Source organism: Aliiruegeria sabulilitoris (assembly GCF_001558155.1).
Taxonomy (GTDB): domain Bacteria; phylum Pseudomonadota; class Alphaproteobacteria; order Rhodobacterales; family Rhodobacteraceae; genus Tropicimonas; species Tropicimonas sabulilitoris.
On record NZ_LOAS01000015.1, the window covers coordinates 1 to 56,519 of the forward strand.

Sequence of the window (56,519 nt, forward strand, 5' to 3'; positions counted from 1 at the left end):
GGCGGCTGAAGAACGTCCGCACCGAGATGGCGCTGAACGTTCTGGCCTATAACATCAAACGCGTAATCAACATGATCGGTGTGGGCCAGCTATTGAAGGCGATGACGGCCTGAAAGGCCAAATATCCCCATCTCGCCGAAAAACCCGCGCACAATGCCCACCGGGAGCCGTCAGAGCTCCTTCAAACGGGCAGAGATGACAAATCGGCATCATTGGCCGGCAATCCACTTCCTCGCCCAAGAACCCATAGCAAACCCAGAGTTTCCACACAGCCTCGGCCCAAACATGCCGCCGACTATCTCGGAATTTCCGAGTCGACGCTTGCGAAGCTTCGGATGCGCGTCAATCGTTTGGACGGGCCCAAATTCATCAAGGTTTCCGGTTGCGTCCTTTATCGGCGCTCTGACCTGGATCATTGGCTGCATAGCCACATCGTCGATGGGGAGGGGTGACATGGAAAACTCGTGCACAAACTCCGTTGCTTGGATGACGCAATGGAAGGACTTCGAGTACGAGGTCGAAGATACTAGCGACATCGCATCCATGCGAGATCGACTCTTCGACGCCGGCGCATACGTTCTCTCAGAAACAGTTTGCGCCACGCAGGTGCAATTGTTGGCCGCTGGCTGGGAGCTTGATCGGGTAAAGATGGTTGGGAAGTGTGAGCATTTCGCTCGGAAACAGATACTTTATCGAGCAGACCCTTCGCTCGCGTTTTTTGCACACGTCGACTACGACCGCCTTGCGGAAGATATTCTTAGCCTCGTTGCGCCGCCGCCGTTGAAACCCAGGATCGTTTTCTCCGCTCCACTGTCCGACATCAATGAGCTTGCGGACGATTTTTGGGATTGGAGCTAGAAGGCTTCAGCAACCTGCTCGGGCGTGGCTTGAAAGGCCGAACCCGAGCGTTCGAAAACTCCGACAGAACCTCGATTCCTTCCCGTATCCCAACTGGATAGGCCGCTGTGCATCCTCTGCGCTCCCGCACGTCCCGATCACCGAGGGCGATCTGGACTGCCGCGGCGGTCGGGAGTGTAGCGACCCCGACGAAAACGACATCCGGGTCGCTGCGGGCAACCCGTCCACCTCGGTCGCGGTGCGGCTGAGAATCTGAACCATCAGCGGGGACGCCGGGCTAACGCTTGGGCGTCTCCGCCAACTTGTCCAGCAAGTCTGCATAGGCTTGCATCATCTCGGTTCGCCCCTCGATATGCTCCGACTTGTCATATGCGGCGCGAACCTTGTTCCTCTCGATATGCGCAAGCTGCCGTTCAATCCAATCGGTGTTCCACCCTTCCTCGTGCAGGAGCGTGGAGGCGATCTTGCGGAATCCGTGCGCGACCATCTCTTGTTTCGAGTAGCCCAGCCGCCGCAATGCGGCGTTCAAGGTATTGTCGCTTATCGGACGCGAGGAAGATCGAAGACTCCACAGAACATAGCGGTGCCCCCCGGTAAGCCGTTCAATGTCTCGAAGGAGAGACGCCACCTGGTCGGACAGGGGCACCACATGCGGGCGCGGTTTCTTCATTCTCTCCGTCGGGATAACGATCTGTCGGGCGACAAAATCCACGTCCGCCCAATGCATTTTTGTGACCTCACCGGGCCGCAGGAAGGTGTAGGCGCAAAGCAGGAGTCCCGTCGCGGTCATTGGCTCGCCCCGATACCCCCGGATAGCCCGGATCAACCCGCCGATTTCGTCGCGGTCATAGATGGCCGGGTAGCCCTCGGACTGAGGGGCCACCAGCGCCCCGGACAGCGCCGCCGCCGGGTCGGTCTCGGCTCGGTCGGTCATCGCCGCGTAACGAAAGACCCGGCTGCACAGCGACCGCACAGACGCCGCCGTGGTGTGTTTTCCGTCGGCTTCTATATCCCGCAGGAGTGCCAGCACATCGGAGGCCCGGACCTCCGCAATAGGTCGGTCGCCAAACGCGGCCTTGGTCTTTTCGACGTGACAGGACAGCTTGCCTAGGGTTTTGGGAGCGCGGCCCCGCTTTCTCTGGAAATCAACATATTCGTCGGCAACCTCCGCCCAGGTAGGAGGGCCTTTACGGTCTCCGCGTTGGCGCTCCTGCGATGGGTCCAGCCCGTCCGCCAATGTGGCTTTGGCCTTGGAACGGCGCTTTCGGGCTTCCTTCACTGTCACATCGGGCCACTTGCCGAGGGCGAGAGTCTTCTGTTTGCCGCCGAACCGATAGGCCAGCCGCCACAACTTGGAGCCGTTCGGGTGGATGTGGAGTTGCAGCCCTTCACCGTCACTCAGCTTGGCGATTCTCTCGCTGGGACGGACACTCTTGATCGCGGTTTCGGTCAGACTCATGTGTTGGTATCCCGGTTGGACGGCCCCCGCCGTACCAACACTCATACCAACAAAATGGACTCTATGCCAACACCAACGCCTCAAGACTCAAAATGCCCCAGAGCCATTTGGCCCATATTTTCTGGCGTATTCTGCACCCCGTTGCATCACATGGCGCAGAACCTTGGAGGCGAGTACCGGAATCGAACCGGTGTACACGGATTTGCAATCCGCTGCGTCACCACTCCGCCAACTCGCCGAAGGGTCATGGTTCTCTATGGTTTGATGGCAGCGGCGTCAACCGGGAAAGCGGACGGGATTGCAAAGATTGCCGGGGCGCAGAGTCGGTCGGAGTTCTTGACACCCAGCCTGGGTCGCAATAAAGAGCGCCATCCCGGCTGTCGTGGCCGGGTCAATCATTGGTGTTGGTGGCCCCCGCAAGGGGATGCCTGTCTCCCGCAAGGGAAAGGACAACGCCCTTCATAGGTGCCCTCCGGCGCCGGCTCAACGAAGGAGATCAGCCGTGACCAAACGCACGTCTGCCAAGTACAAGATCGACCGCCGCATGGGCGAAAACATTTGGGGCCGCCCCAAATCTCCCGTCAACCGCCGTGAATACGGCCCGGGCCAGCATGGCCAGCGTCGCAAGGGCAAGATGTCCGACTTCGGTCTGCAGCTGCGCGCCAAGCAGAAGCTGAAGGGCTACTATGGCGACCTGACCGAGAAGCAGTTCCGCCGCATTTATACCGAAGCAGAACGCGTGCGTGGTGATACCGGTGAGAACCTGATCGGCCTGCTCGAGCGTCGCCTGGACGCCGTCGTCTATCGCGCCAAGTTCGTGCCGACCATCTTTGCCGCCCGTCAGTTCGTGAACCACGGCCATGTGCTCGTGAACGGCAACCGCGTGAACATCCCCTCCTACCGCGTCAAGGAAGGCGACGTGATCGAGGTGCGTGACCGCTCCAAGCAGCTCGCCGTCGTGCTGGAGGCCGTTGGCCTCGCCGAGCGTGATGTGCCGGACTATATCGACGCCGACCATTCCAAGATGACCGCCACTTTCGTGCGCATGCCGGGCCTTGCCGATGTGCCCTACGCGGTGCAGATGGAGCCGAACCTCGTCATCGAATACTACGCTCAGAACTAAGTTCTGAACGTTTCGATCAGGCGGCCGCTCCGGGAAACCGGGGCGGCCGTTTTAGTTTGGGCTGTGCCGCTGCCTGCGGCGCGACGGCATTTGCCGACAGGACTGCTTCACCACGAAATCGAAACGCTATAGAACCGCCCGGAACGGAGGCCCCTATGACGCAGATCACTCCCCAGCCCGGTATCATGGACATCGCTCTGTATCAGAGCGGGGAGAGCCATGTTGAGGGCGTGCGCGACATTCTCAAGCTCAGCGCAAACGAGAACCCTTACGGGCCGAGCCCGAAGGCGAAGGAGGCGATTGCCGAAGCGATCGCCGAGGTGCATCGCTATCCAAACACCGATCACGCGCCGCTGCGCGCAGCCATCGGGCAGGTGCACGGGCTGGATCCGGAGCGGATCATCTGCGGCGTGGGGTCGGACGAGATCCTGCAATTCCTGTGTCAGGCCTATGCGGGGCCGGGCGACGAGGTGCTTTATACCGAGCACGGCTTTGCCATGTATCGCATCCTTGGGCTTGCGGCCGGGGCGACGCCGGTGGAAGCCTCCGAGCGCGAGCGGGTCACGGATGTGGATGCGCTTCTGGCGGCGTGCACAGAGCGGACAAAGCTCGTCTTCATTGCCAACCCGAACAACCCCACGGGCACGATGATCGGTGGCAATGAGCTGGCGCGGCTTGCCAACGGGCTGCCCGAAGGGGCGATCCTGGTGCTGGATGGTGCCTATGCCGAGTTTGTCGATGGCTATGACGGTGGGGTCTCGCTCGTCGACAGTCGCGACAACGTCTTCATGACGCGTACTTTCTCCAAGCTCTACGGGCTTGGCGGGCTGCGGGTCGGCTGGGGCTATGGGCCGAAGGACATCATCGACGTTCTGAGCCGCATACGGCAACCCTTCAACCTGTCCGATATCCAGATGTCCGGCGCCATTGCCGCTATCCGCGACCGTGACTGGGCCGAGCGCTGCACGAAGGAAAATGCCCGCATGCGGGTCTGGCTGTCCGAGCAACTGGCGGCGCTTGGTATCCCTTGCGACACCAGTCTGGCCAATTTCGTCCTGGCCCGCTTCGCCGACCAGGCCGAGGCGGAGGCCGTGGACACGCACCTGAAATCGCAGGGCGTGATCGTGCGGCGCGTCGCGGGCTATGGCTTGCCGCAGTGCCTGCGCATCACCGTGGGCGACGAGGCCGGCTGCCAGCGGGTGATCGACGGTATCCGTACTTACCAGGAGGGCCGCAAATGAGCCGGATCTACGAACGCGTCGCCTATATCGGCCTGGGCCTGATTGCGTCCTCCATGATCCATGCCGGCCGCCGCGCCGGGTTGCAGGGCGAGATCGCCGGAACGGCGCGTTCGGCGGAAACCCGTGCCATTGCCCGCGAGGACGGGCTTTGCGACATCGTCGCCGAGACCCCGGCCGAGGCGGTCAAGGATGCCGACCTCGTGGTGCTCTGCGTGCCGGTCGGCGCGATGGGGCGTGTGGCGGAGGAGATCGGCCCGCACCTGAAGCCCGGCTGCACCGTAACAGATGTCGGTTCGGTAAAGCGCGCGGTGATCGATGCCGTGGCGCCGCATATGCCCGATGGGGTGCATTTCATCCCCGCCCACCCGCTGGCCGGCACGGAACATTCCGGCCCGCGTTCGGGCTTCGCGGAGCTTTTCGAGAACCGATACACGCTTATCGTGCCGGAGGGCGATGTCGACCCGGAGGCCCTGTCCAGGCTCGAGGAATTCTGGGTGGGGCTGGGCGCCAATGTCGAGGTGATGGACCCCGAGCACCATGACCTCGTTCTGATGGTAACCTCGCATGCGCCGCACCTGATCGCCTATACGATGGTGGGTGTGGCCGATGACTTGCGCCGGGTGACCGACAGCGAGGTGATCAAGTATTCCGCCGCCGGCTTCCGGGACTTCACTCGCATCGCGGCCTCTGACCCGACCATGTGGCGCGACGTGTTCCTCAATAACAAGGATGCCACGATGGAGATCCTCGGGCGCTTCATCGAGGAGCTCATGTCGCTGCAACGGGCGATCCGCAAGGGCGATGGGGAGCTTCTGTTCGACTATTTCACCCGTACACGCGCCATCCGCCGTGGTATTATCCAGGCTGGGCAGGATACCGACGCGCCCGATTTCGGGCGCGGAAAAGGAGCGAAGGAATGACATTGGAGCGGTGCAATGCGGGCCGTGGGCTGACAGGTTTTATTCGGCTCGGCTTTTGTGCCGCCCTACTGTTTTCAGCCAGTATTTCGGCCGCCGAAGCGCCCTCGGCCAGCTTGCGGCCATTGCCGCGCGTGACGGGGGAGGCGCCCGAGCGCGCCATGGCCGCCATCGATTCGACAGCGCCGAAAGAGACACTCGAAGCGACCGATGCAACGCCCTTCTCCACCGCTACGGCGGCCGGAGTATCGGCCCGTATTGATGGCGATATTCGTCCGCGTCCGCGTGATGGGCTGTTCCATGAGCAAGAAGTCGCCGCCGATTCCCGACTGGAAGTGACCCGCATGGTCACCCGGATCCATTTCAATGCCGACATGCGTCCGACAGAGCGACCGGTCCACCCGCTGGCGGGCTATTCCGTCATCCAAGCCTCGGCAAGCGCGGCATCCAGGGCCGAGACGACCTATCCCAAGGTGCGCCCGGCCGGGTTCGGCAAACTGTTTCGCAATCGAGCGGGTGGGTATTCGCGCAAGGGCGCGATCTGTGGCGTGAATTCGATCAAGGGGACGGTCAAGGCGAGTTTCGGCAATCCGGGCAGCGGCTGTGGAATTTCCAACCCGGTCCGGGTGACATCGATTGCGGGTGTAAAACTCAGCCAACCGGCGACGATCGATTGCGAGACGGCCAAGGCGCTGAACAACTGGGTCGAGAATGGCATCAAGCCGGCCATCGGGCGCAAGGGCGGCGGCGTGAAGGAACTCAAGGTTGCGGCCCATTATGTCTGCCGGAACCGGAATAACCGCTCCGGCGGCCGCTTGTCGGAACATGCCAAAGGTCACGCGGTGGATATCTCCGCTATCCGGTTGAACAACGGTACCGAGCTGACCGTGGCCAAGGACTGGCGGTCGCGCAAGTGGTCCAAGGCCATGCGGCAGATCCATCGCGCCGCCTGCGGGCCCTTCGGCACCGTGCTCGGGCCGAATGCGGATCGCTACCACCAGGACCATTTCCACGTCGATACGGCGCGCTATCGCAGTGGTTCCTACTGCCGGTAGCAGCCGCGAGCCGGATCAGTGCCGGGTGAGGTCTGCCGACATCAGGCAGTGGTTTTCCCGCCGCTCGAAGCCGAGCCGTTCATAGAGCCGGCCAACCGGGCTCGCCCGGTCTGCTTCAAGGTGCAGCGCCCGCACGCCGGCATCGCTCAACGCCCGGATCAGCGCCGACAGCGCCTCGCCGCCCATCCCCTTGCCGCGCACGGCGGGGCGGATCCAGAACTCGTCGATAAAGCCGTCGATCCCGCCCAGCCCGATCGACCAGCCGAAGCTGATGGCGACATAGCCGACCGGCGCGTTGCGCGGCCCGAGAATGTAGACAACGCCGAGCGGTGAGCCTTCGAGCAGCGGCAGAACGGCGGCGAGCCGGGTTTCGTCATCCTGCACGACGCCGGATTCGGCGTGGAACGCCGCCACCATGGCAAGGAGTTTTTGCAGGTCTTCGGGCCGGGCCATGTGCAGCTTGGTTTTCATCCGTCCTCTCCTGCGAGCGCTTTCAGAGCCCGGGCTTCCGCGGTGTCGATCCAACCGGATTTGCACGCCGCATATGCCGCCGCATCGTCGCGGTGGAGCGATGCGCAATGCCGTTTGCGTGTCTCGTACGCCCCCCGCAGCATCGGATCCGCTCGAAGCGCGTCGCGAAAGGCCAGGTGGCGCAGGATCTCGCTGTCGCCTTCGGACCAGCAATGGGCCTTTACCAGGCGCTTGCCGCTGGTCGGGCTGGATCGGCGGCAATAACGCCGACCTGGCTGGCCGAATTCGCCAAGCCATTCATAGCCCATGGCGTGGACCAGCGGTTGAAGCTTGTCGAGATCGACATCGGGTGCAATCACCGCGATCAGGTCGATGACTGGTTCTGCCGATAGTCCCGGCACCGCGGTCGAACCGATATGGTGGACTTCGCGCAGGGCGGTGCCGAGCGCCTTTTCCCAACGCTCGGTTTCCTTCGCGGCCATGTCGGCCCAGACGGGGTCATAGGGAACGATGTCGATCCTCACAGCCGCGCCAGCCTCTCCAGGAGCAGGTCGAAAAAGCCCTTCGCGTCCACTTCGCCAATAAAGGTCGCGTTTGGCGAACGGTCCGTTACGCCCCACCAATCGGCGACGGTCATGCCACGGGTCAACGCGCTCTGGGTCTCGATCTCTACATTGATATGCTTGCCGCTGAACAGCTCCGGCTTCAGCAGCCATGCAATGACGCACGGATCGTGCAGCGGGCCGCCGGCGCCGCCATATTTCTCGACGTCGAACCGCTCGTAGAAATCCAGCCAGGCCGACACCACCCGCGCAACCGGCGTGTCCAGCGCGGCGACTTCTGCCAACCATTCGCTGGTGATCAGCGCCTTATGCGTCACATCGAGGGGCAGGATGGTGATATCGATGCCGCTCTTCATCACGATATCGGCCGCTTCGGGATCGACATAGATGTTGAACTCGGCCGCCGGCGTGACGTTGCCGACCTCGAAATAGGCCCCGCCCATCAGGACAATCCCCGCCAGCCGCTCGGCGATATCCGGTGCGCGTTCCAACGCGGTGGCCACGTTGGTGAGCGGGCCGAGCGGGCAGAGCGTGACGGTGCCGGGCGGTTCGCGGCGGATATGGTGGATGATCGCCTCCACCGCGTGCAGGTCCGCCACCGGCATGCTCGGGTCAGGCAGGTCGTATCCGTCCAGCCCCGTCTTTCCATGCACATGTTCGGCGGTGACGAGCGTGCGCTTCATGGGCGCGTCGCAACCTTCGTGCACGGCCACGTCGCGCCGGCCGGCCAGCTCGCAGATGACGCGGGCATTGCGGGAAGTCCTGTCGAGCGGCACGTTGCCGGCGACGGCGGTGATTGCCAGCACCTCCAACTCCGGCGAGGCCAGCGCAAGCAGGATCGCGACGGCGTCGTCCTGTCCGGGATCGGTGTCGATGATGATCTTGCGGGGGGGCATATTCTTCTCCTGACGCACGTCCTGACGCACGGCGCGACCTTGGCCCGCGCGGCGACGGTTGTCCAGACGGCGGGCCGGAGCAACTTGGCGCTATTTCGCCGGAACCTCCCGTGTCACCACTTTCGCGCCCGCTTCAAGCGTCTTGTGCACAGGGCAGCGGTCGGCAATATCCATCAGGCGCGCCCGCTGCTCGGCATCGAGCGCCCCGTCCAGGCGCACCCGCCGCTCGAATCGGTCGATCCGGTTCGGGCCGGTCAGGTCGCTGTCCTGCGCGTGGACCTTGTCATGCGTGACCTCGACCGAGACATGCTCCAACGGCCAGCCCTTACGGCGCGCATACATGCGGATCGTCATCGAGGTGCAACTGGCCAGCGCGGCCGACAGCAACCCGTAGGGGCTCATGCCCCTGTCCGTGCCGCCGTAAGCCGCCGGTTCATCGGCCTGAATGTAGTGATGCGGACCGGCGTTGATATCCTGCAGGAAACCCGCCGGGTCGGCCTCCGACGAGCGCACGACGCCCTCGGGCGCGCCCGGCGGCGGGGCAGGGGGACGCAGGTCGAGATAGCGCCCCGCCCAGGCGGCGATGACCTCGGCGGCATATTCGGCATCTTCCGCCCGGCTCAGAAGGTGGTCGGCATCGTCTAGGGTAACGAAGCTTTTCGGGTGCCGCGCGGCGGTAAAGATCGCGGTGGCATTCTCGATCGAAACCACGTCGTCCAGCGGTGCGTGCAGGATGAGCAACGCCCGGCGGAGCGACGCGATTTCCACGCTCAGGTCGGTTTCGATCGCGTCACGAACAAAATCCTGCCCGATGCGGAAGGGGCGTCCGCCTAGGTCGACCTCGGCGGCGCCATCCGCCGCGATCCTTGGCAACGCATCGTGGAAATTATGTGTCACGTGGCCGGGATCGAAGGGCGCAGCGAGCGTTGCCACCGCCTTTACGCTGTCGATCCGGCCCGCGGCTTTCAGAACGGCGGCACCGCCGAGCGAGTGGCCAATCAGCAGGCTCGGGGTCATGCCGATCTCTGCCAGATGCGCTGCCGCTGCTTCGATGTCGCCGACATTCGACGTGAAGGTCGTGTTCTCGAACTCACCCTCCGAATGGCCAAGACCCGTGAAATCGAAGCGCAGCACCGCGATGCCCATCATCGCCAACCGCTGCGAGATACGTCGCGCCGCCGCGATATCCTTGGAGCAGGAGAAGCAATGAGCAAAGACCGCCGTGGCCAGATGCGGCCCCTCGGGGCGATCGAGCCGGGCGGCGAGCGGGTGGCCCTGCGCGCCGACAAATGTGAATCGTTCCATTGCAAACCCTCGGGACAGATACGGTGCTGTTTTAATAGTGGTCCCCGGCTGCGTGCGACCCAAGCACTGTGTCGGCCCTGTCACGCAATGGTTACGGGCGTCCACTCGGTATTGGCAGATCGCAAGGCGCCTGAGCTTGGGCAAAACCCATCCTGCGCGCAGGGCGGCACCATGCCACGCTTTTTCCCGTTCCAAAGAGGGCGCAGGGTCGGGGGATGACTTCGACCAGCACCACCGCACCGATCCTCAATCGCAACCTTGCCGTTCGGCCCTGGCGCCTGCCACGAGCGCGCAGCCTGCCGGGGATCGCCCCCGTTTCGCTCGATGATTGGCTGTGGCAGCTCGACAGCTACCCCGCGCAGATGGCCGAGCGGGAGCGCCTGTTACAGAGCCAACCCGACAAGGTCCACGGGTTGCAGGCGGACGCCTTGGCGCCGGCGCGGGAATTGTACGACCTCGTGCTTGGTATCCTGAAAACGCGCGTCGGATTCTGTCGGGAAGAGGCGGGCATGCGCTGTCCGGATGGCCGGGTGGTACCGCTCGACCGGGGTACGCCGCTGATGACGTTGGGGCGGCTCGTTCAGGAAGACTTCTGTATTCTGCAACGCAAGGAGGGGCAGGGGGAGCATCTGTTGACCGGCGCGATCCTCTGTTTCCCGGCAAGTTGGACATTGGCCGAAAAACTGGGCCGGCCGATGATGGGGATCCACGTTCCTGTGAAGGTCTATGACTCGGAGCTTGGCCGGCGGGTGCAAAGGCTTCTGGACGGGATCCAGCCGGGGCGGCCCTTGTCGCGCTCGAATGCGTTCTTCTACGACGATCCCGCCTTGTTCCAGCCTCGGCCGGAGAACGATCCGCGCCCTGCCGGTGGGCCGGAGGCGCCCTATTACGTTCGGAGCGGCAATGCCTGCTCCGCCTGCCCGAAAGCGATGCGGTTGCCTTCTCGATCCATACGATCCTCATGGAGCGGCAACAGCTCGATGCGGAGGATTTTGCGGTGCTCGGGGAGTAGAGGGTTCCTGCAGGCTCAGGCCGCGAAGTCCTGCGTGTCCATTTCCGGCGGTGAGATCGGCTTGCCATGCAATTCTTCCAGCCGGAGCCTTATGGCGCCCCGCTCATCGATGCGAACCCGGAAACGCTCACCCTCGGCGGTGGCAAACTCCATACCGTCGGACACGGCCAATCCCGTGGCGCGCAGGTGCGCGACGAAGGCGTAGACGCGCTGCATCATCCAGGGCAGGGAAACCGGCGCGTATTCCGTGCTGAGGGTGCGGTCGAGCAGATGCTGCGCCCCCTCCACATCCAGCGAAATCCATTCTTCACCCGCCTTCTCGCGACAACTCGGACGCGGATGCAGGAAAAGTGGCAGGGGGAACAGCATATTGCCCATGGCGGAAAAACGACCCGGGCTGAGAAGCTGATCCGACTGCGCCCAATGCACCGCGAGCGGATGGCACCCCTGCGCGAGTTGTGTCGCTGCGGTATGGGCCAGGATCAGCATGCACTCATAGATCGCGTGCGACGGAGGCGGGAAGGCTTGCCCGCGCGGCTGCGGGCGTGGCCCGGTGCCGACCCGCAGCGTCACCGAGGCCCGGTGACGGGCGACGGCCACGGAGAGATCGTCATGCATCATCCCGGCCAGTTCGGAAGAAAGCGCGCTGTCAAACCGATCATCCAAGAGGGGCAGATCCCGGGCGCGCAGTTGCAGGTGCAGGTCGGGCGAGGAAAGCAGTTGAGTCTGATGCCAGTCGAGCCGCTCGAAAGGGGGGCAGTTCGTGCTCATCCGTGCTTCGAGCGCGGCATGAATTTGCCCCATGTCGAAACGCGCCGGGCGCGGCAGCAGAAGCGTCGTGGAAATCTCGGTCGGCAGGGGCATAATGTCGGCCTGTTCGCAAATGGTTTCAGCCTAGAGTGCCGGGACAAAGCGGAAAGATTACGGCGCAAGAGCGGAATTGAATGGGCAGGCATTGTGTCCGACGACGAAACTGTGGCGACCTGTGACCTGACTTGTTTCATGTTGGCCGCTGGAATGCTCAAACGCTGCTCAGCAACAGGCTCGTTTCGCTGTTCAGGATCCCGTCTGTTTGCCGCACTTCCCGCAGGACCCGGTCAAAATCGCCGAGCGATGCCGCCTGGATCTCGGCCACCAGGTCCCAATTGCCATTTGTCGTGTGCAACTGATGCAGTTCGGGAATGCCCCGCAGGCGGCGTGTCACTTCCGTGGTCGATTTGCCCGCAACCTCGATCATCATGATGGCCCGTATCGCGTCGAGCTCGGCTTCGGAACGGACCCGGACCGTAAAGCCCAGCAGCGTGCCTGACGCGATCATCCGGTCGATCCGGTTCTGAACCGTTCCCCGCGATACCCCGAGGATCTCGGCAAGCTTCGAGAGAGGCGCGCGCCCGTCGCGGCGCAGAAGCGCCACCAATTCGCGGTCCAGAGCGTCGAGAATTTGCTTTGCTTCCGTCATTGGAACCTTCGCGGGTGACAAATCGCTAACTTGATCTGTCAAATCTATCAAAATGACAAGAATTTCTGCATATTTATGCCATTTCGACACTTACTCGGCTGCGGTATTGTTATCGGACCCGCCTGATCCGAGATCCGCCATCACGAAAGTCTCTCTGAATGTCCTTCGATTCCTCGCGTGTTCCGTCACTGAACCTCGTCCCCTTCGTGTCCGTGGACGACATGATGCAGACCGTGTTGGATATCGGTGTCGAGGAGATGCTGGCGGGGATAGCCGCCTATATCGAGGAGGACTTCGTGCGTTGGGAGGCGTTCGACAAGACGCCCCGGCTAGCGGCGCATTCCTCGGTGGGGGTGATCGAGCTGATGCCGACTTCGGATGGCAAGGAGTATGCGTTCAAATACGTAAACGGGCATCCCAAGAACACAAAGGAGGGGCTGCAGACAGTCACCGCTTTCGGCGTTCTGGCCGACGTTGATTCCGGCTACCCGGTGCTGATCTCGGAAATGACGATCCTGACCGCATTGCGGACAGCGGCGATGTCTGCCGTGGCGGCAAAGTATCTGGCCCCGGCGGGCGCGGACACGATGGCGATCATCGGCAACGGTGCGCAGTCGGAGTTCCAGGCGCTGGCCTTCCAGCGGTTGGTTGGGATCAACAAGCTGCGCCTTTACGATGTCGATCCAGTCGCGACCGAAAAATGTGCGGCAAACCTGGCCGGGCGTGGGTTCGACATTGTCAAATGCGCCTCCGGGCAGGAGGCGGTCGAAGGGGCGCAGATCATCACCACCGTCACCGCCGACAAGCAATATGCCACGATCCTGACCGACAACATGGTCGGCGCGGGCGTCCATATCAACGCCATCGGCGGCGATTGTCCGGGCAAGACCGAGCTGCACAAGGATATCCTGCTGCGCTCTGACATCTTCGTTGAATACCCGCCGCAGACCCGGATCGAGGGAGAGATTCAGCAGCTTGATGCCGATCATCCGGTGATCGAGCTTTGGCAGGTGATCGCCGGTCAACGGGACGGGCGCAACTCGGCCCGTCAGGTGACCCTGTTCGACAGCGTGGGCTTCGCGATCGAGGATTTCTCGGCCCTGCGGTATCTGCGCGACCAGTTGGAGCGCACGGGCCGGTACGAGAATCTCGACATGATCGCCGATCCGGACGAGCCGCGCGATCTTTTCGGGATGATCCTGCGCGCGGGTGCCCAGCGATGATCGAAAGGCATGCCCGTCGCTCCGTCCAGGCGCCGAGCGCGGTCGTCATGATCCGACCGCACCATTTCGCGCCAAATAGCGAAACCGCCGAGGACAATGCCTTTCAGCAGGAGGCCGGACATCTGGATGCGGCGGAAGTGTCGAGGCTGGCCCATGCCGAGGTTTCCCGAGCGGCAGAGGCGCTGGAGGCGGTCGGTGTCCGGACTCATATCTTCGAGGACGAAAGCCGTCTGACGCCGGACTCCGTTTTTCCCAACAACTGGTTCTCGACCCACCCCGGCGGGCATGTTGCGATCTTCCCGATGTTTCCCGTCACCCGGCGCAGGGAAAGACGGGCCGATGTGATCGAGATGCTCAAGCGCGACTACAGGGTTCAGGAAGTGGTCGATTACTCCGGGCTGGAACGCGACGGGCTCTTTTTGGAAGGGACCGGGGCCATGGTGCTCGATCACATCGACCGCGTGGCCTATGTCGTGCGGTCGAACCGGGCGGATCCGATCATCCTCGAACGTTTCTGCTCCCACTTCAAATACGAGCCAATGGTGTTCGATGCGCATGATGCGCGTGGTGTGCCCGTCTATCACACGAATGTCCTGATGTGCATCGCGACCGAATTCGTGCTGCTGGGGGTGGACATGATGGTCGATGATGCCCGCCGGCAGCATATTCTGGAACGTTTCGAAGAATCCGGGCGTGAAGTCGTCTCGCTTTCCAATTCGCAGATCGCCGATTTCGCTGGAAACGCAATTGAGCTGCAAGGCAGAAACGGGCGGGTTCTTGCGCTGTCGACGCGCGCGTTGAACGCTCTGCGGCCCGATCAGGTTGCCGTCATCGAACAAACAGCGGAGTTGTTGCCACTGCATGTGCCAACCATCGAGTTGGCGGGAGGGTCGGTGCGCTGCATGCTGGCCGGTGTGCATCTGTCGCGCAGGTAGAGACACATTCGTCAAGGCGTGCCGAAACGGAAATTCTCGGCGAAGAGTGCGATGCCAGCGACAGTCGGGCAATCCGGAAGCGACCACCTCGCTTTTGGTCTGCCCGCCATGGTTGCAGGATACCTGTCACAACGACTTTCGCCGTCGCCTCCCCAGAAAGGCAGCAAACAGAATCAGACCCCCCAGCATGCTGGCCGCGCTGGAGGGGGCTGGTACCGCCGAAAGCGATTGCTGTTCCGCCACCCAAACGGCGTCTTGCGCTTTCAGAAAGGCGACAGTCCCGGCGTAAGTCAGCTTGTCGGAACCGTTGATGAACCGCAGGTCGAAGCTGTTCTTTGAGGCGTCCTCAAGCGCGCCGAAGAAATAGTCCTCCACCACCGAGTCCCCATCCGCGGCAGGGACCATCACGTCCAGACGCAGAAGCTCGAAGGCGAAATCGCCCAGATCCCCATGTGCGGACCTGTCCTGAACCCGGAAGATATCCTGTTGCTGTCCATCGGGCGCAATGATCTCGCTGAATTTCGCATCCATTGCCGCGCCGCTGTCATAGGAGCCGCCGTCCCATGTGATGACGAAGCTGCTGTCCAGAACCGACGCCTGGTTGTCTCCATCGGAAAACGCGACGATCATCGTTCCGGTAATTTGAACATCTTCCGACAGCTCGAAGGGTGATTGCTCGACGCTTCCCTTCACGGAGGTGATTGTGAGAGCATAGTCGTAGGTAACGCTCAGGGCTTGCACCGGGCGCGCAATGCCCGGCAGGCAGAGCAGCGCGAGAGACGCAAGGAGCGCTCCGATGCATTTCCGAACAATGTCCATTCCCGCTTCCATCTGAGATCTATCGGTGCCGATTGCTTTCGGCGCGTGTCGATCTAGCGGCAAAGAGCTGAAGAAATGGAAAAGAAATCCGTGGATTGCATGGAAATGTTCTTGAAATGTTTTTCTGGCGGCCGGCGGCAAAACGAGCCGGGGGCAATAAGAAAGGAGGCGCCCGAAGGCGCCTCCCGCTGTCACTGTCCCTGTTGGTCTTGGATGCCTTAGCAGCTGTAGTACAGCTTGTATTCCACCGGGTGCGGGCAATGTTCGTAGGCGTAGATCTCTTCCCACTTGAGATCCATGTAGCCTTCGATCTGGCTCTTGGTGAAGACGTCGCCAGCGAGCAGGAACTCGTGGTCGGCTTCGAGGCATTCCATGGCTTCACGCAGGCTCGCGCAGACCGTCGGAATACCGGCCAGCTCTTCGGCGGGCAGGTCGTAGAGGTCCTTGTCCATGGCTTCACCCGGATCGATCTTGTTCTTGATGCCGTCGAGTCCGGCCATCAGGAGCGCTGCAAAGCACAGATACGGGTTCGCGGAGGGATCCGGGAAGCGGGCTTCGACGCGCTTCGCCTTCGGGGATTCGGCCCACGGAATACGCACGCAGCCGGAACGGTTGCGGGCGGAATAGGCGCGCAGAACCGGGGCTTCGAAGCCGGGGATCAGGCGCTTGTAGGAGTTCGTGGACGGGTTGGTAAAGGCATTCAGCGTCTTGGCATGCTTAAGCAGGCCGCCAATGTACCACAGCGCCTCGTCGGAGAGGTCCGCATACTTGTCACCTGCGAAGAGCGGCTTGCCGTCCTTCCAGATCGACATGTTGACATGCATGCCGGTGCCGTTGTCGCCGGAGATCGGCTTCGGCATGAAGGTGGCCGACTTGCCATAGGCATGGGCAACGTTGTGGATGATGTACTTGTACTTCTGAAGCTCGTCTGCCTGCTTGGTGAGCGAGCCGAAGATCAGGCCAAGCTCGTGCTGACAGGAGGCCACCTCGTGGTGGTGCTTGTCGACCTTCATGCCCATGCGCTTCATGGTCGAGAGCATCTCGGAACGCAGGTCCTGGCTTTCGTCGATCGGGTTGACCGGGAAGTAGCCGCCCTTGATGCCCGGACGATGGCCCATGTTGCCCATCTCGTACTCGGTATCCGAGTTCCAGGAGGCGTCGATAGCGTCGACCTGGAAGGAGACCTTGTTCATCTCGACGGAGAAGCGAACGTCGTCGAAGAGGAAGAACTCGGCTTCCGGGCCCATATAGGCGGTGTCGCCGATACCGGACGACTTCAGGTAGGCCTCGGCTTTCATGGCGGTGCCGCGCGGGTCGCGGTCATAGTGCTCGCCGGTGTCGGGCTCGTGAACCGAGCAATGCACGGCGAGCGTCTTTTCGGCATAGAACGGGTCCATGTAGACCGAGTCGGTATCCGGCATCAGTTTCATGTCGGACTCGTCGATCGATTTCCAACCGGCGATAGAGGAGCCGTCGAACATGAAGCCCTCTTCGAGGAAGTCCTCATCGACCTGATCGGCCAGAATGGTGACGTGCTGCAACTTGCCGCGCGGGTCAGTGAAACGGACGTCGACGTATTCAACGCCTTCGTCGGCGATGGTCTTGAGAACGGCTTCCTTGCTCATGTGAACGTGGTTCCCTCTGTCAGTAAAAATGGGGGTTGGGTATTCAGTTGCGGCGGTTAGAGGGCTTCGTCGCCTTCTTCGCCGGTGCGGATACGGATTGCGGTCTCGACGGCGGAGACGAAAATCTTGCCGTCGCCGATCTTGTCAGTCTTGGCGGCGGTCGTGATCGCCTCGATCGCGGTGTCGAGCTGATCGTCCGGAAGGACGACTTCGATCTTCACCTTGGGCAGGAAATCCACCACATATTCGGCGCCACGGTAGAGCTCGGTATGACCTTTCTGGCGGCCAAAACCCTTGACCTCGATCACGCTCAGACCTTGCACTCCGACATCTTGAAGGGCTTCCTTCACGTCATCGAGCTTGAAAGGTTTGATGATGGCTTCGATTTTTTTCATGGTGGTGGCCGACTCCCCTGTGATCCGTCCCGGTAAATGCAGAGACCATCATCCCCGGAGCGGGACAATTCAAGAGGTGTTGCGTTGTTGACGAGTCCGAGCGTTTCCCAGTGCTGTGATTAAAATATGTGCAAAATGCCTGCGGTGAGGGCAAACTGAAAACAAAAGAGGCGGTTCATATGGATGAACTTCTGACATCTGCCCAAATGCGCGCCATCGAGCAGGCCGCTTTCGATAGCGGGCAGGCGACCGGGTTGGAGTTGATGGAACGGGCCGGGCAGGGCGTTGTCGACGCGGTGTTCCAGGCGCTGCCGGATTTGGCGCAAGCCGAAGGAAAGGCCCTGATTCTCTGCGGGCCGGGCAATAATGGCGGCGATGGTTTCGTCATCGCGCGCCTGCTGCACGAACTTGGCTGGAAGGTCTCTTGTTTCCTTTATGGCGATCCCGCGCGGTTGCCGCCGGACGCAAGGGCAAACCATGATCGCTGGGCAGAGATCGGCGCCGTGGTCCCGTTTGCGGACTGGCATGTGCGCGAACGGTGGGGCGGCGCAGTCCCGGTCGAGAAACGCCCCGGCGTGATCGTGGATGCGCTGTTCGGCACCGGTTTGACACGACCGCTGGTGCGCGACCTGGACGAAGCGTTGCGGAATCTCGCGTCCTGCTTGCCCGAGGGCATGTCCTGGCGGGTCGCGGTCGATGCGCCTTCGGGATTGTGCATGGATTCCGGGCGGCCGCTCGATCCGGAAAATGACGGGGAGCTGCCGTCCCGGCAGGATCTCACGGTCTCGTTCCACCGCCTGAAGCGCGGCCACATGCTGGGCGAGGGCCCGGAATGGTGCGGCAAGGTGGTCGTCGCCGATATCGGCTTGAACCAGTCCGCCCTGCGCGCGGCGCGGCCGGATCTGCGCGAGCAGTTGTCAGACATGGCGCAACTGGCCGGACCCGATAATCGACAATTGCGCAAGGGGGGCGAGGATTCGCAGGGCGCCCATAAATACGATTACGGCCATGCGGTCGTTCTGTCTGGCGGGCCGGGGCGTACCGGGGCGGCGCGACTGGCTGCAAGGGCGGCGCTGAGGGTCGGTGCCGGGCTGGTCACGCTCGCAGCGCCAGCTCCCGCCATGGGAGAATGTGCGGCGCAACTGACCGCCGTCATGCTGACCCGATGCAATGGTGCCCCCGATCTGGGCACGCTGCTCGGGGATGAAAGGCTGAACGCGCTGTGCCTCGGGCCGGGGCTCGGGGTGAGCGCTGCGACGCGGGACTTGGTCCTGACCGCGCTTGGTAGCCGGCGCCGCTGTGTTCTGGATGCCGACGCGTTGACGGCCTTTGCCGAGCGGCCACAGGCGCTCTTCGCGCATCTTCATTCCGGCGTCGTGCTGACCCCGCATGCTGGCGAGTTCGCCCGGCTCTTTCCCGATATCTGGGAGCGCTTTATTGCCTGTCCAGAGCATGGCCCGGCCATCTCCAAGATCGAGGCATCACAGGAAGCGGCGGCGCGGGCGGGCTGCATTCTGCTCTTCAAGGGGCAGGACACGGTCATTGTCGAACCTGGCGGCCGTGTCGTCGTGCATGCTGCCTGCTACGAGCGTTCAGCGCCTTGGCTGGCGACCGCCGGTGCCGGCGATGTGCTGGCCGGAATGATCGCTGGGCTGATGGCGCGTGGCTTTTGGCCCGTCGGGGCAGCGGAAACGGCGGTCTGGCTGCATGCCGAAGCGGCGAGATCCTTCGGTCCAGGCTTGATAGCGGAGGACCTGACAGAAGAATTGCCGTCCGTTTTGTCGGCATTAGGGGTTTGAACGTTCCCCTTCACGTGGCCAAGCCTCAGGGGTGGGCCTGGGGCGGCGAGCATCGTGGAAGCGTTGAGCGCGCTCCCTGCCTTGCACTTTCTCGATCCGGAAGTTTCCCGGGGGAGCGCTCGCATGAACGACGGGGGCAGCGCCCCCGCCGAGGCTGGATCGCCTGGCGGGGCTGCACGTCGCTGGTGTGCGGATAGATTACTCTGCGGCTTCCGGCGGTTCGGATGTCGTGGCGGCAGCCGGAGATGCACCTTCGGCTCCATCCGAAGCCTCGGTGTCCTTAGGCGCCTTGGGCTTGGCCCGGCTGGCACGCGGACGCTTCGGCTTGGCTTCCTGTGCCGGGGCTTCCGCCTCGGCGCCTTCTGCCTCCGGCTTCGCCTTGCGGGGACGCGGGCGCCGCGCCTTGGGCTTGCTTTCGGGCGTCTCGACCAGCCCGCTGTCGTCTTGGGATACGTCCTTGCCCGCACGTGCTCCCGACGCTGCGGCGTGGGCTTCCGGAAGCAGGTCCGGCTGCGGCGCGCTTTGCAGATCGTCTTCGATCACGTCGGGCTGACTGTCCACCGGTTCGACCGACTGCAGGGCCTCGGGTTCATTTTGCGAACGCGGATGTTGCCCGCCCTGGTTGTTCCCGCCGCTATTGGAGGGCTCGTGCCGGTCGCGTTGCCGATCGCGCTGCTGCTGTTCCTGCTGCTCGCGGCGGGCATCCTGCTCGCGCTGCGCTTCACCGAGCATACGTGTGTAATGCTCGGCGTGCTGCTGGAAATTCTCTGCCGCTACGCGGTCATTGCCCCGCGCGGCATCGCCGGCGAGTTGGATGTATTTGTCGATAATCTGCTGCGGGGTGCCACGCACCTTGCCTTCCGGGCCCGAGGAATCAAAGACCCGGTTGACGATGTTTCCCATCGAGCGCTGACGGTTCGACTTGGAACGCGAACGTGACTTGGATGATCTCATAGGTTTTTCAGTTCCGCCTTGTTGCGGTTTCGGGACCTTCGCTAGTCTTGCGGATAAATCTCCGCGGGTCGGTCCAAGTTGTGGTGACTATCTGCGCGGGGGGGCGTACGCCCAACGCTCCGTGCGCCCATTGCTTTACATGCACGGCGTCTGCTGACAAGTCAAAAACAGCCAACTGTGCTGTATTCCGCGCAATCTGGCGCAGTTTTGATATCAATGCGCTAGGATTTCGAGGTCCTCAGCCTGGCTGCAACCACCCTGTCGCGCCCGTCGAGATCGGGCAGGACATGGATATCCTCGAAGCCGCTCGCCGCGAAAATCGCCGACACTGCATCCCCCTGGCTGGCGCCGATCTCGACCAACAAGCGCCCGTTCGGCGACAGGTGATCGGCGGCCCGTGCGGCGATGATCTGATAACAGGAGAGGCCATCCCCTTCATCGGTCAACGCCACTCGCGGTTCCCAGTCCCGCGTCTCCGGCGCAAGGCCCGCCATTTCGCCTACCGCGATATAGGGAGGGTTGGAGACGATCAGGTCGAACCGTCCCGTCACCGTCTCGTACCAGTCAGAGCGGCGGAACTCCGCAGGCACTCCCAGATCGGCGGCGTTCTGACGGGCAACCTCCAGCGCTTTCTCGGACAGATCGACGCCAAGGCCGGTCGCTTGCGGGCGCTCCGCCAGCAGGCTCAGCAGGATGCACCCGCTCCCCGTGCCGAGATCCAGAACACGCTCGAATGGCGCCTGCAGGGCCGCGGCGATGAGCGTCTCGGTTTCCGGGCGCGGGTCCAGAACCTCCGCCGTAATGTGAAAATTATGACCCCAGAACAAGCGATTGCCGGTGATATGCGACACGGGCTGCCGGGCCGCGCGGGCGTCCAGCGCGGCTGCGAGCGCCGCGTCACCCTCGAAACTGTCGCGCAAGTGAAGCGTCAGGCGGTCCGGCGATATTGCTCCCGCAAAGGCCACGAGCAGCCGCGCATCCCGTTGCGGCGTCTCCACCCCGGCCTGCTTCAGCCGGTCCACCGCAACAGCCAGCGCCTCGGCGAATGTCACGTGCCCATCTCGGCGAGTTTGCGCGCCTGATCGTCCGCAATCAGCGCGTCGATCACCTCGTTCAGGTCGCCCTGCATCACCTGGTCGAGCTTGTAGAGCGTCAGGTTGATCCGGTGATCGGTCATCCGCCCTTGCGGGAAATTATAGGTCCGGATGCGCTCGGACCGATCCCCCGTACCGACCTGGCTGCGCCGGTCGGCGGCGCGCTCGTCATCCGCCTTCTGACGCTCCATGTCGTAAAGGCGCGCACGCAGAACCTGCACGGCGATCTCGCGGTTGCGGTGCTGCGATTTCTCGGAGCTGGTCACGACAATGCCGGTGGGCAAGTGCGTGATCCGCACCGCCGAGTCGGTCGTGTTCACATGCTGGCCGCCCGCGCCGCTGGCGCGCATCGTGTCGATGCGGATGTCGGAGGCCGGAATGTCGATATCCACCGCCGCTGCTTCGGGCAACACGGCGACAGTGGCCGCAGAGGTGTGAATGCGTCCGCCCGATTCGGTCTCGGGAACGCGTTGCACCCGGTGGACGCCGGATTCGTATTTCAGACGGGCAAAGACGCCATCGCCCTGCACATGGGCGACGGCCTCCTTGATCCCGCCAAGCTCGCTCTCCTGCGTCTCGATCAGATCGAATTTCCAGCCCTGCGCCTCGGCATGGCGCTGGTACATGCGCAGAAGGTCGCCGGCAAAGAGCGCAGCCTCCTCGCCGCCCGTTCCCGGGCGGATCTCGATCATGGCCGGGCGGGCATCGGCGGCATCCTTGGGCAGGAGCGCCAGTTGCAGTGCTTTCTCATGCTCGGGAAGCCGCGCGCGCAGGATGGGCAATTCCTCCTCGGCAAGCTCGCGCATATCCGGATCGTCGAGCATCGCCTCGGCCTCGGCAATGTCGGCCCGGCATCGCTTCCAGGCCGCGATCTCGGCCACGAGCGGCTTCAAATCCGAATACTCCTTGGCGAGGCGCGCAATCTCGCTCGCCTCGGCGCCACCTGCCATCTTCGCTTCGAGAAACTCGAACCGCTGGGCGATCTCGTGCAATCTGTCCTCGGGAACCATGCCCGGCTGCGTGCCGGAATGTTGCGCTTTGGTCAAGAGGGCCGAGCGTGATACGCTGACGTGATGTTGAGAACCCTTTTGATCGCTCTGCTCGCCAGCGTTTCGCCGGTATGGGCCGATGTGACGGCACCTTCGGGCCGGGTGATCGACTGCTATTGCACGGACAGCACAGGCGACCGGGTCGAGCTTGGGGACGTTATCTGCCTGCGCGTCGACGGGCGGATGTTCCTGGCGCGCTGCGAAATGTCGCTCAACAACCCGATGTGGCGCGAGGTGCAGGAAGGCTGCACGACATCGCGCCTTGAACGGTTGTTGCAGATGGGTCTGGCCTCCCGGAACTCTGGGTCTTGAACGCATTGCCTGCGATCACGCGCGGGCAGGATGCCCGAGGGGATTGAGTTTGTTGCCGAAAACGGGTGTGATTGATCGGCAAGGGTAATTGGGGGGTGCGCGTGGAGCAGATCAGTCTCACCTACGAGATGGTCATGGTGCTCTGTGTGCTTGGCCTCACGGTTGGCCTGTTCGTGACGGAAGTGGTCCGGGTCGACGTCGCCGCGCTGGCGATCATGGTCATGCTGGGCTGCCTCGCCTCGCTTCCCGGTCTCGACCATATCGTCGATATCCAGCATCTCTTTTCCGGTTTCGCCTCCAATGCCGTGATCTCGATCATTGCGGTGATGATCATCGGCGCCGGGTTGGACCGGACCGGCGTGATGACCAGTGTCGCCAACTGGATCATGCGTACCGGCGGGTCGGCGGAGAGCCGGATCCTGCTGCTGATATCCTCCACGGTCGCCTTCATTTCCTCTTTCATGCAGAATGTCGGCGCGGCGGCGCTGTTTCTGCCGGTCGTGGCGCGGATTTCGGCGCGCACAGGGCTGCCCATGTCGCGCCTGCTGATGCCGATGGGCTTCTGCGCGATCCTCGGTGGCACGCTCACCATGGTCGGCTCCTCGCCGCTGATCCTGCTCAACGACCTCTTTGACACCATCAACCCGACCCTGCCGCCCGACCAGCAGATGGCCGATTACAGCCTGTTCTCGGTTGCCCCGATCGGGCTGGCGCTGGTGGCGGCGGGGCTGGCCTATTTCATCTTCTTCGGCCGTTTCGTGCTGCCGGAACAGACGCATCGCACCGCGGGCGAAGGCGCGCGCGGGCAATCGCTGCTGGAATATGTCTCGAAAACCTACGGCATCGATGGCGCCATTCACGAGATCATCGTGCCCGCCGGTTCGATCCTTGTCGGCCAGAGCATCGATGACATTCAGCGCGCGTTGCGGTTGCAGATCATCGCGACCCAATACGAGGGCAAGACCTATACCTCGCCCCCGCGTGACACCGTTCTGCAAGCGCCGGCCCGGCTGGCCATCATCGCCGAACCGGGCGCGGTGGACGAGTTCAAATACTGCTTCGAGCTTGAGGAATCACCCGTTCTGGCCGGTTTTGCCGAGGATCTTGGCCCGACCCGCGCAGGCATCGCCGAAGTGGTCATCCCGCCCGGCTCGGGCGTGATCGGCAAAAGTGCGCGCGACCTGTGGCTGCGCAAGGCGCACGGCCTCGCACCGCTGCTGATGTATCGCGGCGGCGAAACCTATTCGCGCGAGACCGAAGGCATCGATTTCGGCGAGATCCCCTTCGAGGCGGGTGACACCTTGGTCGGCCATATCACCTGGGAAGCGCTGATGCGCATGGAGCAGGACCGCGACTTCGTAGTCGTGACCCAGGATTATCCGCGCGAGACGACGCGGCCGCAAAAGGTCGGCTGGGCGCTGGTCTTCTTCATGATCGCCATCGGCCTGGTGCTGTTCACCGATATGCGGCTGTCGCTCTGCCTGCTGGTCGGCGCGCTCGGGATGATCCTGTCCAACGTGCTGAGCATCGACGAGGCCTATGAATCGGTGAGCTGGAGCACTGTCTTCCTGCTGGCCTCGCTGATCCCGCTCGGGCAGGCCGTGCAGAGCACCGGCACCGCCGAATGGATCGCGCATCAGCTCCTGACCGTTCTGGATGGCATGCCGATCTGGGTGATCCAGGCGACGGTCGCGGTGCTGGCGACCGTTTTCTCGCTGATCATGTCCAATGTCGGCGCCACTGTGCTGCTGGTGCCACTGGCGGTGAATATCGCGCTTGGCGCGGGCGCGGATCCGGCCGTGTTTGCCCTCACCGTGGCGATCTCGACCTCGAATTCCTTCTTGATCCCGACCCATCAGGTCAACGCCCTGCTGATGGGGCCGGGGGGCTATTCGGTGCGCGACTTCATCCGCGCAGGCGGGATCATGACGGCGATCTTTCTCGTCGTGTCGGTGCTGGTGATGAACCTGTTCTACTGACGCGGATCACTCCAGGGGCAGCGCGCGCTCCGCGATCCGGGCAAAGAAACTGGCCCCGATTGGCGCGACCTCGTCGTTGAAATCGAATTTCGGGTGATGGCAGCGCGGCCCCACCCCTTGCCCGAGGAACAGGTAGGCCCCGGGCCGCGCCTCGAGCATGAAGGAGAAATCCTCGGCGCCCATTTCGGCGGGCCAATCCGGGTCTACCTTGTCGGGGCCAACCACCTCGCGCGCGACCTCCACCGCGAAATCGGTCTGCTCGGGGTGGTTCACCGTTGCGGGATAGTCCTCGGTGTATTCCAGCGTCACTTCCACGCCCATGGCGGTGCCGGTGCCCTGGCAGATCTCCTCGATCCGGGCACGGATCTTGTCACGAACCGCGCGCGAGAAAGTGCGCAACGTGCCCGCAACGAACCCTTCCGCCGGGATCACGTTGGTTGCGCTGCCGACACTAATCTGCGTCACCGAGAGCACGGCATTGTCGAAGGCGCTCAGGTTGCGCGCCGGGATCGCGTTCAGCGCCGAGACGAGCTGCACCGCCGCCGCAACCGGATCGACGCAATGCTCCGGCCATGCGGCATGCCCGCCCACGCCCCGGATCGTGATGGCGAAATCGTCCACAGCGGCCATCATCGGCCCCTTGCGGGTGGCGAAGCGGCCTTCCTCCATGTCGGGTGAATTGTGCAGCGCATAGACTTCCGTGATGCCGAAGCGCTCCATGATCCCCTGGTCGCACATTACCTTGCCGCCGCCGCCAAGCTCCTCGCCCGGCTGGAAGATCAGCGCCACGGTGCCGGCAAAGCGTCGCGTCTCGGCGAGGTAACGCGCCGCGCCGAGCAGCATCGTCGTATGCCCGTCATGGCCGCAGGCGTGCATGTTCCCCCGCGTTTCGCTGGTGTGCTCGACCCCGGTTTCTTCCAGGATCGGCAGCGCGTCCATATCGGCGCGCAGCCCGATCACGGGTCCTTCCGCCTGGCCACGGATCAGCGCGACCATGCCGGTTTGGGCATAGCCCTCGTGCAGCTCGTCGACGCCGAATTCCCGCAGCCTCTCGGCCACGAAGGCCGCCGTGCGCGGCAATTCCAACCCAAGCTCCGGGTTGCGGTGCAGCCAGCGCCGCCACTGCTGCATCTCGTCGGCATATCCCGCGATACGATTGAGAACCGGCATGGACATATCCTCCGAAACATCCCTAATTCGGCGCGACCCTAGACCAAGCCCGGAGCCGCCGCCATGTCAGATTCCCTCGTCTTCGATCCAAAGGGCGGGATGCCGCGCCTGCTGGAAATCATGGCCCGCCTGCGCGACCCCGAAACCGGCTGCCCCTGGGATATAGAGCAGAGCTGGGAGACCATCGCGCCCTACACGATCGAGGAGGCCTACGAAGTGGCCGACGCCATCGAGCGCGAGGCCTGGGACGAGTTGAAGGGCGAGTTGGGCGACCTGCTGCTGCAGGTGGTCTATTACACGCAAATGGGCACGGAAGAGGAGCGCTTCACCTTCGACGAAGTCGCAAATTCGATCTCCGACAAGATGGTCGCTCGCCACCCGCATGTCTTCGGCGATGAGAGCCGGGAAAAGTCCGCCGAACAGCAGACGCGCGACTGGGAGGTCGTTAAGGCTGCCGAACGCAAGGCCAAGGGCGAGGCGCGGGTGCTGGATGGCGTGGCGATGGGTTTGCCGGCGCTCTTGCGCGCTTACAAGCTTCAGAAACGCGCCGCCCGAGTCGGCTTCGACTGGGACAATGCGGACCTCGTCCTCGACAAGATCCGCGAGGAAGCGGAGGAACTGGCCGAGGCCGCGAAATCCGGCTCACATGATGCCATCGAGGACGAGATGGGCGACATGCTTTTCGTGCTGGCCAACCTGGCTCGCCATCTCGGCGTCGATCCCGAACAGGCGCTGCGCCGCACCAATGCCAAGTTCACCCGCCGCTTCAACGCAATCGAGGATACGCTTCACGCGCAGGGCACCTCGCCCGCCGAGGCGACGCTGGACGAAATGGACGCGCTCTGGAACCAGATCAAGGCACAGGAAAAGCCACGCTGAGCGGGCGCCCCTACTTGGGCAGGTTGAAATTGCTGTACTCGCTCAGAAGCTTCCCGTTCATGTAGACGAAGCGATCCGCCATCAGCGCGGAGGGCTTGAAACCCGTCTCCAGGCTGTCATGAATGCGCGAGAGCGGAAACGAGATGCCGGACAGCCCCATGACAAAGACGTTGGGGATCAACCGGCTGGTATCCCCAGCGACATTGTCGCTCCATTTTTTCGCCGCCTCGGGCAAGCCCATCATCTTCATCACGCCGTGATACATGATCATGCGCGTCAGCAGCCCGATGCCACCCACGGGGTTCCAGGCATGCCCTTCGACACCGGCAGTCGAACAGCCCAGAAGCTGGATCTGTCCGTTCTTCTGCATCTTGTCCTTCAGCATCTGCGCAAGGGCGTTCGCGTCGTCATCGCCGATATATCCGGGCGCTCCGTGCTGGTAGATACGAATGAGCTTGATCGAGTTGTTCGGCATTGCCGCGATACGCGTCTTTCGCTCGCTGTAGGGATAGCCGAATTCCTGCTGCTTGCCGTCTTCGTTGAAAAAGACACCCGAGATTCCGAAAGCCATTTTCTCCTCCGAAATGAAAAATCTAAATATGTTCAATTATACCAAATTTGCGGGAAATCGTCTATCGGTGGCCGCTCCTACGGCGGCCGTTCTCAGCAGGCCGGGGAAAGGAAAATGCCGGGCGATCTTGCCGCCATTCGGTGCCGGCACACCACGCAAAAGCAGATCCGCCAAGCGCCGTGTTCAGTCATCTTTCCGGAAGATACGTCCGCCGGAGGCACGATCCGCAGGATCGTTCCCGCGCGAAGCGCGCCACCGTACGGCCCAAAGATGCTTCCAGATCGCGGTTTCAGGGAATCGCCAGAACAGGCGCGCGGCCGAGTGGAAGCGGTCCGAGCCGTGTTCTGCCATTCTCGAAGGCAAGCGGGATATCCAGCGTGTCGGAGCGACCTGCCAGCCCACTCAACATGCTCAACGCACTTTCGATCGGATCAGCCAGGCTGTCGGGAACAAACCCCGAGCGCCGAGCAATTTCGAGCATCTCGCGCCAGTTCGTGGACTTCACCATCACCTCGCCGCTGACCACGCCGTCCGATGCGACCGTCAACGCTCCGGCGATACGCAATTCCAGCTTGCCCCATTTGGCGGCGATTTCGTGAATGTCGATCTCGCGCGGTTGGGGGCGATCCTCCTCCAGCGCCTGACGGTCCCAGGGGCGGTCGAAGCCGACAGTCAGGTCGGCCTTCAACTCGTCAACCGTCGCGGGCACCAGCCCGGCTTTGGCCAGCATCGCGATCCCGTCCGAGCGCGGCTTCAGCCCGACGATCTCGAGCCCGATATCGTGCTGCCCTTCGCCCGCCTCGTTCGGGCGTGTGGCAAGGCGTACCTGTGCCATGCTGCTGGTCCAGCCGGCATCGGAGTCCAGCGCCAACCCGTCGAACACGAGCGTCGCACTCTGTAGTTCCTGCGCGCTGCCGGGGCGGAAGGTGACGCTGCCCCGCAATTCGTCGCCGGTGATGGCGACCGTCTGCCACGGCGTCTGAAGCGTCATGTCATTGGGCCAGACAAGGATCACGTGATCCTTCTGGTAGTTGAGCCCGAGGATCTGGAAAAACGGCGCCTGCCAGACCCAGCCCTTCTCGGTGTTGGCAAGCACCAGCCCGGAAATGGTCCGGTCGATGCGCGTCGGAAACCCCTGAACCTCGATCCTGTCCCATTCAGCCTGCCAGCCTGCCTCCCGCCGCGCCTCCAGCCAGGTTTCCAGCCCGGTTTTCGCGTTCCACGCGCCCCAGCCCCACCACGCGCTCCAGCCTAGCACGACGAGCACGGTGAGCCACAACAGACGGATCGGTTTCATGACGCCCCTTTCACCTCTTCCCGTTTTACGCTTTACACCGCGGAACGCGTGAGGGACCAGAAATGCTTCAGGAAATCGATACGACGCAACCGCTTTGGGTTTTCGGCTATGGTAGCTTGATCTGGCATCCGGGCTTCCCGGTCGAGGAACAGGCGGTGGCGCGGCTCTCCGGCTACCACCGGGCATTCTGCATGTCCTCGATCCACCATCGCGGCACAGAGGAGGATCCCGGCCTCGTGCTGGCGCTCGACCAGTTCGAAGGGGCGCATTGCGACGGGCTTGCCTTTCGGGTGATGCCGGGCGAGGAGGCCCGAACGCTCGATGCGCTGCGCGAGCGCGAACTGATCTCCTCGGCCTATGTGGAGGAACTCGTTTCCCTGCGCCTGCATGACGGGCGCAACGTGACCGCGCTGGCCTATGTTATCGAGCGTGGTCACGTGCAGTATTGCGGCGGCATGCCGCTTGAAGAACAGGCACAGATCATCGCCCGGGCCGTCGGCGGGCGCGGCCCGAACACCGAATACTTGTTTAATACCGCCGATCACCTGACCGAACTTGGCCTGGCGGATGAGGATCTGGACTGGCTGGCGGCACGGGTGCGCGCCTTGACGGCCAAGGCCTGAGGCGCGAAAAATCCCGGCAGCTCGGATGTAACCGGCCCGGCGATCGTGTTTCGAGGTTACACAAAAATGGCTTTGCCGCAGATTTTCCGTTTGCGCATTGGCTTTCGAAAACCGCGCAACTAACGTGCGAACAAGTTTTTTCACCTGCGCGGGATGCCCCGGAACCATGAGCGACAGCCCAGCCCAGACCCATTTCTCGCAACCGGTGCGCCAGATCACGCAGATGTTGATCGCCGTCGGGCTCTTCGCCGCCGGAAGCTGGGTCATCTTTCCGTCGGTGGAGCCCGTTTTTTTAGCCAACCCCTGGTTGAACGGCACCATCGCGCTCGTCTTCGTCATTGGTGTGCTGGCCTGTTTCCTGCAGGTGGCGCAGCTTTCCTCCTCGGTGCGCTGGATCGAGGCCTTTGCCCGCGACCACCAATCTGCGGCCAACAGCCCCACGCCGCGCCTTCTGGCGCCGCTGGCCGCGCTGCTGCGCTCGCGCGGCGTGCATCGCCAGATCTCCTCGACCTCGGCCGGCTCCATTCTCGAGTCGGTTGCGACCCGGATCGAGGAAGGGCGGGATATCACTCGCTACATCGTCAACCTTCTGATCTTCCTGGGTCTTTTGGGTACGTTCTACGGCCTGGCCACCACCGTTCCGGCCGTTGTCGAGACGATCCGTTCGCTCGCGCCGCAAGAGGGCGAGTCGGGCGTGCAGGTCTTCGAGAAGCTCATGAGCGGGCTGGAAGCACAGCTCGGCGGCATGGGCACGGCTTTCGGCTCGTCACTGCTGGGGCTTGCCGGTTCTCTCGTCGTGGGCCTTCTGGAGCTTTTCTCCTCGCGCGGCCAGAACCGTTTCTATCGCGAGCTGGAAGAATGGCTGTCCTCGATCACCCGGCTCGGCTTTGCCGGCGGCGAGAGCGAGATGTCCGGCGAGGCCGGGGCGCTGGTAGCCGTTCTGGACCACATGGCCGAGCAGATGGAAGTGATGCGCGAGACGCTGAGCACCGCCGATGCCAGCCGCTCCATGGTCGATGACAAGCTGACCGAGGTTGCCATGGCGGTGACCGCGCTCACCCGCACGATGCAGCACGGCGACCGCGCCACAGATGTGCTTGAACGCATTGCCGAAGGGCAGGAGCGCATGCACGACACCCAGCAGCAAGTGCTGCGCAAGCTCGCCTCGGCCCCCACCCAGGAAGGCGAGATGGCGGATACCGGGGGAGATGCGGAATCGCGGATGCGCTTGCGCTCGATCGACGTCCAACTGCTGCGTATTCTGGAGGAACTCGCCGCGGGCCGGCAGGAAACCGTGGCCGAGCTGCGCGCCGATCTGGCGACACTCACCCGCGAAATCCGGCGCTCGCGCCCCGTGCAACCGCAGGTCGATACCGGCACGGTCGTCGGTCCGGACGGCCGGACGGGAGGCTGATCCATGGCCTTGTCGCGCCGCCGGAGCAGCGACCGTTTCTCGGCCTCGATCTGGCCCGGCTTCGTCGATGCGATGACGGCGCTCCTGCTGGTGCTGATGTTCGTTCTGTCGATCTTCATGATCGTCCAGTTCATGCTGCGCGAGACCATCACCGGACAGGAGAGCGAACTCGACATCCTGCATGGCGAGATTTCGCAACTGGCCGATGCGCTTGGCATGGAGCGGGAAAAGACAACGGACCTGGAACAGCAGGTCGGATCCCTCGGCACGACCCTCGCAGAGGCGCGCGACGAGGCCGACCAGCAGGCCGCGCTGATCGCGGCGCTCACCGCACAGGTCGGCCAGCAGGAAGACGAACTGGCCACTGCGGCCGGACGGATCTCGGATTTCGAATCCCAGGTGGCGGCGCTCCTTCTGGAACGCGACAGCGCGCGCGAAAACGTGGCATCACTGGAAGGGCAGCGCAGCCAGCTTGAAGCTGAGCGCGATGCGCTGACTGAGGCCCGCGATGCATTGAACCAGGAGCGCAGCGCGCTGGAGACGGCGCTGGCCTCGGCGCGCAGCGAGATGGACCTGCAGCAGGAGGAGGCCCGCCTCGCCGCGGCCCGCCGCGAGGCGCTCGAAGCGCTGGTGGCCGACCTTCGTTCGCAGAATGCCGAGACGGATGCCGAACTGGCCGCGAAGCTGGCCGAGGCCGAGGACCTTCAGGACCGTCTGAGCGAGGAAGAGACCGCGCGGCTGGCGGAAGCGGCTGCGGCGGCCAATCTGCGCGAACGGCTCAAGGGGGCGGAGGATGAGCTGACGGCAATGACGCTCGCTCTGGAAGAGCAACGGCGCAAGGCCGAGGAAACGCTCACGATGCTCGCCGCCGCGCAATCGGCCGAAGCCGCTTTGGACGAGAAGCTGGCCGCCGCGCTGGTGGCGCGGCTCAGCCTGTCGGAGCGGTTGGAGTCGGAAAGCGCGGCCCGGCAAGCTGATGCCACCGCGCTGGCCGAGGCGCAGGCGGAGGCCGCGCGGATGAAAGAAGCGCTTGCCGCCGCCGAGGTGGAACGGGCCCGGCTCGCCGCCGCGCTGGAGGATGCGCGCAGCGGGCAATCGGCCGGGGCCATGGCGCTTGGACAGGCGCAGGACGACGTTGCGCGGCTCACGGCGGAACTGGTGGGGCTCAAGAACCGCAGCGAAGCCTTGGCGGCCGAATTGCAGCGCGCCGAGGAAGGTGGCGCAGCAGGAGCCGTCGCGCTGGCCGAGGCGCAGGCCCGTGCCGACACGCTGACGGCGGAACTGGACGCGGAACGCGCGACAGTGGTTCGGCTGACCGCCGAGCGCGATGCGGCGACGGATGAAGGGCTCGGAGCGGCCCAGCAACTCGCCGAGGCTCAACGGGTCATAGAGACGCTCTCGAACGATATTGCAGAGTTGCGCAGCGCGCTTTCCCGCCAACAGGCCGAGAACGAGAGCCTGCGCGCGGCCACAGGCGACGTCGAAACCGTGCGCAAACAGCTCGCTGCGGCGCTCGCGGCCAAGCTGGCGGCGGAACAGACGGTTTCGGAACAGATGAGCGCGGCGGAGCAACGCGCGGCACTCTTGACGGCGGCGCAGCGCGAGCTGGAGCAGAAACAGGCCGAGTCCGCGAAAAGCCAGCGGCGGATGGCGCTGCTCAACGAGAATATCTCCTCGCTGCGCAGCCAGCTTTCCTCGCTCCAGCAGCTACTGGACGCTTCGGAGGCGCGCGATGCGGATTCGCGAGTGGAGATCCAGTCGCTTGGCACCCGCCTCAATACCGCGCTGGCGCAGGTCGCCTCCGAGGAGAAGGCGCGCGCGCGGGCTGAAGCGCAACGCGCCGAGGCGGAGGCCGAACGGGCTCGCCTTGAAGAGGCCGAACGGATCCGGCTTGAGAAAGAGAAGGAGCGGCTGGAGGCCGAGGCGCGCGAACTCAAGAATTACCGCTCCGAATTCTTCGGACGCATGCGCGATGTCCTCGGCGGCCGCGAAGGGGTGCGGATCGAAGGCGACCGCTTTGTCTTCTCCTCCGAGGTGCTGTTCGAGCCGGGCTCGGCCGATATTTCCGAGCAGGGGCGTACACAAATTTCGCGCGTCGCGTCGATCCTGTCCGAGGTCTCGGGCGAAATCCCGCAGGAGATTGACTGGGTGATCCGTGTCGATGGGCATACCGATGACCAGCCACTTTCCGGTTTCGGTGCGTTCCGGGATAACTGGGAGTTGAGCCAGGCCCGGGCGCTGGCGGTTGTCCGCTACATGACCGAAGAACTCGGTTTCGCACCCGGCCGGCTCGCCGCCAACGGATTTGGCGAGTTCCAGCCGGTGTCGACGGAGGACACGGACGAGGCGCGCGCGCGCAACCGCCGGATCGAGATGAAGCTGACCGAGCGCTGAGGCTCACGGAAGCTCGAACAGGATTTTGCGCTTCTCAAGCAACCGCGCGCCGCGCCAATGCGCGACATGGGCCCGGTAGGTGCCGGGGGGAAACCCGCCTTTCGGCGCGTTCAAGCCGTTTGCGCGATAGAACAACGGTTGGTCTCTTTCGAGCTGGAAGCTTCGGCTGTGCTCCAGCCCTGCTTCGCCGCTGAGCGTCAGGACCATCCGGTCCCGCTCCTGTCCGCCAAAGAAAAGCCCCCAGAGCACGATCGCCTCGGGCGCGGCCTCCGGCAGGGCGTTCCCGGGCAGGCCCGCGAGTATCTCCGGAAAATCGGGAACCCTGTCCAGCAGGCCGATCTGGATCAGGCCGCCGGGCCGGTAGGCGGGAATGTCGCCCGCCTGCCAGGCGGAAAGCGCAGAGGTCGCTCCACAGTCCTTGCCGGCGTCGGCGCGGAACGGGTCGATCACTTGCTTGCCGAAGCGGAAGGAGAAATGCAGATGTGGCGCGCTGGCCTTGCCGCTCATGCCGATCTGCCCGATCGGGGCACCGGCTTCGACCATTTCACCTTTCCGTACCGAGACGCTGCCGCGCCGCAGATGGCAATACTGCGTCTCCCAGCCGTCTCCATGCGCGATGACGATGCCGTTGCCGCATTCCCGCGCCGAAACATCGGGCGCGTTGGGGTTTTCTATTTCGATATCGGGCATGTTGTCCCGAATGCCCCGAACGCGCCCCGTGGCGGCAGCGCGCACGGCGATCCCGTCGCCAAAGGCCAGTCCCGGCGCTACGGCGATGTCGGTTCCCTTATGCGCATCGCTGGTGAGCGCGCCGCAAGAATGCTCGATGGCGCCCGGACCTGGATCGCGGTCGACATAGCGGGTAATTCGACAGTTTGTCTCAGAGCAGTCGACCGGAAAAAGCAGGGCAGGGGGCGGTGTCGCGGGGACGTCCGCCAGCGCGGGAAAGGCAAGAAGACAGAGAAAGGGCGCCCGCAGGCGCCCTGTTCCCGATCTTCCGTTTCCCGCCATCAATCCGCGGTCAGAAGCGGCGGCTTGCGCGAGGAAAGCTGCGGCTTGCCCGGCTCATCGACCTGAAGCTTCAGCTCGCCATCCTCTACTGAGACCTTGACGATACCGCCTTTGGTAAGCTTGCCGAAGAGCAGCTCCTCGGCCAGCGGCTTCTTGATGTGCTCCTGAATGACCCGGCCGAGCGGGCGGGCACCCATCTTGTCGTCGTAGCCTCTTTCGGCTAGCCATTCCGCGGCTGGGGTGGTCAACTCGATGGTCACGTTGCGATCCATCAGCTGTGCCTCCAGCTGGAGAACAAACTTCTCGACCACCTGCAGGATAACCTCCTTGCCCAGTGGCGCGAAGCTGACCACCGCGTCCAGCCGGTTGCGGAATTCCGGCGTGAAGGTGCGTTCGATGGCGGCCGTATCCTCGCCCTCGCGCTTGTCGCGCCCGAAGCCGATTGCGGCCTTTGCCATGTCCGCGGCACCCGCGTTGGAGGTCATGATCAGGATCACGTTGCGGAAATCGACCGAGCGGCCGTTATGGTCCGTCAACGTGCCGTGATCCATCACCTGCAGCAGGATATTGAACACGTCCGGATGCGCCTTCTCGATCTCGTCGAGCAGCAACACGCAATGCGGATGCTGGTCCACGCCATCGGTCAGCAAGCCGCCCTGGTCGAAACCGACATAGCCCGGAGGCGCGCCGATCAGGCGGGAAACGGCGTGCTTCTCCATGTATTCCGACATGTCGAAGCGCAGAAGCTCCACGCCGAGCGTGTCGGCCAGTTGCTTGGCGACCTCCGTCTTACCCACGCCAGTCGGGCCGGCAAAAAGGTAGTTCCCGATAGGCTTCTCGGGTTCGCGCAGGCCAGCGCGGGCCAGCTTGATCGCAGCAGAAAGGGCTTCGATTGCGTTGTCCTGCCCGAAGACCACGCGCTTGAGCGTCTTCTCGAGATCACGAAGCACTTCGGCATCGTCCTTGGAGACGTTTTTGGCCGGAATCCGAGCGATCTTGGCAATCACCGCCTCGATCTCCTTGGTGCCGATTGTCTTGCGCCGCTTGCTCTCTGCCACCAGATGCTGGGCCGCGCCCGCTTCGTCGATCACGTCGATCGCCTTGTCTGGCAGTTTGCGGTCATTCATGTAGCGCGCCGACAGCTCTACGGCGGTCTTGATCGCATCGGCGGTGTACTTGATGTCGTGGTGTTCCTCGAAATAGGGCTTCAGGCCCTTCAGGATCTTGATGCTGTCGGCCACGGAAGGTTCGTTCACGTCGATCTTCTGGAAGCGACGGGAAAGCGCTCGGTCCTTTTCGAAGTGCTGGCGGTACTCCTTGTAGGTGGTGGACCCCATGCAGCGAAGCTTGCCGCCCTGAAGCGCGGGCTTCAGCAGGTTGGAGGCATCCATCGCGCCGCCAGAGGTGGCGCCCGCACCGATCACGGTATGGATCTCGTCGATGAAGAGCACAGCATCGGGGTGATCTTCCAATTCGGTGACCACGGCCTTGAGGCGCTCTTCGAAATCGCCGCGATATCGGGTGCCGGCCAGCAGAGCGCCCATGTCGAGCGAAAAGATCGTGGCGCCTGAGAGCACTTCCGGAGTCTCGCCGGCAACGATCTTGCGCGCGAGGCCCTCGGCAATGGCCGTCTTGCCCACGCCGGGGTCGCCCACCAGCAACGGGTTGTTCTTGCGGCGGCGGCAAAGCACCTGAATGCAGCGCTCGACCTCGTTGTCGCGCCCGATCAAGGGGTCGACATCGCCCTTCTCCGCCTTCGCATTCAGATCGACGCAATATTTCGCCAGCGCAGATTCCTTGCCCTCTCCGCCATCGGGGCTGGAGGAGTCATGTTGGCTGGCTTCTTCTTCCATGTCGGCGCCCGTCACCGGACGGCTCTCGCCGAAGCCCGCGTTCTTGGCCACACCATGGGCGATGAAATTTACAGCATCATAGCGGGTCATGTCCTGCTCCTGCAGGAAATAGGCCGCGTTCGATTCGCGCTCGGCAAAGATGGCGACCAGCACATTCGCGCCGGTAACCTCCGTCCGGCCGGAGGATTGAACATGAATCGCCGCCCGTTGGATCACCCGCTGGAAAGCCGCAGTCGGAACAGCTTCGGAGCCCTCCACCTCGGTGACGAGCGTCGACAGGTCTTCCTCGATGAACTCGGTCAGCTTGCCGCGAAGTTCTTCAAGATCAACGTCACAGGCCTGCATGACCTTGGCTGCGTCGGGTTCGTCGAGCAGCGCCAGCAGCAGGTGTTCCAGCGTGGCAAGCTCGTGGCGGCGGGCATTGGCAAAGCCCAGGGCAGCGTGAATTGCCTGCTCGAGAGTGTTCGAAAACGATGGCACAGTTCGTGCTCCTTTTCCTGCGGGGCCTGCGTCGGGAGAGCCCGACGGCGAGAGTGGCCCGTTTGTCTTAAAGTTTGGTGGGCATTGCGGCGGCTTCAAGTGTTTTTTTCATCCGGGGCGCCACTGTGTTCCGCTGATGCACAAAAAGTGATCGAAAGGGGTCGTTGCCGATCCAGACCAATTCATTTCGAGTGCGTGCCAGGGACGCTGACGGCTCGGGCCTTTGACAGCTTTTGCTCGTTTTCTGATTGGTTGCATGGATTTCGCGCCTAACAATCTGGAATCGTTTGACGAATTGTGGCTGATTCTGCCAAGCGAAGCGCGGCGCCGCGAAGCGGCGCCACCGCCGTACGAGCTTTGCTCGGCGGCGCGCCACCCTCTGTGGGAAAAAACGACAGCCGCGTCATTGTGCACTTTCTTCGGGCAACGGGCGAACGGTTCGGGCCGGTTTGCACCTGATTCAGAAGGCCCTTTCGGGTTAGAACGAGTCTTTTCGCCTGCGGATTTCGGCAAATGTCTCGGCATCTGTCGCCCCCGCCATTCCCAGCCCCCGCTTGACCTCCGGCGCGACCGCGCGAAGGAACGGGTTGGTAGCCAGTTCCAGCGAGAGCAGCGAAGGAACGGTTGGCTCGCCAGCCGCGCGGGCGCGGGCCACATCCTCCACACGAGCGACCAGTGCGGCATTTCCCGGATCGACTGTTAGAGCAAAGGCGCCGTTCGCGGCCGTGTACTCATGTCCGGAATAGATCAGCGTGTCGGGCGGCAAGGCCGCGAGTTTGCTTAGCGAGGCCCACATCGTCGGCGCATCGCCCTCGAACAGGCGCCCGCATCCTAGCGCCATCAGGCTGTCGGCGGTAAATGCCGCGCCCGGGAAACAAAAAGCGATATGGCCGATCGTATGGCCTGAAACGTCCAATACCGTCCCGCTGATGCTGCCTACATCAACACTGTCGCCCTCTGCGACCGCCAGGTCGAGTGGGGGAAGGCGATGCGCATCTGCCGCTGCACCGACCACCCGGGCACCGGTTTCGGCGCGAAGCTCTTCCACCCCGTCGATATGGTCGTAATGGTGATGGGTGATGAGGATATCGGTCAGTTTCCAGCCGCGTTCGGCCAGCGCGGCCCGGATCGGGCCCGCATCCGGCACGTCCACCACCGCGGTTGCGCCGCTATCGGCGTCGTGCAGCAGGTAGGCATAATTGTCGGTCCGGCACGGGATCGTGACGATTTCCAGCGACATGACGTTTCCTTTTCCTCGGGAGCCGGTATTGTGCCCACAGCGTGACAAGGGAGCAGTCCGGGCGCAATGCATCTCGATGTGCTGGACCTAAGAAATTTCTACTACAAGACAAAACTGGGCCGCGTTGCCCAGCGGGCGATCCGTGACCAGGTGGTTGGTTTCTGGCCGCCTGAAGAAACGCGTGGCCGTACGGTCGCAGGCTTCGGCTTCGCGGTTCCCTTGCTGCGTCCCTATCTTGGCTCCGCGCGCAGGGTCATTGCCCTCATGCCGGGCCAGCAGGGGGTCATGCCCTGGCCGGCGGGTCAGCCGAATGTCTCCGTGCTTTGCGAGGAAATGCTCTGGCCGCTCGACACGGGCAGCGTCGACCGGCTCATTCTCATGCACGGGCTGGATACCTCCGAGCATGCCTCCGAAGTGCTGGAGGAATGTCATCGCGTCCTCGGCCCCGGCGGGCGGGTGCTTTTCGTGGTGCCGAACCGCTCCGGTCTCTGGGCGCGACGGGATGCGACACCGTTCGGCTATGGCCGGCCCTATTCCACCGGCCAACTCGAAACGCAGCTCTTGCGGCACGGCTTCCAGCCCGAGCGGCATGTCACGGCGCTGTTCGGCCCACCTTCTGAAAAACGCTTCTGGCTGCGCTCGTCGGGTATGCTGGAGAAGTTCGGCCGGCAGGTCTTCAGTTCGCTTGCGGGCGGGGTCTTCCTGACCGAGGCCTCCAAGCTGGTACAGACGCCCGGCGGATCGCCGGTGAAGGATATCGTACGCGACCCGCTCAGGGTGCTGGATGCCGTCAACGCGCCTTCGGGTCCGAAGCCGGCCTGATCTCGCAGCAAGAACCACGGGAGGTGATTCTGTCGGGTTGGGCGTGTCGTCTCAAGAATCGTTCTAAAAGTCGTCGATATCCGGCCTTGCCCCGGCGGCAGCGATTCTCCGGACAATCTGCCGCGGAAATTTTCCGGCTCAAGCAAATGCCGCGTTGCGGCATTCAATGTATGCAATTGCACACCGAAAACGGTTGCTTTGGGCGCTAACGACAGCTTCAAACCGCATTATGGAACACTTCGGTTGGAAGTTCCTTTCACCGGGTAGGTTTGCGCAAGGATCTTGCGTGCTCCAAGAGAGTTGCGGGGGGCAGACGGGTCTGTTACATCGCTTTTCGACTTATGGGGGGAACAGTCGTTTCCACCGGAACAAATTGTGTCCGGGGGCTTGAGCCCGGATGCATCAACAGCAGAGGGGTGGACGTGTCAGAAACGGCTTCGATTTCCTCCAGCATCGCCGGACGCTACGCGCTCGCGGTGTTCGAACTAGCCAAGGACGAGGGCAAGCTAGCCGCCCTCGAAGCCGATACCGACGCCTTGTCGGCCGCGGTTGATGCCTCGGAAGACCTGCGGGCGATGGTCGGTTCCCCGATCTATTCCCGCGACCAGCAGACGGCCGCGATTACGGCCGTTGCCGAGGCCATGGGCCTCGACGGCACCACCAAGAATACGCTCGCGCTGATGGCGTCCAAACGCCGCCTTTTCGTGCTGCCGCAATTGCTGGCCGCCCTGAGCGCGATGATCGCCGAAGAGAAGGGCGAAGTCACCGCCGAGGTGACCTCCGCGACCGCGCTGAACGAAGCACAGGCCGGCGCCGTCGCCGAGATGTTGAAGTCCCGCTTCGGCAAGGACATCAAGCTGAATTCCACCGTCGATGAAAGCCTCATTGGCGGTCTTATTGTCAAAGTGGGCTCCAAGATGATCGATACGTCGGTCCGTGCGAAGCTCGCTTCTCTCCAGAACGCTATGAAAGAGGTCGGGTAATGGCATTGCAAGCTGCGGAAATCTCCGCGATCCTCAAGGACCAGATCAAGAACTTCGGACAGGAAGCCGAAGTCGCCGAAGTCGGTCAGGTGCTGTCGGTTGGTGACGGTATTGCCCGCGTTCACGGTCTGGACAACATTCAGGCCGGCGAGATGGTCGAATTCCCCGGCGGTATCCGGGGCATGGCGCTGAACCTCGAAGTCGACAACGTCGGTATCGTCATCTTCGGTTCGGACCGCGACATCAAGGAAGGCGACACCGTCAAGCGGACCAAGGCCATCGTGGACGTTCCGGTCGGCGACAACCTGCTCGGCCGCGTGGTTGATGGTCTCGGCGCGCCGATCGACGGCAAGGGCCCGATCGAGGCCGCCGAGCGTCGCGTTGCCGACGTGAAGGCTCCCGGCATCATCCCGCGTAAATCGGTGCACGAGCCGATGGCGACCGGCCTCAAATCCGTGGACGCCATGATCCCGATCGGCCGTGGCCAGCGGGAACTGATCATCGGTGACCGCCAGACCGGCAAGACCGCCGTGGCGCTCGACACGATCCTGAACCAGAAGGCCTATAACGACGCCGCTGGAGACGACGAGTCCAAGAAGCTTTACTGCATCTACGTGGCTGTCGGTCAGAAGCGTTCGACCGTTGCTCAGCTGGTGAAGAAGCTCGAAGAGACGGGAGCCATCGAATACACCACCATCGTGGCCGCGACCGCTTCCGACCCGGCGCCGATGCAGTTCCTCGCTCCTTACTCCGCCACCGCAATGGCCGAGTATTACCGCGACAACGGCCGCCACGCTCTGATCATCTATGATGACCTGTCCAAGCAGGCCGTCTCCTATCGCCAGATGTCGCTGCTGCTGCGCCGCCCGCCGGGGCGTGAAGCCTACCCGGGTGACGTTTTCTACCTGCACTCCCGCCTGCTGGAGCGTTCGGCCAAGCTGAACGAGGATAACGGTTCCGGCTCGCTCACCGCGCTGCCGATCATCGAAACTCAGGGCGGCGACGTGTCGGCCTTTATTCCGACCAACGTGATCTCGATCACCGACGGCCAGATCTTCCTGGAAACCGAGCTGTTCTACCAGGGCATCCGCCCGGCCGTGAACACCGGTCTGTCGGTGTCGCGCGTGGGCTCCTCGGCCCAGACCAACGCGATGAAGTCGGTCGCCGGCCCGGTGAAGCTGGAGCTTGCGCAGTATCGCGAGATGGCCGCCTTCGCCCAGTTCGGCTCCGATCTCGACGCCTCCACTCAGCAGCTGCTGAACCGTGGTGCACGCCTGACCGAACTGATGAAGCAGCCGCAGTACTCGCCGCTGACCAACGCGGAGATCGTCCTGGTCATCTATGCCGGCGTGAACGGCTACCTCGACAAGATCGCCGTCGCCGATGTCAGCCGCTTCGAAGCCGGTCTGCTGAACTTCGTCCGTGGCAAGCATGCCGACCTGCTTGATTGGATCACCAAAGAAGATCCGAAGATCAAGGGCGAGGCGTCCGACCGCATCAAGGCCGTGGTGGAAGAGTACGCCAAGGGCTTCGCGTAAGCGAGGAATGGTAGATGCCCAGCCTTAAGGACCTCAAAAACCGGATCGATAGCGTCAAGTCGACGCGAAAGATCACCAAGGCCATGCAGATGGTGGCCGCCGCGAAACTGCGGCGGGCCCAGGATGCGGCCGAGAGCGCCCGGCCTTACGCCGAGCGCATGGAGGCCGTCATGTCCGGCCTCGCCGCCTCCGTTGGCGGCAACGACGGCGCGCCCCGGCTTATTGCCGGGACGGGCAGCGACCAGGTGCATATGCTGGTCGTGATGACCTCGGAGCGCGGACTCTGCGGCGGTTTCAACTCCACGATCGTCAAGGCCGCACGGCTGAAGATCGAAGAGCTCAAGGCCGCCGGCAAGACGGTGAAGATCCTCACCGTCGGCAAGAAGGGCCGTGAGCAGCTCAAGCGTGATTACAGGAGCCTCTTTGTCGATCACGTCGACATGAGCGAAGTGAAGAAGGTCGGTTACGGGAATGCCTCGGCTATCGCCAAGGACCTCATGGACCGTTACGACGCCGGCGAGTTCGACGTCTGCACGATCTTCTACAACAAGTTCATCTCGGTGATCTCCCAGGAGCCGACGGTCAAACAGATCATCCCCGCAACGTTCGAGGCGCCCGAAGAGGGTGCCGAGGCGGGCGCGCTCTACGATTATGAGCCCAGCGAAGAGGGTGTCCTGGCCGACCTGCTGCCCCGCGGCGTGTCGACCCAGATCTTTACCGCCCTGCTGGAAAACGGCGCCTCGGAAGAGGGCGCGCGGATGTCCGCGATGGATAACGCCACGCGCAATGCCGGCGAGATGATCGACAAGCTGACGATCGAGTACAACCGCTCGCGTCAGGCCGTCATCACCAACGAGCTTATCGAAATCATTTCGGGCGCCGAGGCGCTCTGAGAAACTGGAGACACATAGCACATGGCTAGCATTGGCAAAGTGACCCAGGTCATCGGCGCCGTCGTCGACGTCCACTTCGACGGCGAACTCCCCGAGATCCTGAACGCCCTTGAAACCGATAACAACGGCAAACGCCTCGTTCTGGAGGTTGCCCAACACCTCGGCGAGCACACCGTGCGCACCATCGCCATGGACGCGACCGAAGGTCTCGTCCGCGGCGCCGAGGTGAAGGATCTCGAAGGTCCGATCCAGGTTCCCGTGGGCAACGCGACCCTCGGCCGGATCCTGAACGTCGTTGGCGAACCCGTGGACGAAGGCGGCCCGGTCGAGGCGACCGAGTACCGCGCCATCCACCAGCCGGCTCCGGAATTCGCCGAGCAGTCGACCGAATCCGAAGTCCTCGTAACCGGCATCAAGGTCGTCGACCTGCTGGCGCCCTACGCCAAGGGCGGCAAGATCGGCCTGTTCGGCGGCGCCGGCGTGGGCAAGACGGTTCTCATCATGGAGCTGATCAACAACATCGCGAAGGTGCACTCGGGCTTCTCCGTGTTCGCCGGTGTTGGCGAGCGGACCCGAGAGGGTAACGACCTTTACCACGAGATGATCGAATCCGGCGTCATCACGCCCGACAATCTCGAGGACTCCAAGGTGGCCCTGGTCTACGGCCAGATGAACGAGCCGCCGGGAGCCCGTATGCGTGTTGCCCTGTCCGGCCTGACGCTGGCCGAGCAGTTCCGCGACCAGTCCGGCACCGACGTTCTGTTCTTCGTGGACAACATCTTCCGCTTCACCCAGGCCGGCTCCGAGTGTTCGGCGCTTCTGGGTCGTATCCCCTCCGCCGTGGGCTACCAGCCGACACTGGCCACCGACATGGGCCAGCTTCAGGAGCGGATCACCTCGACCAAGGGTGGCTCGATCACCTCGGTTCAGGCCATCTACGTGCCTGCGGACGACCTGACCGACCCCGCGCCGGCCACGTCATTCGCTCACCTCGACGCCACGACCGTTCTGTCGCGCGCGATTTCCGAGCTTGGCATCTACCCGGCCGTGGACCCGCTCGACTCCACCTCGCGTCTGATGGACCCGGCGGTTCTGGGCGATGAGCACTACAAGGTTGCCCGTGACGTGCAGGGTATCCTCCAGCGCTACAAGTCGCTGCAGGATATCATCGCGATCCTCGGCATGGACGAACTGTCCGAAGAGGACAAACTCGTCGTGGCCCGCGCCCGGAAGATCCAGCGCTTCCTGTCGCAGCCCTTCGACGTGGCCCAGGTCTTCACCGGTTTCCCGGGCGTGCAGGTGCCGCTCGAAAAGACCATCGCCTCCTTCAAGGCGGTTGTCGCCGGCGAGTACGACCACCTGCCCGAAGCCGCCTTCTACATGGTCGGCGATATCGAGGAAGCGGTTGCCAAGGCCGAGCGCATGGCGGCGGACGCCGCATAAGGAGGGCTTATGGCCAACACGATGCAGTTCGATCTGGTAAGCCCGGAAAAGCGGCTCGCGTCGCTTGAGGCCACCCAGGTCCAGATTCCGGCCGCCGAAGGCGATATGACGGCGATGCCCGACCACGCGCCGGTCATCGTCACGCTGCGCCCCGGCTTGCTGAAGGCAACCGGGGTTGACGGAACCGTCACCCAGTATGCGGTGACCGGCGGTTTCGCCGAGATCAACGCCGATTCAGCGTCGGTTCTCGCCGAATTTGCCACTGTCGGAGACGGACAGGGCACGGCTCGGGCGGCTCTGGAGGGCTTTCTCGAAGAGGCCCGCAAACGTGCCGGAGAGGCGCAGGGTGAAAGCAAGGACGTGGCGGAGAAATTCGTTGCCGACCTCGTGCACCTGCTGGAGGCGATGGAGTAATCCACGCTGTCCAAGCCATCGATCAAGAGCCCCGCGTTTTACAACGCGGGGCTTTTTCGTTGGCGCAATCCAGACTTCATTCGACCGGATTCCAATCTCCGAGGGCGGCTTGCCCGCACGCTCTTGCGGTCGTTCCCCCAAGGATATTTGTTGAGAGATGATGGATTTCGCCCTCGCCCTTCATCTTTCCCGATAACACCCCGGCCAGAGGCACGATCCGCAGAGTCGCTCAAGCGGGCGGAAAGGCGACGAGGCGTTTTGCCTGAAACACTTCGTTGATGTTCCGATATGCAGCTGGCGCGGTTTGAGGAAAAAGTTTCGCCCCGCGCAGCAGATGCGCGGGGCGAGGGTGAAAGGGGATGTTCCACCCAGCCATTGGGACAGGCTTGGGCATCTTATCGGCAGCTAGGCCCCTTCTCGCCAGCCGCGAAATTCAGAAGCAGGGTCGGGCGTGTTTTCTTCACAACACCCCAACCGGGCCGGGTCGCATTCCAAAGCCCATCGTCCCGAACGTAGCGCCGTTTCCTGGCTAGTCTTTTTCCGCAAATGTCATGAGCGCGCGGATATCCACGGGCAGGCGTTGCGGTCTGCCCTCAAGGTTCATGACCGCAACGGTGACCCGCGCGGTAAACAGAACCCTGCTGTCGCACAGCACCTTCTGATCCATTACGAAACGGGCGCCGCCGATCTCCGATAGCCGGGTTTCGACGATCAGAATGTCGTCCATGCGCGCCGGCGACAGGTAATCGGCCTCCACGCGGCGCACGGCAAAGACGAGACCGTGCTGCTCCTTGAGGGTGTTCTGGTCGACCCCGATCTCGCGCACCCATTCGGACCGGCCGCGCTCGATGAATTTCAGGTAATTGGCATAGTAGACAATCCCCGCCATATCGGTGTCTTCGTAATAGACGCGTAACTGGTGAAGATGGGGCATTCTGCTGATCCGGTTCTTGTCGGAAGGGTGCTAGGTTGGACACGGCCGCGCGGAAAGTCCGTGCAGCTGGATCCTGTCCGGACAGTCCCTGCAATTCAAGGCAGTACCGACAAGTCCGAAAAGGTCGCGCAGCCGCTTCTCGTGAGATTCCGTGGCTGGCGCCCGTCAGCTGGTGGCGCCGAGCCGCGCGGCCAGTCGGAGCGCGTGGCTCGCGTCGCTGGCGGCTTCGGGCATGACAGGATCATAAGCGGCGCGGATCACGCCGGCAATTTCGGGATGCAGGACGACATGGCCTTCGGGCGTGAGCGCGAGCGGGGAGCGTTCGGTGAAGGCACGGTCGGACCAGAGTAGGAGGGATTGGGCCATCTGCGACAGGGCGAGATCCTCGGCGGGCAGTTCCGAGAGTTCGGACTCCATCCGCAGAAACAGAAAACAGGCCCGGATGGCGCCATTCTTTTCGAAGCGGAACATGCGGTACTGGTTGGCTTTTGCCGCGACCAGCCGCTCAACAAGGGGGGGCAGTTCGGGCACGAGGCGGTCGAGATCGGGGACCTGCAGAAGCTCTTCCCATTCCCGGAAGAAAAAGATCATCAGGTTGGCGCCCATCTCCGGGTCCGTTTCGGCCATCTTGTGGCCGGCCAGCGTGACAACGGCTTCGCAGGCGCCCTTGACGGTCGATAGGGTGGCATCGTCAACACCGAAGACGATGGGAACGATCGGCCGCGACCAGCGCGCGAAACTGTAGCTTTCGTCGGAACGGGTAAAGAGCTTTTCGACCTGTTCTGGCGTCATGATCGCCCCCTTGGTTGATCTGGTGTCGCGGCGTGGACAGCGTCTGCCCGGCTGCGAGAGGTAAATCATGCGGCGCCCGGTTCCAACGGATTTTCTTTGGCTTGGATCGTTGGGAAAGAGCGGGCTCCCGACCGTCAGGGAAGCATCGCAGATGCTCCCCCTCCCGTCGGGCGTGGCACGCCTTCGGCGTGCGGGGGCCTACTCTGCCGCGTCCTCGTAGCTTTCCACCGGCGGGCAGGTACAGACGAGGTTGCGGTCACCATAGGCATTGTCCACCCGGCCCACGGGCGGCCAGTACTTGTCCACCCGGAAGGAGCCCGGCGGGAAGCAGCCCTGTTCGCGCGGATAGGCGCGCTCCCAGTCTGCGATGAGATCCTCGACAGTATGCGGCGCGAAGTGCAGCGGGCTTTGCTCATAGGCGATCTCGCCGGCCTCGATGGCGCCGATCTCGGCGCGGATCGACAGCATTGCGTCGATGAAACGGTCGAGTTCGGCTTTGGTCTCGGACTCGGTCGGCTCCACCATCAGCGTGCCGGCCACGGGCCAGGACATGGTGGGGGCGTGGAAGCCGCTATCCATCAGGCGCTTGGCGATATCATCGACCTGCACGCCGGCCTCGGCGAAGGGCCGGGTGTCGAGGATGCATTCATGCGCGACGCGCCCGCCCTTGCCCTTGAACAGCACGTCATAAGCGCCACTCAGGCGGGCGGCGATGTAGTTGGCGCTGAGGATGGCGACCTTGGTAGCCTGGGTGATGCCCTCGCCGCCCATCAGCTGCACATAGGCCCAGGAGATAGGCAGGATCGAGGCCGAGCCATAGGGCGCCGCCGAGACCGGGCCTTCGCGGCCGCCGGTCACCGGGTGGCCGGGCAGGAAGGGCTCCAGATGCGCCTTGACCCCGATCGGGCCCATGCCGGGACCACCGCCGCCATGGGGGATGCAGAAGGTCTTGTGCAGGTTGAGGTGGCTGACATCGGAGCCGAGATCGCCGGGCCGGGAAAGCCCCACCATCGCGTTCAGGTTCGCCCCGTCAAGATAGACCTGCCCGCCATGTTCATGGGTAATCGCGCAGACATCGCGCACGGTGTCTTCGAAGACGCCGTGGGTGGAGGGGTAGGTGATCATGCAGGCGGCGAGCTTGTCGCCTGCGGCTTCCGCCTTGGCGCGGAAATCCTCCAGGTCGATGTCGCCGTTCTCCGCCGATTTCACCACGACGACCTTCATGCCCGCCATGGAAGCGGAGGCCGGGTTGGTGCCATGGGCGGATTTCGGGATCAGGCAGATATCGCGCGCCTCGCCGCGGGAGCGGTGATAGGCGGCAATGGTCAGCAGGCCCGCATACTCGCCCTGCGCGCCCGAATTGGGCTGCATGGACATGGCGTCATAGCCGGTGATCTCGCAGAGCTTGGCCGAGAGGTCTGTCAGCATCTCGGCATAGCCCTCGGCCTGATCGTCCGGCACGAAGGGGTGGATCTGGCCGAATTCGGGCCAGGTGATCGGCATCATCTCCACGGCGGCGTTGAGCTTCATCGTGCAGGAGCCGAGCGGGATCATCGCCCGGTCCAAGGCGAGGTCCCGGTCCGCGAGGCGGCGCATGTAGCGCATCATCTCGGCCTCGGCGCGGTTGAGGTGGAAGATCGGGTGGGTGAGGTAGTCGCTCTCCCGCAGCAGTTCCTCGGGCAGGGCGACGCGGGTGGGCTCACCGAAGCTGTCATTGATGCCGAAGGCACGCCAGACGCGCTCGATCGTGTCGGGCACGCAGGTTTCGTCCACCGAGATGCCGATTTTCGTGTCACCGAACTTGCGCAGGTTGATGCCCTCGGCCCGCGCCGAACGCAGGATGGCACCTTGCAGCGGGCCGACATCGACCGTGATCGTGTCGAAAATCCCGTCCGGGGCAACATCGAAGCCCGCATTGCGCAGCCCTTCGGCCAGACGTGCGGCCATGATGTGGACGCGCTCGGCAATGGCGCGCAGGCCGCGGGGGCCATGGAAAACGGCATAGAAGCTTGCCATGACCGCCAGCAACGCCTGCGCGGTACAGACATTCGACGTGGCCTTCTCGCGGCGGATATGCTGCTCGCGGGTGGCAAGCGAGAGGCGATAGGCCTTGTTGCCGCGCGCATCGACGGAGACACCGACGATCCGCCCCGGCATGGCGCGCTTGTACTGATCGAGGCAGGCCATGTAGGCGGCGTGCGGGCCGCCATAACCCATGGGCACGCCAAACCGTTGGGCGGAGCCCACGGCGATATCTGCGCCCATCGCGCCGGGCTCCTTGAGCAGAAGCAGCGCCAGTAGGTCCGCAGCGACGATGCCGATGGCCTTGTTGGCATGCAGCGCTTCCATTTCCGGCGTGAAATCACGCAGCGCACCATCGGTGCCCGGGTATTGGAACAGGGCGCCGAAGACGGCGCTGGCGTCCAACTCGTCCACCGGGGCCACGATCACCTCGATCCCGAGCGGGTGGGCGCGGGTCTCGACAACGGCGATGGTCTGCGGGTGACAATTGGCATCGACGAAGAAGGCCGTCGCCTTGGATTTCGAAGCGCGCTGCGCCATGGCCATGGCCTCGGCGGCGGCGGTGCCTTCGTCCAGAAGCGACGCGTTGGCGATTTCCAGGCCTGTCAGATCGGCGATCATGGTCTGGAAGTTCAGCAGCGCCTCAAGCCGGCCCTGGGCGATTTCGGGCTGATAGGGCGTGTAAGCCGTGTACCAGGCCGCGTTTTCGAGGATATTGCGCTGGATCGCCGGCGGCGTGACGGTGCCATAATAGCCCTGTCCGATCAGCGAATGCAGCACCTGATTGCGGCGGGCGACCTTGCGCATCTTCACCAGCATCTCGCCTTCGGCCATGGGCGCCCAGTCGAGCGGCGTTTGCTGGCGGAAATCGGCTGGAATTGTCTGGTCGATCAGCGTGTCCAGGCTGTCCACGCCAATCGCGGCGAGCATTTCTGCCATTTCTTCGGGCGAGGGGCCGATGTGACGGCGATTTGCGAAATCATAGGGCTGGTAGTCGGTGGGCTGGAAAGGCAAGGCGGGGCTCCCGTTCGGTTTGGGATGGTGTTGCAAGCGCGGAGGCGAGATCATCGCCGCGGGAAAAGGCGGAGCGCCGCCCCCGCCCGCTGGGAGCGGGGGCGGCGCTGCCCGGCCTCGTGACCAGGCGGATTGGTCGGAACCGGCGTGCCCGGAAGGGCGTGCCTCAGGCGGTCAGTTCCTTGTAGGCGGTCTCATCCATATAGGCGTCGAGTTGGCTGGCATCGTCGATCTTCACCTTGAAGAACCACGCCTCGCCCTCGGCATCTTCGTTGACCTTGCTGGGCGTGTCGATGATCGCTTCGTTGATCTCGACGATCTCGCCATCGACCGGCGCCACGATATCGGAGGCGGCCTTCACCGACTCGATCACCACGATCTCGTCATCCTTGGAGACCTGGGTGCCGACCTCGGGAAGTTCCACGAAGACGATATCGCCGAGTTGCTCCTGGGCGTGGTCGGTAATGCCGACCGTGACGATATCGCCGTCCAGGCTCAACCATTCATGGTCCTCGGTGTACTTGATCATTTCGGGGGGCTCCTCAGCGCTTGTAGGTGGAGGGACGGAAAGGAAGGGAGACGATCTCGGCGGCCATGCGCTTTCCGCGCACCTCGCCCCAGATCCGTGTTCCAGGCGCCGACAGGCGCGCAGGCACGTAGCCCATGGAGATCGGATGACCGACCGTCGGGCCGAAAGCACCGGATGAGACGACACCAACCGGCGTCTCGTCCTTTTCATTTTCGAACAATTGCACGTGTTCCCGCATCGGCGCTCGACCTTCGGGACGGATGCCGACCCGGCGGCGATCTTCCGGATCGTCTGGATCCGAAAGCTTCGGCAACAGGATGGAATCGCCGGGGAATCCGCCTTCGTGGGCGCCGCCTGCGCGGCGGGTTTTCTGGATCGCCCAGGTCAGGCTTGCCTGAACCGGGTCGGTCGTGGTGTCGATGTCATTGCCATAAAGGCACAATCCGGCCTCAAGGCGCAGCGAATCCCGCGCGCCGAGGCCGATCGGGGCGACCTCCTCCATGTCGAGCAAAGCACGGGCGAAGCCTTCTGCGTGATCCGCAGGAACCGAGATCTCGAAACCGTCCTCGCCGGTATAGCCGGAGCGCGAGATCCACAGCTCGCCGAAATCGCTCGGGAAGATACCGACCTCCATGAACGCCATGGGCGCCACCGGCACGATGCGCGAGAGCGCGGCCTCGGCGGACGGTCCCTGGAGGGCGAGCAGCGCCCGGTCCGTGATCTCGACCAGTTCCGACGGCTGCAATCCGGCCCGCATGAGCGCGATATCGGCGGCCTTGCAGGCGGCATTGACCACGACGAACAGGTGGTCTTCACGCCGGGCGACCATGATGTCGTCCTCGATCCCGCCATTTTCATTGGTAAAGAAGGCATAACGTTGCCGGTTTGGCTTCAGCCCGGTGATGGATTGCGGCACCAACCGCTCAAGATCCTCCGCCGGGTCAGCGCCCGTCAGTAGGACCTGGCCCATATGGCTCACGTCGAACAGGCCAGCCGCCGCGCGGGTGTGAAGGTGTTCCTTCATCACGCCCATGGCGTATTGCACGGGCATCTCGTAGCCGGCAAAGGGCACCATCCGTGCTCCCAGTTCCAGATGCAGCCCGTGTAACGGGGTTTTCAGCAGGTCTTCCGCCAATAGCCTTCTCCGTCGTCTCGCATTTGGCCGTCAGAGAAAATCCTCCGGCACCGATTCCGGGCTCGTCCTGCCCATTCGATGCCCCCTCTGTCCTTCGGCCTGAGATCGTTATCCCTTCGGCGGAGGCTTGCGCCTCACTCTCCAGAGTTTCTTCCCGTGCGGTCCTTTGGCCTGAGAGTTTACCGGGGCGGTTGCTCCTTCGGCACCGGACCTTGCGGTCCAGCTTCTCCCGACGCGGGGTAAACTCGGGATAGCGAATGTTTTCGGATACGGCAAGCCTTGCCTTTGTGGCCGGTTCCAGACACATCACCCGCATGCAGGATCGACAGTTTTTCGGCTATGGTTCGCTCGTAAATCGGGCAACGCATGATTACCCGGGCACCCGGCCGGCGCGGCTGGATGGGTGGCGCAGGGTCTGGGTGCATACCAACCTGCGGCCTGTTGCCTATCTCTCGGTCGAGCGGGCGGAGTGTTCGATCGATGGTCTCGTGGCCGAGGTGCCCGGCGCCGATTGGGCGGCGCTGGACGAACGCGAGCGCGCTTATGACCGCCACCCGGTGGAAACGGTGCTGCATGCATGCGGATCAGACGCCCGGGCGCAGGTCTATGCCGTGCCGGCCAGCCATGCCGCGCCGCCCGATGTCACCCATCCCGTCCTGCTGAGTTATATCGATACGGTCGTGCAGGGGTTCCTGAACGTGTTTGGGACGGGCGGGGCCGAACGCTTCTTTGCAACAACGGCCGGCTGGACGGCCCCGATTCTGAACGACCGGGCCGCACCGCGCTATCCGCGCCACCAACCGGTCACCGACTGGCAGCGTGGCTTCGTGGACAGTCACCTGAACGCGCTATCGGCGCAGGTTCACAAGGCTTAGCAGACGTCCCTGGCGGGCGAAGGGCGGTTTGGTCGGCGGTGATTGTGGTCGCTTCATGATCCGTCCCGACAGGATTGTTGCGAGAATGGCAAAGGCCACGCCACCGAGCGCCTGTCCGATCAGCACGCCAGGTGCGCCCCAGACCGCGCCGCAGACCAGCACGAGGGGAATGGTGCCCAGCGTGTTGCGACCCCAGTTGATCCAGGTGGACCAGAGCGGCCGGCCGAGATTATTGAAGGCGGCATTGGAGACGAAAATCGCGCCGTTGAAAAAGAACAGCAGCGCCAGCGGCCCGCAAAAGAGGTAGATCAGCGTCTGGGCGATACCTTCGGCTTCGAACAGGGCGGCAATGTATGGTCTGAGCAGGTAAAGCACCAGCGTGACCGTGATCACGACGAGCAGCGCGAAGAGCATTCCGTTCAACCAGGCACGCCGGACCCTGTCATGTTGTCCGGCGCCGAAATTCTGTCCGATCACCGGCCCGATGGCCCCGGAGAGCGCGAAGATCGTGGCAAAGGCGACGGGCGACATGCGCGCGATGATTGCCATTCCGGCGACGGCCTCCTCGCCATAGGCCGCCATGGCACGGGTGACATAGGCCTGCCCGACAGGGGTGGCCATCTGGGTCAGCATCGCGGGGCCCGCGATTGCCAGCAGCGGGGCGAGCGCGCCGAGCATATGGCGCGGTGATGGGCGGCAAAGGCCACCATGGTGGCGAAAGATCGGGTAGAGGGCGGCGAGGGCGATGGTGATCCGGGCACAGACCGAGGCCAGCGCGGCCCCGGTCAGTTCCATGTCCAGCCCGAAGATCAGGATCGGGTCCAGCACGGCATTGACGCCTGCGCCCCAGATTGTGGCCATCATCGACCGGCGCGCAGCACCATGCGCCCGCAGGATCGCGCCGCCCACCATGCCGACGAGCAGGAGCGGCAGGCTGGGGATGATAATGCGGAGATAGAGGACCGCGAGGTCCAGCGTTTCCCCCGTCGCGCCCACCAGTTGGGCCAATGGCCTGACATTCAACCATATCAGGGCGGCAAAGGCGGAGCCGAAAATCACCCCCCAGACCAGCGCCGTGGAAGCGCGGTTGCGGGCGAGAGTCTTCTCGCCCTCGCCGAGCGCCCGGGAGACCTGCGCGCCGGCGGCAATGGCCATGCCGATCCCGATGGAGGACGTGAAGAACAGGATCGCCCCGGCATAGCCGATTGCCGCGGCCAGTTCCGCCTTGCCCAGCATCGAGATGAAAACCATGTCGATGAAATCGACCAGGAACACCGCCATCAGGCCGACCGAGGAGGTCAGCGTCATCACGGTGATATGGCGAAACAGGTTCCCCTTGAGGAACACGGCGTCTGGTGCGGGCATGGGGCATCCTTCGGGCGGGTGCCCGTCCCGTCACCCTTATCCATTCTCAAGCCATTTGCCACCGCCGCCCGCGCACATGGGGTTGGCGCTGGCGCAGATGCGCGCTGTTGCCGGGGCCGTTTATGGCCTGACCGGGCAGATATAGCGCTCGTAAACCCAGCCCGTCGGGCCGGCGATATCCTGTTCGTCGGGGCTGTTGAGGATAGAGACCTGGCGCCAGCCATTCGTCCCATAGGGTTCGAAGGAGAGCATGTAGGTGCCCGGGCCCAGCTTGTGGGTCATCGCGCAGCTTGTCGAACCGCAGCGGCGCAGGGCCAGGAAATTGTCGCCCTGCGGATTCAGCCCGCAAGTGACGTAGATTTCGCCACTATAGGCAAGTGCGGCGCCGCTGGCGGCAAAGCTGAGTGCCAGCGCGACGGCGAGGGACGGGAGATTTGGAAAGGCTGCCATGGCGTCCTCCGAACGCATTGGAATGGTTGAAGGAAAATGGGTCCTTGCGAGTCGCGTCAATCGGTCAAATCGCCTCTTGCCGACGGTTTGCGCCCTTAGCGGCATCCGGGAGGGGGCGTCGCCCTCCCCCCCTCGCTCTGGCGTGCGCTGCTTGCCCGGATATTCGCGGAAAGAGGATGAGGGGGCTCGCCCTTGCTTGCTGGCGGATGTCCAGACCCGGTCTAAGCCGGGAATCGCGCCCGGGTTCGGTTGGCAAAGGCCACCAGGGACAGCATCACCGGAACCTCGACAAGAACACCGACCACTGTTGCCAGTGCGGCGCCCGAGCCGAGGCCGAACAGGCTGATTGCGACGGCGACGGCCAGTTCGAAGAAGTTCGAGGTGCCAATCATCGCGCAGGGGGCGGCGATCCGGTGGGGTACCTTTGCAGCCCAGGCGGCGGCATAGGCGACGGCAAAGATCGAGTAGCTCTGGATGATGATAGGGACGGCAATGAGCAGGATGGCCGAGGGGCGGGAGACAATTGTTTCGGCCTGAAGTGCGAAGAGGATCACGACGGTGACGGTCAGCGCCATTGCGGAGAAGGGCGAGACCCTCGCCTTGAAGGCGTCGATCGCCGCGACATCTCCCAGCCGTGCCCGGGTGATCATGCCAGCGATGAGCGGCAGAACGATATATAGGACAACCGAGAGCAGCAGGGTTTCCCACGGCACGGTGATATCCGTCACGCCAAGCAGGAACGCGACGATGGGGGCAAAGGCGATGACCATGATGAGGTCGTTCACCGTCACCTGCACCAGCGTGTAGTTCGGATCGCCCCTGGTCAGGTTGGACCAGACGAAGACCATGGCGGTGCAGGGCGCGGCGCCCAGCAGGATGAGGCCCGCGATATATTGCTGGGCGTCCTCGGGGGCGATCCAGGGAGCGAAGATCGTCTCGAAGAACAGCACGGCGAGGAAGGCCATGGTGAAGGGTTTGATCAGCCAGTTCACCACCAGCGTGATGATCAGCCCGCGTGGTGCCTTGGCCACGTCCTTGATGGAGGAGAGATCCACGCCCACCATCATCGGGTAGACCATCGCCCAGATCAGCACCGCGACGACGAGGTTCACGGAGGCGAACTCTGCCCCCGCGACGAAACCGACAATGCCGGGAGCGATATTGCCGAGGATCAGGCCGGCCACCATGGCCAGTGCAACCCAGACGGAGAGGTAGCGTTCGAAGCTGCTCATTCGTATTTATCCTTGTGTTGCCTCGGCGGGCGTTGCGGCGTGCAGCTTGCGAGCGGAGAGCCAGGAGAGGAAGGCCATCAGCGCGGCTGTTCCCAGCGTCAGCGGCAAGCCCCCGAGCTGGTAGCTCAAGCCGGAGAGCAACGTGCCCAGAAGCCGCCCGGCGGCGTTCGACATGTAGTAGAAACCCACATCCATCGTCACCCGGTCATCATGGGTGAAGGCGAGGATCAGGTAGGAGTGGACGGAGGAGTTCACAGCAAAGACGAAACCGAAGATCATCAGTCCGGCCACCAGCGTGAGTGTGAGCCATGTGGAGGGTCCGCCTGCGACCAGCGCACAGAGCGCCAGCGTGGCCGGGATCAACGTCAGAAGGCCCACCCATTGCACCGCAAGCGCGACGATCTGGTCGGTGCTTTTCTCCCTGGCCTTCAGCAACCCCGGCGCCCAGGCCTGCACCGCGCCATAAGCGATGATCCAGAGCGCCATGAAAGTGCCGATCTGGAAGAAGGCCATGCGGTTGCCGGCCTCGGAGCCATCCGAAAGGACCGCGTAGAAATAGATCGGGATGCCAACCACGAACCACACGTCGCGGGCGCCGAACAGGAAGACGCGGGCGAGCGAGAGCAGGTTCACATTTCGGTTCCTGGAGAAGACCTCCTTGAACTTGGCCCCCTTCTTGCCCTGTGGCAGGCCCTTGGGCATCAGGGCGGCAATGGCCGCAAGGATTGCGGCCAGCACCGCGGCCATTGCCAGCACCGAGCCGGTAAACCCGACCGTGCCCAGCAAAACGGTACCGAGCAGGAAGCCCATGCCCTTCACGGCGTTCTTGGAGCCGGTCAGGTAGGCGACCCAGCGGAAGAGCCCGTCTCCTTCGCTCGGCGCCAGTAGTTTCACGGCGGATTTGGAAGACATCTTGGCCAGATCCTTGGCCACGCCGGAGAGTCCCTGCACAACCATCACGTAGATGACCGATGAAACCAGCGCCCATTCCGGATCCAGCCCGGCCAGCGCCACAAGCGCCACGATCTGGATGCCGAGGCCCGCGTAGAGCGTCGAGGTGAGGCCGAACCGCGCCGCGATCCATCCCGCCGAGAGGTTGGTGACCATGCCCATGAACTCGTAGAGCAGGAACAGGTAGGCCAGCTGGACGGGCGAGAAACCCAGCGTATGGAAATGCAGAAGCACCAGCATGCGCAGGGCGCCATCGGTGAGCATGAAAGCCCAGTAGGCAGCCGTGACAGCGATATAGGCCGGGATGCCCGGGGCTCGTTCCGGAACGGTCATCAGAGGTTGTCCACGACCAGCCGGGTCACATCGGCCAGCCGGAAGGCATAGCCATATTCGTTGTCATACCAGGCGTAGATCTTCACCTGCGTGCCGTTCACGACCATGGTCGAGAGCGCGTCGATGATCGCCGAGCGTTCGTCGTTGATGTAATCGCAGGAGACCAGCGGGCGGGTTTCATAGCCCAGAATGCCGGCCAGTTCGCCCTCGGAGGCGGATTTGAACAGCGCGTTGACTTCTTCGACGGTGGTCTCGCGCTCCACCTCGAAGACGCAATCCGTCAGCGAAGCGTTCAGCAGCGGCACGCGGACGGCGTGGCCGTTCAGCCGGCCCTTCAGCTCGGGATAGATCAGCGTGATCGCGGTGGCCGAGCCGGTGGTAGTGGGAATGAGCGAGTTCAATGCCGAGCGGGCGCGGCGCATGTCCTTGGCGGGCTTGTCGACGATGGTCTGGGTGTTGGTGACGTCATGGATCGTGGTCATGGAGCCATGCTTGATGCCCAACCCCTCGTGGATGACCTTCACAACCGGCGCGAGGCAGTTGGTGGTGCAGGAGGCCGCGGTGACGAGCTTGTGTTCCTCCGGCTTGTAGATGTCGTGATTCACGCCATAGACGAGGTTCACCGCGCCGCCATCCTTGACCGGGGCAGAGACCACGACCTTCTTCACGCCGGCATCGAAATAGGGCTGTACCAATGCGCCGGTCTTGAACACGCCGGTGCAGTCCACCACCACGTCGATCCCCATCTCGGCAAGCGGCAGGTCCTCGATGCGTTTCTCGCAGGTCAGGCGCATCTTCTGGCCGTCAATGGTGAGGCTGTCCTCGCCATATGCGATATCGGCCAGCCAGCGGCCATGCACGGTGTCGAATTCCATCAGCAGCGCGTGTTGCTCTGGCGTGCCCACGGCGTCGTTCAGCAGGACGATCTCGCCCTCGATCCCCTGGTCGAAAAAGGAGCGCATTGCCAGCTTGCCCATGCGGCCGAGGCCATTGATCGCGATCTTTGTCATGTATCTTTCCTCGGCCGCTGTCGGCCCTTTGTCGTTTCTGAATTGCCTTTCGGATCGGAGCGCCCCGATCCGCGTGTTCCTGATCGCCCGAGATCAGATATCGACGCCGAGTTCCCTGGTCTGGCCGATCTCGTCGAGCTGCCTTTGCAGCGAGAACTTGTCCAGCGTCTCCAGAGGCAGGTTGGTGAAGATCGAGATCCGGTTGCGGAGCATCCGGTAGGCGTCGGCAAAGGCGAGACGCTTCTCGGCCTCGTTGCCCTGCGCCGCGACCGGGTCCGGCACGCCCCAATGCGCGCTCATCGGCTGGCC

52 protein-coding genes, 1 tRNA gene, 1 pseudogene and 1 riboswitch (1 of these 55 running past the window's edge) are annotated in these 56,519 nt (G+C 63.4%); of the genes and pseudogenes, 23 read left to right on the forward strand and 31 right to left on the reverse strand.

What is annotated here, in order from left to right:
• Positions 1–453 precede the first annotated feature (453 nt).
• On the forward strand, positions 454–858 hold the full coding sequence (locus tag AX756_RS15095) for a hypothetical protein (protein ID WP_068313201.1): 405 nt from the start codon (positions 454–456) through the stop codon (positions 856–858).
• A gap of 277 nt (positions 859–1,135) precedes the next feature.
• Here the strand turns inward: AX756_RS15095 and AX756_RS15100 are convergent, their stop codons facing one another.
• Both AX756_RS15100 and AX756_RS15105 read right to left on the reverse strand, forming a co-directional pair.
• Positions 1,136–2,317, reverse strand: coding sequence for a tyrosine-type recombinase/integrase (locus AX756_RS15100; protein ID WP_068313204.1), 1,182 nt, complete (start codon positions 2,315–2,317; stop codon positions 1,136–1,138).
• Positions 2,318–2,481: 164 nt separating this feature from the next.
• Positions 2,482–2,555: transfer RNA gene (locus tag AX756_RS15105), tRNA-Cys, on the reverse strand.
• A gap of 264 nt (positions 2,556–2,819) precedes the next feature.
• Here AX756_RS15105 and rpsD point away from each other — a divergent pair.
• The 4 genes from rpsD to AX756_RS15125 all read left to right on the forward strand — a co-directional run bounded on the left by rpsD (position 2,820) and on the right by AX756_RS15125 (position 6,653).
• Positions 2,820–3,440 (forward strand): 30S ribosomal protein S4, encoded by a 621-nt coding sequence (gene rpsD, locus AX756_RS15110; protein WP_068313206.1) that lies wholly within the window; start codon positions 2,820–2,822, stop codon positions 3,438–3,440.
• Positions 3,441–3,595: 155 nt separating this feature from the next.
• On the forward strand, positions 3,596–4,681 hold the full coding sequence (gene hisC / locus AX756_RS15115) for a histidinol-phosphate transaminase (RefSeq protein WP_068313210.1): 1,086 nt from the start codon (positions 3,596–3,598) through the stop codon (positions 4,679–4,681).
• The gene (locus AX756_RS15120) at positions 4,678–5,601 is read left to right on the forward strand and encodes a prephenate/arogenate dehydrogenase family protein (protein ID WP_068313212.1); all 924 of its coding nucleotides are present in this window, start codon (positions 4,678–4,680) and stop codon (positions 5,599–5,601) included. The genes hisC and AX756_RS15120 overlap by 4 nt, the downstream gene beginning before the upstream one ends.
• Entirely contained in the window at positions 5,598–6,653 is a 1,056-nt protein-coding gene (locus AX756_RS15125) for an extensin-like domain-containing protein (protein WP_231701073.1), read from the forward strand. Before AX756_RS15120 ends, AX756_RS15125 begins: the two co-directional genes overlap by 4 nt.
• Before the next feature lie 15 nt (positions 6,654–6,668).
• On the opposite strand, the gene AX756_RS15130 is transcribed toward AX756_RS15125, so the two are convergent.
• The 4 genes from AX756_RS15130 to AX756_RS15145 all read right to left on the reverse strand — a co-directional run bounded on the left by AX756_RS15130 (position 6,669) and on the right by AX756_RS15145 (position 9,888).
• On the reverse strand, positions 6,669–7,124 hold the full coding sequence (locus AX756_RS15130; RefSeq protein ID WP_068313215.1) for a GNAT family N-acetyltransferase: 456 nt from the start codon (positions 7,122–7,124) through the stop codon (positions 6,669–6,671).
• Positions 7,121–7,648 (reverse strand): GrpB family protein, encoded by a 528-nt coding sequence (locus AX756_RS15135; protein WP_068313218.1) that lies wholly within the window; start codon positions 7,646–7,648, stop codon positions 7,121–7,123. The genes AX756_RS15130 and AX756_RS15135 overlap by 4 nt, the downstream gene beginning before the upstream one ends.
• On the reverse strand, positions 7,645–8,583 hold the full coding sequence (locus AX756_RS15140) for a nucleoside hydrolase (protein WP_068313222.1): 939 nt from the start codon (positions 8,581–8,583) through the stop codon (positions 7,645–7,647). The genes AX756_RS15135 and AX756_RS15140 overlap by 4 nt, the downstream gene beginning before the upstream one ends.
• A 90-nt stretch (positions 8,584–8,673) precedes the next feature.
• Positions 8,674–9,888, reverse strand: coding sequence for a bifunctional alpha/beta hydrolase/OsmC family protein (locus tag AX756_RS15145; RefSeq protein WP_068313224.1), 1,215 nt, complete (start codon positions 9,886–9,888; stop codon positions 8,674–8,676).
• Between the two features lie 362 nt (positions 9,889–10,250).
• Between AX756_RS15145 and AX756_RS26735 the strand changes: the two are divergent.
• Together AX756_RS26735 and AX756_RS26740 are read left to right on the forward strand one after the other, a co-directional pair.
• Positions 10,251–10,685 (forward strand): annotated as a pseudogene (locus tag AX756_RS26735) (heme-dependent oxidative N-demethylase subunit alpha family protein); the annotation flags it as partial.
• A gap of 119 nt (positions 10,686–10,804) precedes the next feature.
• Positions 10,805–10,900: a hypothetical protein gene (locus AX756_RS26740; RefSeq protein WP_321186410.1), complete on the forward strand. Its 96-nt coding sequence runs from the start codon at positions 10,805–10,807 to the stop codon at positions 10,898–10,900.
• 15 nt (positions 10,901–10,915) lie between these two features.
• Here the strand turns inward: AX756_RS26740 and AX756_RS15155 are convergent, their stop codons facing one another.
• Both AX756_RS15155 and AX756_RS15160 read right to left on the reverse strand, forming a co-directional pair.
• Positions 10,916–11,764: a hypothetical protein gene (locus AX756_RS15155; RefSeq protein ID WP_068313230.1), complete on the reverse strand. Its 849-nt coding sequence runs from the start codon at positions 11,762–11,764 to the stop codon at positions 10,916–10,918.
• A gap of 157 nt (positions 11,765–11,921) precedes the next feature.
• Entirely contained in the window at positions 11,922–12,359 is a 438-nt protein-coding gene (locus AX756_RS15160; RefSeq protein ID WP_068313233.1) for an Lrp/AsnC family transcriptional regulator, read from the reverse strand.
• A gap of 158 nt (positions 12,360–12,517) precedes the next feature.
• Here AX756_RS15160 and ocd point away from each other — a divergent pair, with 158 nt between their 5' ends.
• Together ocd and ctlX are read left to right on the forward strand one after the other, a co-directional pair.
• Positions 12,518–13,582: an ornithine cyclodeaminase gene (ocd, locus tag AX756_RS15165; protein ID WP_068313237.1), complete on the forward strand. Its 1,065-nt coding sequence runs from the start codon at positions 12,518–12,520 to the stop codon at positions 13,580–13,582.
• Positions 13,579–14,517, forward strand: coding sequence for a citrulline utilization hydrolase CtlX (ctlX, locus tag AX756_RS15170; RefSeq protein WP_068313239.1), 939 nt, complete (start codon positions 13,579–13,581; stop codon positions 14,515–14,517). Before ocd ends, ctlX begins: the two co-directional genes overlap by 4 nt.
• Before the next feature lie 126 nt (positions 14,518–14,643).
• On the opposite strand, the gene AX756_RS15175 is transcribed toward ctlX, so the two are convergent.
• The 3 genes from AX756_RS15175 to AX756_RS15185 form a co-directional block, all read right to left on the reverse strand.
• Complete coding sequence (locus AX756_RS15175) at positions 14,644–15,336, reverse strand: PEP-CTERM sorting domain-containing protein (protein WP_068313242.1); 693 nt, start codon at positions 15,334–15,336, stop codon at positions 14,644–14,646.
• 218 nt (positions 15,337–15,554) lie between these two features.
• On the reverse strand, positions 15,555–16,961 hold the full coding sequence (gene glnA, locus AX756_RS15180; protein WP_068313245.1) for a type I glutamate--ammonia ligase: 1,407 nt from the start codon (positions 16,959–16,961) through the stop codon (positions 15,555–15,557).
• A gap of 56 nt (positions 16,962–17,017) precedes the next feature.
• A complete protein-coding gene (locus AX756_RS15185) occupies positions 17,018–17,356 on the reverse strand; it encodes a P-II family nitrogen regulator (protein ID WP_068313250.1) in 339 nt (112 codons plus the stop codon).
• A 179-nt stretch (positions 17,357–17,535) separates the two neighbouring features.
• On the opposite strand from AX756_RS15185, the gene AX756_RS15190 reads away from it, so the two are divergent.
• A complete protein-coding gene (locus AX756_RS15190; protein WP_068313253.1) occupies positions 17,536–19,155 on the forward strand; it encodes a bifunctional ADP-dependent NAD(P)H-hydrate dehydratase/NAD(P)H-hydrate epimerase in 1,620 nt (539 codons plus the stop codon).
• A 198-nt stretch (positions 19,156–19,353) separates the two neighbouring features.
• On the opposite strand, the gene AX756_RS15195 is transcribed toward AX756_RS15190, so the two are convergent.
• The 3 genes from AX756_RS15195 to prfA all read right to left on the reverse strand — a co-directional run bounded on the left by AX756_RS15195 (position 19,354) and on the right by prfA (position 22,213).
• Positions 19,354–20,109, reverse strand: coding sequence for a DUF4167 domain-containing protein (locus AX756_RS15195; protein WP_068313256.1), 756 nt, complete (start codon positions 20,107–20,109; stop codon positions 19,354–19,356).
• Between the two features lie 221 nt (positions 20,110–20,330).
• Complete coding sequence (prmC, locus tag AX756_RS15200; RefSeq protein WP_068313261.1) at positions 20,331–21,161, reverse strand: peptide chain release factor N(5)-glutamine methyltransferase; 831 nt, start codon at positions 21,159–21,161, stop codon at positions 20,331–20,333.
• Positions 21,158–22,213 carry a peptide chain release factor 1 gene (gene prfA / locus AX756_RS15205; RefSeq protein ID WP_068313264.1) on the reverse strand — a complete coding sequence of 352 codons (1,056 nt, stop codon included), beginning with the start codon at positions 22,211–22,213 and terminating at the stop codon, positions 21,158–21,160. The genes prmC and prfA overlap by 4 nt, the downstream gene beginning before the upstream one ends.
• A gap of 63 nt (positions 22,214–22,276) precedes the next feature.
• Here prfA and AX756_RS15210 point away from each other — a divergent pair, with 63 nt between their 5' ends.
• Positions 22,277–22,564, forward strand: a complete 288-nt coding sequence (locus AX756_RS15210; protein WP_068313267.1) for a hypothetical protein — start codon at positions 22,277–22,279, stop codon at positions 22,562–22,564.
• A 101-nt stretch (positions 22,565–22,665) separates the two neighbouring features.
• Positions 22,666–24,543: an SLC13 family permease gene (locus AX756_RS15215; RefSeq protein WP_068313567.1), complete on the forward strand. Its 1,878-nt coding sequence runs from the start codon at positions 22,666–22,668 to the stop codon at positions 24,541–24,543.
• 6 nt (positions 24,544–24,549) lie between these two features.
• Here the strand turns inward: AX756_RS15215 and AX756_RS15220 are convergent, their stop codons facing one another.
• Positions 24,550–25,713, reverse strand: a complete 1,164-nt coding sequence (locus AX756_RS15220) for a M20 aminoacylase family protein (protein WP_068313270.1) — start codon at positions 25,711–25,713, stop codon at positions 24,550–24,552.
• A 63-nt stretch (positions 25,714–25,776) separates the two neighbouring features.
• Between AX756_RS15220 and mazG the strand changes: the two genes are divergently transcribed.
• The gene (gene mazG / locus AX756_RS15225; protein WP_068313272.1) at positions 25,777–26,592 is read left to right on the forward strand and encodes a nucleoside triphosphate pyrophosphohydrolase; all 816 of its coding nucleotides are present in this window, start codon (positions 25,777–25,779) and stop codon (positions 26,590–26,592) included.
• 10 nt (positions 26,593–26,602) lie between these two features.
• Here mazG and AX756_RS15230 read toward each other — a convergent pair whose 3' ends face one another.
• The gene (locus AX756_RS15230; RefSeq protein ID WP_068313275.1) at positions 26,603–27,163 is read right to left on the reverse strand and encodes a hypothetical protein; all 561 of its coding nucleotides are present in this window, start codon (positions 27,161–27,163) and stop codon (positions 26,603–26,605) included.
• A gap of 289 nt (positions 27,164–27,452) precedes the next feature.
• The gene (locus tag AX756_RS15235; RefSeq protein WP_068313278.1) at positions 27,453–28,460 is read right to left on the reverse strand and encodes a DUF2125 domain-containing protein; all 1,008 of its coding nucleotides are present in this window, start codon (positions 28,458–28,460) and stop codon (positions 27,453–27,455) included.
• A gap of 62 nt (positions 28,461–28,522) precedes the next feature.
• Here AX756_RS15235 and AX756_RS15240 point away from each other — a divergent pair, with 62 nt between their 5' ends.
• From AX756_RS15240 to AX756_RS15250, 3 genes are all read left to right on the forward strand, one after another.
• Positions 28,523–29,083: a gamma-glutamylcyclotransferase gene (locus tag AX756_RS15240; protein ID WP_068313281.1), complete on the forward strand. Its 561-nt coding sequence runs from the start codon at positions 28,523–28,525 to the stop codon at positions 29,081–29,083.
• A gap of 166 nt (positions 29,084–29,249) precedes the next feature.
• Positions 29,250–30,497, forward strand: a complete 1,248-nt coding sequence (locus tag AX756_RS15245) for a biopolymer transporter ExbB (protein ID WP_068313284.1) — start codon at positions 29,250–29,252, stop codon at positions 30,495–30,497.
• A gap of 3 nt (positions 30,498–30,500) precedes the next feature.
• Positions 30,501–32,891, forward strand: coding sequence for a peptidoglycan -binding protein (locus AX756_RS15250; protein ID WP_068313287.1), 2,391 nt, complete (start codon positions 30,501–30,503; stop codon positions 32,889–32,891).
• 3 nt (positions 32,892–32,894) lie between these two features.
• Here AX756_RS15250 and AX756_RS15255 read toward each other — a convergent pair whose 3' ends face one another.
• The 3 genes from AX756_RS15255 to gloB all read right to left on the reverse strand — a co-directional run bounded on the left by AX756_RS15255 (position 32,895) and on the right by gloB (position 37,475).
• Positions 32,895–33,902, reverse strand: coding sequence for a M23 family metallopeptidase (locus AX756_RS15255; protein ID WP_068313290.1), 1,008 nt, complete (start codon positions 33,900–33,902; stop codon positions 32,895–32,897).
• A complete protein-coding gene (gene clpA / locus AX756_RS15260; protein ID WP_068313293.1) occupies positions 33,902–36,235 on the reverse strand; it encodes an ATP-dependent Clp protease ATP-binding subunit ClpA in 2,334 nt (777 codons plus the stop codon). The genes AX756_RS15255 and clpA overlap by 1 nt, the downstream gene beginning before the upstream one ends.
• A 478-nt stretch (positions 36,236–36,713) precedes the next feature.
• The gene (gene gloB / locus AX756_RS15265; protein WP_068313296.1) at positions 36,714–37,475 is read right to left on the reverse strand and encodes a hydroxyacylglutathione hydrolase; all 762 of its coding nucleotides are present in this window, start codon (positions 37,473–37,475) and stop codon (positions 36,714–36,716) included.
• Positions 37,476–37,541: 66 nt separating this feature from the next.
• Here gloB and AX756_RS15270 point away from each other — a divergent pair, with 66 nt between their 5' ends.
• The 6 genes from AX756_RS15270 (at position 37,542) to AX756_RS15295 (ending at position 43,568) form a co-directional block, all read left to right on the forward strand.
• Positions 37,542–38,297, forward strand: a complete 756-nt coding sequence (locus AX756_RS15270; protein ID WP_068313299.1) for a methyltransferase domain-containing protein — start codon at positions 37,542–37,544, stop codon at positions 38,295–38,297.
• 422 nt (positions 38,298–38,719) lie between these two features.
• Complete coding sequence (locus AX756_RS15275; RefSeq protein WP_068313571.1) at positions 38,720–39,280, forward strand: F0F1 ATP synthase subunit delta; 561 nt, start codon at positions 38,720–38,722, stop codon at positions 39,278–39,280.
• Complete coding sequence (gene atpA, locus AX756_RS15280; protein WP_068313302.1) at positions 39,280–40,818, forward strand: F0F1 ATP synthase subunit alpha; 1,539 nt, start codon at positions 39,280–39,282, stop codon at positions 40,816–40,818. Before AX756_RS15275 ends, atpA begins: the two co-directional genes overlap by 1 nt.
• A 14-nt stretch (positions 40,819–40,832) precedes the next feature.
• Entirely contained in the window at positions 40,833–41,711 is an 879-nt protein-coding gene (locus AX756_RS15285) for a F0F1 ATP synthase subunit gamma (RefSeq protein ID WP_068313305.1), read from the forward strand.
• A 21-nt stretch (positions 41,712–41,732) separates the two neighbouring features.
• The gene (gene atpD / locus AX756_RS15290; RefSeq protein WP_068313308.1) at positions 41,733–43,154 is read left to right on the forward strand and encodes a F0F1 ATP synthase subunit beta; all 1,422 of its coding nucleotides are present in this window, start codon (positions 41,733–41,735) and stop codon (positions 43,152–43,154) included.
• A gap of 9 nt (positions 43,155–43,163) precedes the next feature.
• Positions 43,164–43,568, forward strand: coding sequence for a F0F1 ATP synthase subunit epsilon (locus AX756_RS15295; protein WP_068313310.1), 405 nt, complete (start codon positions 43,164–43,166; stop codon positions 43,566–43,568).
• 529 nt (positions 43,569–44,097) lie between these two features.
• On the opposite strand, the gene ybgC is transcribed toward AX756_RS15295, so the two are convergent.
• The 5 genes from ybgC to gcvT form a co-directional block, all read right to left on the reverse strand.
• Positions 44,098–44,502: a tol-pal system-associated acyl-CoA thioesterase gene (ybgC, locus tag AX756_RS15300; RefSeq protein WP_068313313.1), complete on the reverse strand. Its 405-nt coding sequence runs from the start codon at positions 44,500–44,502 to the stop codon at positions 44,098–44,100.
• Positions 44,503–44,667: 165 nt separating this feature from the next.
• On the reverse strand, positions 44,668–45,294 hold the full coding sequence (locus AX756_RS15305) for a hypothetical protein (protein WP_068313315.1): 627 nt from the start codon (positions 45,292–45,294) through the stop codon (positions 44,668–44,670).
• 198 nt (positions 45,295–45,492) lie between these two features.
• Positions 45,493–48,330, reverse strand: coding sequence for an aminomethyl-transferring glycine dehydrogenase (gene gcvP, locus AX756_RS15310; RefSeq protein WP_068313318.1), 2,838 nt, complete (start codon positions 48,328–48,330; stop codon positions 45,493–45,495).
• Positions 48,331–48,496: 166 nt separating this feature from the next.
• Entirely contained in the window at positions 48,497–48,856 is a 360-nt protein-coding gene (gcvH, locus tag AX756_RS15315) for a glycine cleavage system protein GcvH (RefSeq protein WP_068313575.1), read from the reverse strand.
• Between the two features lie 16 nt (positions 48,857–48,872).
• Positions 48,873–49,994 (reverse strand): glycine cleavage system aminomethyltransferase GcvT, encoded by a 1,122-nt coding sequence (gene gcvT, locus AX756_RS15320; RefSeq protein WP_082739132.1) that lies wholly within the window; start codon positions 49,992–49,994, stop codon positions 48,873–48,875.
• 149 nt (positions 49,995–50,143) lie between these two features.
• Positions 50,144–50,237, reverse strand: a riboswitch (glycine riboswitch).
• Between the two features lie 14 nt (positions 50,238–50,251).
• Between gcvT and AX756_RS15325 the strand changes: the two genes are divergently transcribed.
• A complete protein-coding gene (locus tag AX756_RS15325) occupies positions 50,252–50,869 on the forward strand; it encodes a gamma-glutamylcyclotransferase family protein (protein WP_321186409.1) in 618 nt (205 codons plus the stop codon).
• Here AX756_RS15325 and AX756_RS15330 read toward each other — a convergent pair.
• The 6 genes from AX756_RS15330 to AX756_RS15355 form a co-directional block, all read right to left on the reverse strand.
• Positions 50,843–52,234, reverse strand: a complete 1,392-nt coding sequence (locus AX756_RS15330; RefSeq protein ID WP_068313321.1) for an MATE family efflux transporter — start codon at positions 52,232–52,234, stop codon at positions 50,843–50,845. The genes AX756_RS15325 and AX756_RS15330 overlap by 27 nt on opposite strands.
• Before the next feature lie 120 nt (positions 52,235–52,354).
• Complete coding sequence (locus tag AX756_RS15335; protein ID WP_068313324.1) at positions 52,355–52,684, reverse strand: hypothetical protein; 330 nt, start codon at positions 52,682–52,684, stop codon at positions 52,355–52,357.
• Between the two features lie 221 nt (positions 52,685–52,905).
• Complete coding sequence (arsB, locus tag AX756_RS15340; protein WP_068313327.1) at positions 52,906–53,916, reverse strand: ACR3 family arsenite efflux transporter; 1,011 nt, start codon at positions 53,914–53,916, stop codon at positions 52,906–52,908.
• 6 nt (positions 53,917–53,922) lie between these two features.
• Positions 53,923–55,200, reverse strand: coding sequence for an organoarsenical effux MFS transporter ArsJ (arsJ, locus tag AX756_RS15345; protein ID WP_068313330.1), 1,278 nt, complete (start codon positions 55,198–55,200; stop codon positions 53,923–53,925).
• The gene (locus AX756_RS15350; RefSeq protein ID WP_068313332.1) at positions 55,200–56,210 is read right to left on the reverse strand and encodes an ArsJ-associated glyceraldehyde-3-phosphate dehydrogenase; all 1,011 of its coding nucleotides are present in this window, start codon (positions 56,208–56,210) and stop codon (positions 55,200–55,202) included. Before AX756_RS15350 ends, arsJ begins: the two co-directional genes overlap by 1 nt.
• Positions 56,211–56,303: 93 nt before the next feature.
• On the reverse strand, positions 56,304–56,519 hold the 3' end of the coding sequence (locus AX756_RS15355; protein WP_068313335.1) for a metalloregulator ArsR/SmtB family transcription factor. The gene runs 642 nt beyond the window's last position; only the last 216 of its 858 coding nucleotides appear in the window; the start codon falls outside the window, past its right edge; its stop codon occupies positions 56,304–56,306.

Bases quoted from the DNA above. Each gene is read 5' to 3' on its own strand.
- AX756_RS15245 (WP_068313284.1), top strand. From the start codon at position 29,250: ATGAGCGACAGCCCAGCCCAGACCCATTTCTCGCAACCGGTGCGCCAG.
- ctlX (WP_068313239.1), top strand. From the start codon at position 13,579: ATGATCGAAAGGCATGCCCGTCGCTCCGTCCAGGCGCCGAGCGCGGTC.
- atpD (WP_068313308.1), top strand. From the start codon at position 41,733: ATGGCTAGCATTGGCAAAGTGACCCAGGTCATCGGCGCCGTCGTCGAC.
- AX756_RS15190 (WP_068313253.1), top strand. From the start codon at position 17,536: ATGGATGAACTTCTGACATCTGCCCAAATGCGCGCCATCGAGCAGGCC.
- AX756_RS15295 (WP_068313310.1), top strand. From the start codon at position 43,164: ATGGCCAACACGATGCAGTTCGATCTGGTAAGCCCGGAAAAGCGGCTC.
- arsJ (WP_068313330.1), bottom strand. From the start codon at position 55,200: ATGACCGTTCCGGAACGAGCCCCGGGCATCCCGGCCTATATCGCTGTC.
- AX756_RS15100 (WP_068313204.1), bottom strand. From the start codon at position 2,317: ATGAGTCTGACCGAAACCGCGATCAAGAGTGTCCGTCCCAGCGAGAGA.
- arsB (WP_068313327.1), bottom strand. From the start codon at position 53,916: ATGAGCAGCTTCGAACGCTACCTCTCCGTCTGGGTTGCACTGGCCATG.
- AX756_RS15125 (WP_231701073.1), top strand. From the start codon at position 5,598: ATGACATTGGAGCGGTGCAATGCGGGCCGTGGGCTGACAGGTTTTATT.
- AX756_RS15305 (WP_068313315.1), bottom strand. From the start codon at position 45,294: ATGACGCCAGAACAGGTCGAAAAGCTCTTTACCCGTTCCGACGAAAGC.
- AX756_RS15140 (WP_068313222.1), bottom strand. From the start codon at position 8,583: ATGCCCCCCCGCAAGATCATCATCGACACCGATCCCGGACAGGACGAC.
- ybgC (WP_068313313.1), bottom strand. From the start codon at position 44,502: ATGCCCCATCTTCACCAGTTACGCGTCTATTACGAAGACACCGATATG.
- hisC (WP_068313210.1), top strand. From the start codon at position 3,596: ATGACGCAGATCACTCCCCAGCCCGGTATCATGGACATCGCTCTGTAT.
- ocd (WP_068313237.1), top strand. From the start codon at position 12,518: ATGTCCTTCGATTCCTCGCGTGTTCCGTCACTGAACCTCGTCCCCTTC.
- AX756_RS15330 (WP_068313321.1), bottom strand. From the start codon at position 52,234: ATGCCCGCACCAGACGCCGTGTTCCTCAAGGGGAACCTGTTTCGCCAT.
- AX756_RS15160 (WP_068313233.1), bottom strand. From the start codon at position 12,359: ATGACGGAAGCAAAGCAAATTCTCGACGCTCTGGACCGCGAATTGGTG.
- atpA (WP_068313302.1), top strand. From the start codon at position 39,280: ATGGCATTGCAAGCTGCGGAAATCTCCGCGATCCTCAAGGACCAGATC.
- AX756_RS15325 (WP_321186409.1), top strand. From the start codon at position 50,252: ATGTTTTCGGATACGGCAAGCCTTGCCTTTGTGGCCGGTTCCAGACAC.
- AX756_RS15195 (WP_068313256.1), bottom strand. From the start codon at position 20,109: ATGAGATCATCCAAGTCACGTTCGCGTTCCAAGTCGAACCGTCAGCGC.
- AX756_RS15210 (WP_068313267.1), top strand. From the start codon at position 22,277: ATGTTGAGAACCCTTTTGATCGCTCTGCTCGCCAGCGTTTCGCCGGTA.
- AX756_RS15120 (WP_068313212.1), top strand. From the start codon at position 4,678: ATGAGCCGGATCTACGAACGCGTCGCCTATATCGGCCTGGGCCTGATT.
- AX756_RS15185 (WP_068313250.1), bottom strand. From the start codon at position 17,356: ATGAAAAAAATCGAAGCCATCATCAAACCTTTCAAGCTCGATGACGTG.
- AX756_RS15240 (WP_068313281.1), top strand. From the start codon at position 28,523: ATGCTTCAGGAAATCGATACGACGCAACCGCTTTGGGTTTTCGGCTAT.
- AX756_RS15250 (WP_068313287.1), top strand. From the start codon at position 30,501: ATGGCCTTGTCGCGCCGCCGGAGCAGCGACCGTTTCTCGGCCTCGATC.
- AX756_RS15145 (WP_068313224.1), bottom strand. From the start codon at position 9,888: ATGGAACGATTCACATTTGTCGGCGCGCAGGGCCACCCGCTCGCCGCC.
- AX756_RS15175 (WP_068313242.1), bottom strand. From the start codon at position 15,336: ATGGACATTGTTCGGAAATGCATCGGAGCGCTCCTTGCGTCTCTCGCG.
- AX756_RS15335 (WP_068313324.1), bottom strand. From the start codon at position 52,684: ATGGCAGCCTTTCCAAATCTCCCGTCCCTCGCCGTCGCGCTGGCACTC.
- AX756_RS15155 (WP_068313230.1), bottom strand. From the start codon at position 11,764: ATGCCCCTGCCGACCGAGATTTCCACGACGCTTCTGCTGCCGCGCCCG.
- glnA (WP_068313245.1), bottom strand. From the start codon at position 16,961: ATGAGCAAGGAAGCCGTTCTCAAGACCATCGCCGACGAAGGCGTTGAA.
- AX756_RS15130 (WP_068313215.1), bottom strand. From the start codon at position 7,124: ATGAAAACCAAGCTGCACATGGCCCGGCCCGAAGACCTGCAAAAACTC.
- AX756_RS15350 (WP_068313332.1), bottom strand. From the start codon at position 56,210: ATGACAAAGATCGCGATCAATGGCCTCGGCCGCATGGGCAAGCTGGCA.
- AX756_RS15235 (WP_068313278.1), bottom strand. From the start codon at position 28,460: ATGAAACCGATCCGTCTGTTGTGGCTCACCGTGCTCGTCGTGCTAGGC.
- gloB (WP_068313296.1), bottom strand. From the start codon at position 37,475: ATGTCGCTGGAAATCGTCACGATCCCGTGCCGGACCGACAATTATGCC.
- AX756_RS15230 (WP_068313275.1), bottom strand. From the start codon at position 27,163: ATGGCTTTCGGAATCTCGGGTGTCTTTTTCAACGAAGACGGCAAGCAG.
- mazG (WP_068313272.1), top strand. From the start codon at position 25,777: ATGTCAGATTCCCTCGTCTTCGATCCAAAGGGCGGGATGCCGCGCCTG.
- AX756_RS15095 (WP_068313201.1), top strand. From the start codon at position 454: ATGGAAAACTCGTGCACAAACTCCGTTGCTTGGATGACGCAATGGAAG.
- AX756_RS15270 (WP_068313299.1), top strand. From the start codon at position 37,542: ATGCATCTCGATGTGCTGGACCTAAGAAATTTCTACTACAAGACAAAA.
- AX756_RS15255 (WP_068313290.1), bottom strand. From the start codon at position 33,902: ATGGCGGGAAACGGAAGATCGGGAACAGGGCGCCTGCGGGCGCCCTTT.
- AX756_RS15220 (WP_068313270.1), bottom strand. From the start codon at position 25,713: ATGCCGGTTCTCAATCGTATCGCGGGATATGCCGACGAGATGCAGCAG.
- AX756_RS15285 (WP_068313305.1), top strand. From the start codon at position 40,833: ATGCCCAGCCTTAAGGACCTCAAAAACCGGATCGATAGCGTCAAGTCG.
- prfA (WP_068313264.1), bottom strand. From the start codon at position 22,213: ATGGTTCCCGAGGACAGATTGCACGAGATCGCCCAGCGGTTCGAGTTT.